Annotated in this window: 49 protein-coding genes and 1 pseudogene (2 of these 50 running past the window's edge); 25 read left to right on the top strand and 25 right to left on the bottom strand. The window is 66.8% G+C overall.

Going from position 1 to position 56800, the window contains the following annotated elements; translation table 11 throughout:
- Both AC6JAC_RS03375 and AC6JAC_RS03370 read left to right on the top strand, forming a co-directional pair.
- Nucleotides 1–1051: the 3' portion of a DUF3100 domain-containing protein gene (locus AC6JAC_RS03375; protein WP_231511082.1), read on the top strand. 407 nt of this gene lie to the left of the window's left edge; 1051 of the gene's 1458 nt are visible here — the last part of the coding sequence; its start codon lies off the left edge, out of view; it ends in the stop codon at nt 1049–1051.
- Nucleotides 1052–1136: 85 nt separating this feature from the next.
- Nucleotides 1137–2369: an amidohydrolase family protein gene (locus tag AC6JAC_RS03370; protein ID WP_497963438.1), complete on the top strand. Its 1233-nt coding sequence runs from the start codon at nt 1137–1139 to the stop codon at nt 2367–2369.
- A 244-nt stretch (nt 2370–2613) separates the two neighbouring features.
- Here AC6JAC_RS03370 and AC6JAC_RS03365 read toward each other — a convergent pair whose 3' ends face one another.
- Both AC6JAC_RS03365 and AC6JAC_RS03360 read right to left on the bottom strand, forming a co-directional pair.
- On the bottom strand, nt 2614–2958 hold the full coding sequence (locus AC6JAC_RS03365) for a DUF3846 domain-containing protein (protein ID WP_497963437.1): 345 nt from the start codon (nt 2956–2958) through the stop codon (nt 2614–2616).
- Nucleotides 2959–3309: 351 nt separating this feature from the next.
- Complete coding sequence (locus AC6JAC_RS03360; protein ID WP_497963436.1) at nt 3310–4110, bottom strand: alpha/beta fold hydrolase; 801 nt, start codon at nt 4108–4110, stop codon at nt 3310–3312.
- 80 nt (nt 4111–4190) lie between these two features.
- On the opposite strand from AC6JAC_RS03360, the gene AC6JAC_RS03355 reads away from it, so the two are divergent.
- Nucleotides 4191–4694 carry a GNAT family N-acetyltransferase gene (locus AC6JAC_RS03355; RefSeq protein ID WP_497963435.1) on the top strand — a complete coding sequence of 168 codons (504 nt, stop codon included), beginning with the start codon at nt 4191–4193 and terminating at the stop codon, nt 4692–4694.
- A 69-nt stretch (nt 4695–4763) separates the two neighbouring features.
- Here AC6JAC_RS03355 and AC6JAC_RS03350 read toward each other — a convergent pair whose 3' ends face one another.
- Both AC6JAC_RS03350 and AC6JAC_RS03345 read right to left on the bottom strand, forming a co-directional pair.
- On the bottom strand, nt 4764–5687 hold the full coding sequence (locus AC6JAC_RS03350) for an NAD(P)-dependent oxidoreductase (protein WP_497963434.1): 924 nt from the start codon (nt 5685–5687) through the stop codon (nt 4764–4766).
- Between the two features lie 153 nt (nt 5688–5840).
- A complete protein-coding gene (locus AC6JAC_RS03345) occupies nt 5841–6869 on the bottom strand; it encodes a substrate-binding domain-containing protein (protein WP_028269773.1) in 1029 nt (342 codons plus the stop codon).
- Nucleotides 6870–7146: 277 nt separating this feature from the next.
- On the opposite strand from AC6JAC_RS03345, the gene AC6JAC_RS03340 reads away from it, so the two are divergent.
- The 6 genes from AC6JAC_RS03340 (at nt 7147) to AC6JAC_RS03315 (ending at nt 13225) form a co-directional block, all read left to right on the top strand.
- The gene (locus AC6JAC_RS03340; RefSeq protein WP_028269772.1) at nt 7147–8499 is read left to right on the top strand and encodes an NAD(P)H-dependent oxidoreductase; all 1353 of its coding nucleotides are present in this window, start codon (nt 7147–7149) and stop codon (nt 8497–8499) included.
- Nucleotides 8496–9761 (top strand): ABC transporter substrate-binding protein, encoded by a 1266-nt coding sequence (locus AC6JAC_RS03335; protein ID WP_497963433.1) that lies wholly within the window; start codon nt 8496–8498, stop codon nt 9759–9761. Before AC6JAC_RS03340 ends, AC6JAC_RS03335 begins: the two co-directional genes overlap by 4 nt.
- A 26-nt stretch (nt 9762–9787) precedes the next feature.
- Complete coding sequence (locus AC6JAC_RS03330) at nt 9788–10735, top strand: carbohydrate ABC transporter permease (protein WP_197024899.1); 948 nt, start codon at nt 9788–9790, stop codon at nt 10733–10735.
- A 4-nt stretch (nt 10736–10739) separates the two neighbouring features.
- A complete protein-coding gene (locus AC6JAC_RS03325; RefSeq protein ID WP_081818815.1) occupies nt 10740–11633 on the top strand; it encodes a carbohydrate ABC transporter permease in 894 nt (297 codons plus the stop codon).
- A gap of 2 nt (nt 11634–11635) precedes the next feature.
- Complete coding sequence (locus AC6JAC_RS03320; protein ID WP_497963432.1) at nt 11636–12832, top strand: ABC transporter ATP-binding protein; 1197 nt, start codon at nt 11636–11638, stop codon at nt 12830–12832.
- Nucleotides 12833–12913: 81 nt separating this feature from the next.
- Nucleotides 12914–13225 carry a putative quinol monooxygenase gene (locus AC6JAC_RS03315; protein WP_454699520.1) on the top strand — a complete coding sequence of 104 codons (312 nt, stop codon included), beginning with the start codon at nt 12914–12916 and terminating at the stop codon, nt 13223–13225.
- 154 nt (nt 13226–13379) lie between these two features.
- Here AC6JAC_RS03315 and AC6JAC_RS03310 read toward each other — a convergent pair whose 3' ends face one another.
- The 7 genes from AC6JAC_RS03310 to AC6JAC_RS03280 all read right to left on the bottom strand — a co-directional run bounded on the left by AC6JAC_RS03310 (nt 13380) and on the right by AC6JAC_RS03280 (nt 19290).
- A complete protein-coding gene (locus tag AC6JAC_RS03310; RefSeq protein ID WP_497963431.1) occupies nt 13380–14693 on the bottom strand; it encodes a flavin-containing monooxygenase in 1314 nt (437 codons plus the stop codon).
- A 33-nt stretch (nt 14694–14726) separates the two neighbouring features.
- Nucleotides 14727–15500, bottom strand: coding sequence for an SDR family NAD(P)-dependent oxidoreductase (locus AC6JAC_RS03305; RefSeq protein WP_497963430.1), 774 nt, complete (start codon nt 15498–15500; stop codon nt 14727–14729).
- Nucleotides 15497–16234 carry an SDR family NAD(P)-dependent oxidoreductase gene (locus AC6JAC_RS03300; protein WP_497963429.1) on the bottom strand — a complete coding sequence of 246 codons (738 nt, stop codon included), beginning with the start codon at nt 16232–16234 and terminating at the stop codon, nt 15497–15499. The genes AC6JAC_RS03305 and AC6JAC_RS03300 overlap by 4 nt, the downstream gene beginning before the upstream one ends.
- A 66-nt stretch (nt 16235–16300) precedes the next feature.
- Entirely contained in the window at nt 16301–17167 is an 867-nt protein-coding gene (locus tag AC6JAC_RS03295; protein WP_051628733.1) for an ABC transporter substrate-binding protein, read from the bottom strand.
- 40 nt (nt 17168–17207) lie between these two features.
- Nucleotides 17208–17861: an amino acid ABC transporter permease gene (locus AC6JAC_RS03290; protein WP_454699525.1), complete on the bottom strand. Its 654-nt coding sequence runs from the start codon at nt 17859–17861 to the stop codon at nt 17208–17210.
- Nucleotides 17861–18496: an amino acid ABC transporter permease gene (locus tag AC6JAC_RS03285; protein ID WP_497963428.1), complete on the bottom strand. Its 636-nt coding sequence runs from the start codon at nt 18494–18496 to the stop codon at nt 17861–17863. The genes AC6JAC_RS03290 and AC6JAC_RS03285 overlap by 1 nt, the downstream gene beginning before the upstream one ends.
- 5 nt (nt 18497–18501) lie before the next feature.
- Nucleotides 18502–19290: an amino acid ABC transporter ATP-binding protein gene (locus tag AC6JAC_RS03280; protein ID WP_497963427.1), complete on the bottom strand. Its 789-nt coding sequence runs from the start codon at nt 19288–19290 to the stop codon at nt 18502–18504.
- A 225-nt stretch (nt 19291–19515) separates the two neighbouring features.
- Here AC6JAC_RS03280 and AC6JAC_RS03275 point away from each other — a divergent pair, with 225 nt between their 5' ends.
- Both AC6JAC_RS03275 and AC6JAC_RS03270 read left to right on the top strand, forming a co-directional pair.
- On the top strand, nt 19516–20427 hold the full coding sequence (locus AC6JAC_RS03275; RefSeq protein WP_028269762.1) for a LysR family transcriptional regulator: 912 nt from the start codon (nt 19516–19518) through the stop codon (nt 20425–20427).
- A 419-nt stretch (nt 20428–20846) separates the two neighbouring features.
- The gene (locus AC6JAC_RS03270) at nt 20847–21371 is read left to right on the top strand and encodes a flavodoxin domain-containing protein (RefSeq protein ID WP_497963426.1); all 525 of its coding nucleotides are present in this window, start codon (nt 20847–20849) and stop codon (nt 21369–21371) included.
- Between the two features lie 34 nt (nt 21372–21405).
- Here AC6JAC_RS03270 and AC6JAC_RS03265 read toward each other — a convergent pair whose 3' ends face one another.
- Genes AC6JAC_RS03265 through AC6JAC_RS03240 form a run of 6 tightly spaced genes read right to left on the bottom strand, consistent with a single transcriptional unit; the run spans nt 21406 to nt 31453 of the window.
- The gene (locus tag AC6JAC_RS03265) at nt 21406–22401 is read right to left on the bottom strand and encodes a phosphotransferase enzyme family protein (protein WP_497963425.1); all 996 of its coding nucleotides are present in this window, start codon (nt 22399–22401) and stop codon (nt 21406–21408) included.
- Nucleotides 22398–23432, bottom strand: a complete 1035-nt coding sequence (locus tag AC6JAC_RS03260) for a phosphotransferase (protein ID WP_497963424.1) — start codon at nt 23430–23432, stop codon at nt 22398–22400. Before AC6JAC_RS03260 ends, AC6JAC_RS03265 begins: the two co-directional genes overlap by 4 nt.
- Nucleotides 23429–24682, bottom strand: coding sequence for a phosphotransferase (locus AC6JAC_RS03255; protein WP_497963423.1), 1254 nt, complete (start codon nt 24680–24682; stop codon nt 23429–23431). Before AC6JAC_RS03255 ends, AC6JAC_RS03260 begins: the two co-directional genes overlap by 4 nt.
- Nucleotides 24679–26691, bottom strand: coding sequence for an ABC transporter ATP-binding protein (locus tag AC6JAC_RS03250; RefSeq protein WP_497963422.1), 2013 nt, complete (start codon nt 26689–26691; stop codon nt 24679–24681). The genes AC6JAC_RS03255 and AC6JAC_RS03250 overlap by 4 nt, the downstream gene beginning before the upstream one ends.
- The gene (locus tag AC6JAC_RS03245; protein ID WP_347897834.1) at nt 26688–27713 is read right to left on the bottom strand and encodes a phosphotransferase; all 1026 of its coding nucleotides are present in this window, start codon (nt 27711–27713) and stop codon (nt 26688–26690) included. Before AC6JAC_RS03245 ends, AC6JAC_RS03250 begins: the two co-directional genes overlap by 4 nt.
- Nucleotides 27710–31453, bottom strand: a complete 3744-nt coding sequence (locus AC6JAC_RS03240) for a glycogen/starch synthase (protein ID WP_497963421.1) — start codon at nt 31451–31453, stop codon at nt 27710–27712. The genes AC6JAC_RS03245 and AC6JAC_RS03240 overlap by 4 nt, the downstream gene beginning before the upstream one ends.
- A gap of 315 nt (nt 31454–31768) precedes the next feature.
- On the opposite strand from AC6JAC_RS03240, the gene AC6JAC_RS03235 reads away from it, so the two are divergent.
- Nucleotides 31769–32668, top strand: coding sequence for a polysaccharide deacetylase family protein (locus AC6JAC_RS03235; protein WP_497963420.1), 900 nt, complete (start codon nt 31769–31771; stop codon nt 32666–32668).
- A 99-nt stretch (nt 32669–32767) separates the two neighbouring features.
- Nucleotides 32768–33616 carry an HAD-IIB family hydrolase gene (locus tag AC6JAC_RS03230; RefSeq protein WP_497963419.1) on the top strand — a complete coding sequence of 283 codons (849 nt, stop codon included), beginning with the start codon at nt 32768–32770 and terminating at the stop codon, nt 33614–33616.
- A 99-nt stretch (nt 33617–33715) separates the two neighbouring features.
- On the opposite strand, the gene AC6JAC_RS03225 is transcribed toward AC6JAC_RS03230, so the two are convergent.
- Nucleotides 33716–34513 carry a GOLPH3/VPS74 family protein gene (locus tag AC6JAC_RS03225; protein WP_497963418.1) on the bottom strand — a complete coding sequence of 266 codons (798 nt, stop codon included), beginning with the start codon at nt 34511–34513 and terminating at the stop codon, nt 33716–33718.
- Nucleotides 34514–34663: 150 nt separating this feature from the next.
- Between AC6JAC_RS03225 and AC6JAC_RS03220 the strand changes: the two genes are divergently transcribed.
- Nucleotides 34664–34924 (top strand): hypothetical protein, encoded by a 261-nt coding sequence (locus AC6JAC_RS03220; protein WP_028269752.1) that lies wholly within the window; start codon nt 34664–34666, stop codon nt 34922–34924.
- A gap of 98 nt (nt 34925–35022) precedes the next feature.
- Here AC6JAC_RS03220 and AC6JAC_RS03215 read toward each other — a convergent pair whose 3' ends face one another.
- Both AC6JAC_RS03215 and AC6JAC_RS03210 read right to left on the bottom strand, forming a co-directional pair.
- On the bottom strand, nt 35023–36522 hold the full coding sequence (locus tag AC6JAC_RS03215) for an HNH endonuclease signature motif containing protein (protein WP_497963417.1): 1500 nt from the start codon (nt 36520–36522) through the stop codon (nt 35023–35025).
- A 55-nt stretch (nt 36523–36577) separates the two neighbouring features.
- Nucleotides 36578–37462: an aminoglycoside phosphotransferase family protein gene (locus tag AC6JAC_RS03210; protein ID WP_497963416.1), complete on the bottom strand. Its 885-nt coding sequence runs from the start codon at nt 37460–37462 to the stop codon at nt 36578–36580.
- Between the two features lie 94 nt (nt 37463–37556).
- Between AC6JAC_RS03210 and AC6JAC_RS03205 the strand changes: the two genes are divergently transcribed.
- Complete coding sequence (locus AC6JAC_RS03205; RefSeq protein ID WP_497966758.1) at nt 37557–37802, top strand: substrate-binding domain-containing protein; 246 nt, start codon at nt 37557–37559, stop codon at nt 37800–37802.
- 40 nt (nt 37803–37842) lie between these two features.
- Here the strand turns inward: AC6JAC_RS03205 and AC6JAC_RS03200 are convergent, their stop codons facing one another.
- Nucleotides 37843–38022 (bottom strand): hypothetical protein, encoded by a 180-nt coding sequence (locus tag AC6JAC_RS03200; protein ID WP_231511079.1) that lies wholly within the window; start codon nt 38020–38022, stop codon nt 37843–37845.
- A gap of 261 nt (nt 38023–38283) precedes the next feature.
- The gene (locus tag AC6JAC_RS03195; protein ID WP_051628728.1) at nt 38284–38628 is read right to left on the bottom strand and encodes a CBU_0592 family membrane protein; all 345 of its coding nucleotides are present in this window, start codon (nt 38626–38628) and stop codon (nt 38284–38286) included.
- Between the two features lie 195 nt (nt 38629–38823).
- Here AC6JAC_RS03195 and AC6JAC_RS03190 point away from each other — a divergent pair, with 195 nt between their 5' ends.
- From AC6JAC_RS03190 to AC6JAC_RS03155, 8 genes are all read left to right on the top strand, one after another.
- Entirely contained in the window at nt 38824–39747 is a 924-nt protein-coding gene (locus AC6JAC_RS03190) for a LysR family transcriptional regulator (RefSeq protein ID WP_347897615.1), read from the top strand.
- 69 nt (nt 39748–39816) lie between these two features.
- The gene (locus tag AC6JAC_RS03185; RefSeq protein ID WP_497963415.1) at nt 39817–40419 is read left to right on the top strand and encodes a TetR/AcrR family transcriptional regulator; all 603 of its coding nucleotides are present in this window, start codon (nt 39817–39819) and stop codon (nt 40417–40419) included.
- Between the two features lie 102 nt (nt 40420–40521).
- Nucleotides 40522–42060, top strand: a complete 1539-nt coding sequence (locus tag AC6JAC_RS03180; protein WP_497963414.1) for an aldehyde dehydrogenase family protein — start codon at nt 40522–40524, stop codon at nt 42058–42060.
- Entirely contained in the window at nt 42061–43728 is a 1668-nt protein-coding gene (locus tag AC6JAC_RS03175) for a GMC family oxidoreductase (protein ID WP_497963413.1), read from the top strand.
- Between the two features lie 126 nt (nt 43729–43854).
- Nucleotides 43855–45453, top strand: a complete 1599-nt coding sequence (locus tag AC6JAC_RS03170) for an APC family permease (protein ID WP_497963412.1) — start codon at nt 43855–43857, stop codon at nt 45451–45453.
- Between the two features lie 144 nt (nt 45454–45597).
- Nucleotides 45598–46155 carry a hypothetical protein gene (locus tag AC6JAC_RS03165; RefSeq protein WP_347897606.1) on the top strand — a complete coding sequence of 186 codons (558 nt, stop codon included), beginning with the start codon at nt 45598–45600 and terminating at the stop codon, nt 46153–46155.
- Nucleotides 46152–49073 carry an ATP-binding cassette domain-containing protein gene (locus AC6JAC_RS03160; RefSeq protein ID WP_497963411.1) on the top strand — a complete coding sequence of 974 codons (2922 nt, stop codon included), beginning with the start codon at nt 46152–46154 and terminating at the stop codon, nt 49071–49073. Before AC6JAC_RS03165 ends, AC6JAC_RS03160 begins: the two co-directional genes overlap by 4 nt.
- A gap of 56 nt (nt 49074–49129) precedes the next feature.
- Complete coding sequence (locus tag AC6JAC_RS03155) at nt 49130–49984, top strand: IclR family transcriptional regulator (protein ID WP_497963410.1); 855 nt, start codon at nt 49130–49132, stop codon at nt 49982–49984.
- A gap of 15 nt (nt 49985–49999) precedes the next feature.
- Here AC6JAC_RS03155 and AC6JAC_RS03150 read toward each other — a convergent pair whose 3' ends face one another.
- The 3 genes and pseudogenes from AC6JAC_RS03150 to AC6JAC_RS03140 all read right to left on the bottom strand — a co-directional run bounded on the left by AC6JAC_RS03150 (nt 50000) and on the right by AC6JAC_RS03140 (nt 51794).
- Entirely contained in the window at nt 50000–50521 is a 522-nt protein-coding gene (locus tag AC6JAC_RS03150) for an IclR family transcriptional regulator (RefSeq protein ID WP_497966756.1), read from the bottom strand.
- Nucleotides 50522–50657: 136 nt separating this feature from the next.
- Nucleotides 50658–50813: pseudogene (locus AC6JAC_RS03145) on the bottom strand (helix-turn-helix domain-containing protein); the annotation flags it as partial.
- A gap of 207 nt (nt 50814–51020) precedes the next feature.
- Entirely contained in the window at nt 51021–51794 is a 774-nt protein-coding gene (locus tag AC6JAC_RS03140) for an N-carbamoylsarcosine amidohydrolase (RefSeq protein ID WP_028269739.1), read from the bottom strand.
- A gap of 457 nt (nt 51795–52251) precedes the next feature.
- On the opposite strand from AC6JAC_RS03140, the gene AC6JAC_RS03135 reads away from it, so the two are divergent.
- Nucleotides 52252–56118 carry a hydantoinase B/oxoprolinase family protein gene (locus AC6JAC_RS03135; protein WP_497963409.1) on the top strand — a complete coding sequence of 1289 codons (3867 nt, stop codon included), beginning with the start codon at nt 52252–52254 and terminating at the stop codon, nt 56116–56118.
- A 117-nt stretch (nt 56119–56235) separates the two neighbouring features.
- Nucleotides 56236–56800 carry the 5' end (the start) of an MFS transporter gene (locus AC6JAC_RS03130; protein ID WP_497963408.1) on the top strand. Its footprint extends 800 nt past the window's final position, so the window shows 565 of its 1365 coding nt (coding positions 1–565); its start codon is at nt 56236–56238; its stop codon lies off the right edge, out of view.

Genomic DNA, 56800 nt, shown 5'->3' with positions numbered 1-56800 from the left:
GATCCTTGCCCTTCCAGTCGCCGTGGCGCTGGGCCTGGGCCGCACCGCGATCGGCGCCACGTGGTCGATCGACCGTGAGTCCTACCTCGCTTTCGCCATCCAGCGCTTCGGCGTCCGCTCCCCCGAGTACCGGGGCGTGTTTGCTGTCTGGGTACTGGGCAGCGTCTTCGGCGCCGTGTTCATTTCGCTCTTGGCAGGTCTCCTCGGCGGCCTGGGATTCTTTGATCCCCGAGCCCTCGCACTGGGACTGGGACTCGGATCCGCTTCCATGATGCTCGGCGGCGTGGGCGCACTGTCCATCCTGTACCCGGAGATGGCCGGCGAGATCATGGCCCTCGCCGCCCTCTCCAATCTGGTCACCAACATCGTCGGTTTCTACGCCGGCGTCTTTATCGCACTGCCCATGTGCCAAAAGCTCTACAAGATGTGGTCCCGCATCTTCGGACGGGACGACCTCGGCCGTCGCGTCCGCCGCGGCGCCCTGGTCGGCGCTGCTGCCACGACCCAAACGGGCGGCTCGAGCTCACTGCGCCCGGGCAGTGCGGCGATGGACGCGGAGGATGCGTCCGGCACTGAAACAGTGGACGTCAACGGGATCGAAGCGGACCCCGCTGTTGTCAGGACGCCGAGGACGTGGCTCATCGCGTTCGCCGCCACCGGAGTTGCCGGCGTCCTGCTGAACGCCCTCGGCACCGGTTCAGCGCGGCCGCTGGATGTTGTCGGCGTGCTCATCCTGCTTGCGCTGACCGCCGTCGCCCTGGTCCTTGCGAAGCTCGTGCCGGCAGTTCCTTCCAGCATCTGGGTTCTGGCCCTGGCCACCATTGCCTCGGCAACGTTCCTGCCCTTCGGTCCCTTTATCGCTTCCACCACGCAGCACATCAATGTCCTCTTCGCGGGTTTGCCCATGATTGCACTCATAGGCATGTCGCTGGGCCGTGATGTGAAGGCGCTGCGCTCATTGAGCTGGAAGATTGTCATCGTCGCCCTGCTGACATTCACTGCGAGCTTCCTTGCCGCGGCCGTCATCGCACAGGTTGCTTTCCACTTCTAGTACATGCTGCTGTGGGAGGGCGCCGGACCCCGCGGACCGGAGCCCTCCCCGCCGTCGTTAACTTCCCAGTCGAAAGGAATGAACCATGCTCATCACCAATGTCCGCCCCTGGGGCGGGGACACCGTAGACCTCGAGGTTCGCGAGGGGAGGATTGCCGCCGTACACACGGCAGGGACCGCCGTCGAGGGTGCCGACGCCGTTGGCGGGACGATCGACGGACGCGGGCGAATCGCACTGCCCGCGTTTACCGACGTACACGTCCACCTCGATTCGACGCGGATCGGGCTGCCCTTCCGGGAGCACACCGGCTCCCCGGGTGTGTGGAACATGATGTGCAATGACCGTGAAAACTGGCGCGACACCCCCATTCCCTACAAAGATGTCGTGGCGGGAACGCTGGAGCGAATGATTGCCCGGGGCACCACGCGCGTCCGCTCCTACGCGCAGATCGACGTGGACTGCAAGCTTGAGCGGTTCGAGGCGGTGCTGGCTGCGAAGGAGCGCTTCGCCCACGCTGCCGACGTGGAGGTCATGGCTTTTCCCCAGGCCGGGCTGCTGCTCGAGCACGGCACTGTTCCGCTCCTCGAAGAGGCCCTGCGTGCGGGTGCGACAACCATCGGCGGCATTGACCCGTGCCAGCTCGACCGTGACCCCGTGCGCCACCTGGATATCGTGTTCGGCCTGGCGGAGAAGTACGGAGTGGACATCGACATTCACCTGCACGAGCCGGGCCACCTGGGCGTCTTCAGCGCGGAACTCGTCTTCGAACGCATTCGCGCACTGGGTATGGAAGGACGCGTCTCGCTGTCCCATGCCTACGATCTGGCCAACGTCCACCCCGATGTGACGGCCCGGCTGGTGGAGCAGATGGGCGAGTTGGACGTCGCGTGGGCGACGGTCGCCCCGGCCACCGGCGGCACGCAGTTCGACCTGGCCCGCCTGACCGAGGCCGGAATACGCATCGGTTTGGGCGAGGACGGCCAGCGGGACTACTGGAGCCCGTACGGCAACTGCGACATGCTCGACCGCGCCTGGCAGCTGGCCTTCACGCACCGGCTCCGCAAGGACCGGCTGATCGAGCACTGTGCTGCGATCGCCACCATTGGAGGCGCGTCCATCATGGACCGCAGCGTCGAGCGGCTCACCAGTCCGGACCATCGGCCTGGGATGGCTCCGGGGGATCGGGCCGATATCGTCTTGGTCGACGGCGAGACGGTCACCAGCACGGTTATGGACCGCGGCACCGACCGCACCGTCATCCACGACGGCAGGCTCGTCGCCGACGGCCTGGTTGTTATTCCGAGTTCGGCGGCGTAGTCAGCCGAGTTGCCGGGCTGGCTGGCCGGCTGTCGCCGGCCCCTTTCGGAGACCCCGGTCAGCGTCCCCGCGAGGACAGTGGCGTGGTGAACCGGGCGACGGCGGGGCGTTACCGTCCGGCCTGACGGTTTCGTGGTTTTTTGATCAGCAGAATTTTTCTGGGACGAAACAAAGATCCAACTCGACGAAATCATTTCCCGACAAATACAATTACGCTAATCCACTAATTTATATACTTTGCTGATCAAGCAGCCAGCGGAAGTTCGAAAAGGTGCTCAGCCAGAAGAATTATATGGCGTGGAACATCCGATTCCTGAACATACTTTGTGTGGCCAAGAAATACCGCTGTGCCGTAAACACAGTCGTCGATATCGACGCCGGCCTCACGGATGAGCACCTCGGCCCTGGGGTTCTGGGGCATGCGGCTTCCCTCGTCATTCAGGAAGACATGCCAGTCTGCGCCCGTGATGGATCCGATGTTTCCCGCAATCAGTTTCTGCAGTGCGGCCATGTCCGTATTCACGGCTTCGACGCGCACCGGCTGGGTGAGGCGGGACGGGACGATCAGTGCGTTGCAGGGAGTGTTCATGGTCTTGTCCTTGGAACTGAACGGGCTGAAAGGCGCCAATGCGGCGAGTGGCGAGTGGCGCGGGCAGCCGACGGGGGCTAGGAGTCTCCCGTTCGGCCGCCCGCAGGATGTTAGCGCTGGTTCTTCCGCGGCTTGATGAACTGGATTTCACTAGTTTCATTTTTGGCTTTTTTATCAGCACGCTTTTCGAGAATAGATTTTCCCGATTTTTTGGCGTCAGCGCTTCTAAGCGATTTTCCCGACATTGGAATCACACCTTTCAATGTGTTGTGCTTACCCAGTACCATACACACTTATATTTTTTATGCCAGTTTCCAAAAAATACCGCTGGCTGCATGGCGCGGCGGCGTTTTACTGCGGTGCTTTTACGGTGACGGTTTTGCCGTGATGAGCCGTGATGAATTGCCGGATCCACTGGATGGTTTCGGGACGGTCCAGGTGAAGGCCGTGGCCGGCGCCGGGAACCCTGACCAGTGTGGAGCGGCGGATGTGCCCGTGCATCCGGACGGCATTCTGCAGCGGAGTCAACGGATCTGCGGTGCCGTGGAGGATGAGCGTTGGTGACTGGACGGACGCCAGCCGGCTCCAGGCATCGTGTTCCCGGCTGGCGCGGAAGTGGCGGGATTTCGCCCAGGCGGACGCCCGCGAATTGAAGAAGACGCGGACGGCGTCGGGGTGGTCCGCCGCCCATGCGGGATCGAAGAACAACGCCGCCAGCCGGCCGGCATCGCCGCTGACCAGCGCGTCCATGGCTTCCCGGGAGGGCTCCGCCCCGGCCAGCTTCCCGCCGCTCGTCGCGGCCAGGACCAGCGCGCGGACACGTTGCGGATGATCAATGGCGAGCCACTGGGCGATCCTGCCACCCATCGAGTGACCGTACACATGGGCGCGTTCGGCGCCGGCGGCGGCCAGGACGACGGCGGCATCGGCGGCCAGGAACCTGGTGGTGTACCGGTCGGCGTCGCCGTCGCTGCTCCTGCCGATTCCCCGGTGGTCGAAGCGGATGACCCGGAAATGTTCGGCCAGCGCCTCCGCGGTTGGCCCCCAGCCGTCCATGGCCGTTGCCTGCCCGGCGATCAGCAGCAGCGGCTCCCCGTGGCCCTGCTCGGTCCACGCCAGCGCGGCGCCATCCGGGGCCAAGGCAATGTTCACGGTGACACTGTATCTTTCCGGACGGGCAGGGCGCTGTGGCGGTTTTCATAGTGGCTCGGACCGCCGGTAAATTTGGGGCGATGATCCACATTGACGAGGACGACCCCGCACGGGACGACGTCAGCCAACTCCTAAGCGAGCACCTGGCAGACATGTTCGCCACCTCGCCGGCCGAAAGCGTGCACGCACTCGACCATTCAGCGCTGTCCGCTCCGTCCATCACGTTCTGGACGGCCCGCGAGGACGGCGAGCTCCTGGGCTGCGGCGCGCTCAAGGTCCTCGATTCCCCGCCCGGCTCAGCGGAGCACGAATCAGCGAAGCACGGCCCGGCCAGATACGGCGAAATCAAGTCCATGCGCACCACAGCAAGCGCGCGGGGGCGGGGCGTCGCCACCCTGATGCTCCGGCACATCCTGGACGCGGCCAGGTCCCGGGACTTCGAGCGCATCTATCTTGAGACCGGAACCGAGGACTATTTCGCGCCCGCGCGGCGCCTGTACGTCCGCAACGGATTCACTGAGTGCCCTCCCTTTGCCGGTTACTCCCTGGATCCCAACAGCGTTTTTATGGAACTCCGCCTCTAACCGAACGCCAGTCCAAGCTGACGTAGTTGACAAGCTGACGTTGTTGAGGCGGCTGCCCGCACCCCGTGGCTACAGCTGTGCAGCCGATCCGGCCGACTCCTGCGACCGGCGCGCGAGGGTGCCGTGGATGCCCGTGTGGTCGAGGGCGCCGTCACCCTGTGTCACCATCTCGCCGAACAGCCCCGTTACCGTACTGGTCAGCGGCAGTTCCAGGCCTTCTGATGACGCCGCGTCCCGAATGAAGCCCAGGTCTTTGAGCTGGTTCCGGGCGCTGCCGCCGCCGTCGAAATCGTTACTGATCCACCGGTAGCCCTTTTGCCGGAGCACAGCGGAATCGGCTAGCCCGCCCTGAAGCAGCTCCAGCATCACTGAAAGGTCAATGCCTCCCTTGCCGGCAAGCAGCATGGCCTCGGAGACCGCGGTCACGATGGCGGCGACGACGATTTGATTGCAGGCCTTGGCGAGCGCCCCCGATCCGCTCGGTCCCATGTACCGGACGGTGGTGCCCATGGCGGCGAAGACGGGCTCCACGGAGTGGGCCGTTGCCTGGTCGCCACCCACCATAATGCTGAGGGTTCCGTTCTCCGCGCCGACGGTGCCACCGCTGACCGGCGCATCAAGGACCGTGACCCCGTGATCACGAAGCAGGCGTTCTGCAAAGGCCGCGACGGCGATGGGCGACACGGTGCCATGAACTACGAGGATGGGGCGGGCAATGCCCTTGGCCGACCAGCCTGCCAACAATCCATCCGGTCCAGGCAACAGCGATTCGACCTGCTCCAGGTCTGGCAGAACGGTAAGAACGACGTCGGCCGCGGCGTCCGCGGGCGACGTGGCACCGCGCGCACCCAGCCCAACCAAGGGTTCGACTTTCGCGGAGGTCCGGTTCCAGACGGTGAGGCCGCCGCCTTGGTGGAGCAGTCGGCGGGCCATGGGGCCGCCCATGGGGCCGAGGCCCAGGAGGGCAAGCGAGGGTCGCGGGGTTTCCGTCATGTTCAAGTCCTTTGGGGTTGGGGGCGGCGGCCGCTGGCGCGGCTGTGCGCGGGGGCCCGGGGAACTGCAGTAGAGCCGGAGTGGAATCAAAGTGGAACCGGTTCACTTTTTGTACCATGGGAGTCGATCGGTGTAAATCGCCGTCCGGGAAACTTACGTGCGTACCCTCGGCCGGGCCACGCTGGACCGTTCGATAAGTTCGGCGTCGACACGGACCACCGTCGGCTTTCCGGAACTTTTCCCGCTCGCCCTGGAGAGAGCCAGCTGCACGGAGTGCCTGGCCAGCAGGTCGATGGGCTGCCGGACAATCGTCAGCGGCGGGGTCATGAGCTCGGTCCACGGTGAATCCTCGAACACGATGACCGAGAGCTCATCGGGAATCGAGACCCCGGCGTGTGCCAGGCGCCGGAGTACGGCCGTTACCTGGGCGGTATTGGCCACCACCAGCGCGGTAGGCGGATCGGCCAGGTTGAGCAGCGCCGTCATGGCATCTCCACCGGCGGCACCGCGGAAGGCAGCGGAGCGGATGAGCAGGTCGTCCTGCTCCAAGCCGGCGGACTCCAGGGCTTCGCGGTAGCCCGCGATCCGGTCGCGCCCGGTAGTTGATGTCGCCGGGCCGGAGATGATTGCAATGCGGCGGTGTCCGTGCGCAGCCAGCAGGGCCGTGGCGGACCTTGCCGACTCAATGTTGTTGATGGTCACAACGTCCACCGCCGGCAGCGCCGGGATGGAGCGGTCGACGAAGACCACGTCGGTCCCCATGTCCTGGAGCTTCTTCCAGATTTCCAGGTTGTTCCCCGTAGGAGTGGCGATGATGCCGCTGACCCGTCGCTCAATGAGCGTGGAGAGACGCTCCGATTCCAGCTGGTCGTCCTCCTGCGTGGTCATGAGCAGCACCTGGATCCCGCGGGAGTGCGCTTCCTGGACAACCTGGTCCGCCAGGCGGGCGAAGAAGGGATTGGAGACGTCGGCAAGGAGCAGTCCCAGCGTGGTGGGAGGCCCGTGCTTCAGCTCCCTGGCCGCCGTACGGGGGTGGTAGCCAAGGGTTGCCATCACCTCGTTGACACGGTTCCTGGTTGCCTCCGCCACGGGACCGGAGCCCGGATTGAGGACGCGGGAGACGACGGCGACGGACACCCCCGCAGCCGCGGCAACATCGCGTATGGTCGGCTGCTTCTGCACGTGTACTCCTCCATCGGCTACTGCGGCTCCCCGGAACCTCCGGCGGGAACTTTTTCAGACTAGGGTATTGACCTCGTCGAGCAGGTATGACATAAAAGTGGAACCGGTTCCATTATGTTTACTTCGGAGCCGATTGTCTACCGCAGCACCGCCCGGGATTGAGGCAGCACACCCCAGCCACCCGCCTGAGCGTCACTTCACCGCAACGCTGCGGCGGACCCGATGCTTTCCGCCGGCCATCCACACGGGATGGAGCCGCACCCATTGAAAGGTAGTTATGAACCTGCACAAACTTCTGACCGAACGCGAGGCCGAAGGCGCCCCCATCCGCGTGGGGCTGATCGGTGCCGGACGTTTCGGCACCATGTACCTGGCACAGGCCCGCAACATCCCCGGCATCCACGTGGTGGCCATCGCCGACATCAATGCGGAACGCGCCAAGGGCGCACTGAAGCTGGTGGACTGGCCCGAGGAAGCCTTCGTTGAAGACATCGGGACGGCCATCGCCACGAGGGCCACCACCGTGGTGACCGACGCATCCGTCCTCTTCGACGCGGACCTGGACGTCATCGTCGAGGCCACCGGTAACCCGATTGTCGGCATCAACCACGCGCTCCGCGCCATCGAAACCGGCAAGCACATCATCATGGTCACGGTCGAGGCCGATGCCCTCGCCGGCCCGGCGCTGGCCAAGCGGGCCAGGGAGGCCGGCGTCGTCTATTCACTGGCGTACGGCGACCAGCCCGCGCTGATCTGGGAACTCGTCGACTGGGCCCGGACCTCCGGCTTCGACGTCGTCTGCGCCGGCAAGGGCGCCAAGTACCTCTCGCACTACCACCAGATGAACCCGGACAACGTCTGGGAAAACTGGGAGTTCTCGAAGGAGCTGACGGACTCCGGCCAGCTCAACCCCTACATGCACACGTCTTTCCGTGACGGCACCAAGGCCGCCATCGAGATGGCAGCCGTAGCCAATGCGGCGGGCCTGCGTCCGTCCGACGAAGGGCTGACGTTCACACCCGGCGACGTCGAACAGATCGCCACGATCTGCCGTCCCGCGGCCGACGGCGGCGTCCTCAGCAATGCCGGCAGCGTCGACGTGATGTCCAGCGTGACGCGTGAAGGCGACTGGATCCCCCACAACACCCAGGAAGGCGTCTTCGTCGTGGTGAAGGCCACCAACAAGTACGTCTCCGGCTGCTTCCAGGAATACCCCTGGCACCCGGACCCCACCGGCCAGTACGCCGCCCTCTACCGCCCCTACCACTACGTGGGACTGGAGCTCAACGTCTCCATCGCCAACGCGGTGCTCCGCGGTGTGGCCACCGGCGCCCCGGAAGGCTTCCACGCCGACGTCGTCGCCTGCGCCAAGAAGGACCTGCACGCCGGGGAAATCCTCGACGGCGAAGGCGGCTTCACGGTCTGGGGCAAGCTGATCTCGGCCGAAAAGTCCGTCCGGGACCGCGCCCTTCCCGTCGCCATGGCCCACCACGTCAAACTCGTCAACGACGTCCCCGAAGGCGGCATCGTCGGCTGGGACGACGTCGAGATCGACAACTCCCTGGAAGAGGCGCTGAAGCTGCGGCGCGAGACGGAGGCTCTCGCACTCGAAGTGGTGCCGGCGACATGATCGACCGCCGCACTTTCCTGGGAGCCGCCGCGGCGAGCATGGTGCTCGCCGGCTGCGGGGCCACCCCGGGAATCGACCCCAACCGTGCCGCGTCGGCCGGGGGCACCTTGAAGTTTGGCAGCTGGCAGTGGCTCGAACCGGGCCGCGGCGAGGCCATGTGGAAGGCCATCCAGGCCTACCAGAAGGTGAATCCGTCCGCCGTCCTGGCCCAGAGCACCACGCCGTTCCTTTCCTTCGCCGACAAGCTGAACACCGAGCTCGGCGGCAAGGGCGGGCCGGACGTCTTTGTCGTCCAGGACGTCAATTTCTATCCGCTGGCCGACGCCGGCATCCTGGCTCCGCTGAGTTCCGTCATCTCCTCGCACAAGGGCACCCCGTTCAACCACACCAATAAATCCGGCCTGGTCAACGGCGTGCAGTACGGGATCACGTGGGAACGGCTGAACTGGAACTTCTTCTGGAACCGCAAGATCATGGACAAGGCCGGCGTGACCCCGCCGACGAACGTCACTGAACTGATCTCGGCCGCGAGCCAGATCCGTTCCGCAACAGGCCTGGACGGCTTCGGTGTCCGCCACCAGATGACGGAATTCGACTCCTGGTTCATGGACTTCGACGTGTGGACCTACGGACACGGCGGATCCTGGTCGGACGGCTCACGTCCCACCATCGACTCGGCGGAGAACATCGCCGGCGTTAAGGCGTTCGGCGAGATCTACCGCTCGGGTGCCATGCCCATTGGCGATGACGCCTCAACGATGCGCACCAAGTTCCGCGAAGGCCGCCTGGGCATGATGATCGACGTCTCCTCCACGGTGGCCGGCATCCTGCGGTCCTCCAAGGCCCTGACGTCGGCCGACATCGGCTTTGCCGAACGGATTCCGCTGCCCAAGCCTTCGGCCCACCAGGAAATCGTGCTGGCAGTCAACGGGTACGGCAAGAACAAGAACCTCGCCGTCGACTTCGTCGGCTGGGTCGGTTCCGATGAAGGCCAGGCGGCGCTCCGTGCGGCAATGGGCCCGTCAACACTGGCCACCGACGTGCCGCTGGCTCCCGACTACGCCGCAGTCAATCCGTGGGCCAAGGCGTTCATCGACCTCGCCTCCGAATCGCGCAGCCCCCTCATCCGGGGCTACGAGGCACAGACCAAGGCCATCATGCGCGAGGTCATGACGCAGGTGGAACGCTACCTCGTGGACGGCGGCGACGCTGCCAAGGCACTCGCCACCGCACAGACACAAGTAACTCAGCTGCTTGGCTGAGAAGACCTAGGCAAAGGATCCGGGCAATGTCGCTCCGAACTTCGATCTCCCCGCCCGCCGTGGCGCAGCCTCCCATCCAGGATGCCCCTTCCCGGCATCACATGTGGCAGAGGATCTCCCCGTACATCTACATCGGCCCCGCCGTCGTGTATCTGATCATTTTCATGATCGTTCCGGTGGTGCAGGGCATCCAGCTCAGCTTCACCAAAACCCCGCTCGTCAAGCCCGACGGCGGAACCGGCGTCGGGCTGGAGAACTACTCCCGCCTGCTCAGCAGCCCGCAGTTCTACAACTCGCTCGGCGCGACCATCCTGTACACGGCAGCGACCGTGATCTTCGCCGTCGCCATCGGCGCCGGATCAGCACTGCTCCTGAACCAGGCCTTCAAGGGACGCACCATTGTCCGGGCCATCATCACCTTCCCCTGGGCCGTCCCCACCGTGGCCACCGCCCTGATCTTCAGCTGGATCTTCAACCGGTCCGACGGCGTCCTGAACGAAGTGGTCGGAGTCCTCGGAGTCGGTCAGCAGGGCTGGCTGGTCGATCCGAAATTCGGGATGGCCGCCGTCGTCCTGACTTCGGTCTGGAAGGTCATGCCCCTGGTCATGCTTGTGGTCCTCGCCTCGCTGCAGTCCATCCCGAGCGAACTCTACGAAGCGACCCGCATGGACGGCGCCGGTGCGCTGGAGACGTTCAAGGCCGTCACCTGGCCGCACATCGCCCCCACCGTCAGGGTGGTCACGCTGCTCATGACGATCTGGTCCATCCGCCGTTTCGAGATCATTTACCTCCTGACCGGCGGCGGCCCCGTGGACACCACTAACACCCTCGTCGTCAACGTCTACCGTCAGGCCTTCAGCAACCAGGAACTGGGCCGCGCGGCAGCCATCGGCGCCCTCGGCCTGGTGCTGTCCCTGCTGGTCACGGTTGTCTACTTCATGATGGAACGGCGCAACGCCGCCAAGGAGGCCTAGCACAATGACCACCCAAGAAGCACCTCCAATCACCCAATCCGCTCCGCACAAGCGCCGGCTGAAGGCGCCGGGCAACCGCAGCTTCAGCAAGCCCGCCCGGTACGTCATGCTGGCCGCCCTGGTCCTTTTCTCAGGCTTCCCGCTCTACTGGATGCTGAACACCGCACTCAGCGAGGACTCAGAACTGTACGGCCAGGCCCAGGGCTGGTGGCCGCACTGGGAACGGCTCGCTGACTTCGGCGATCTCATCGGCAGCGTCCCCATCTTCAAGTGGCTCACCAACTCCGTGGTCATCGCGGGCGGGACCACGCTGCTGTCCCTCATCTTCGCAGTGCTGGCCGGCTATGCACTGTCCAGGTTCAAGTTCTACGGCAAGGGCGCCGCGGGGTTCCTGCTGTTTGCCACACAGATGCTGCCCGAGGCACTCCTTGTGGTCCCCATCTACGCGCTCTTCGCATCGCTGGGCCTCCTCAACGGCATGGGCGGCCTGATCCTCGCCAACGTGGCATTCACGATGCCCGTAAGCGTCTGGATCATCAAGGGAGCCATTGATGCGATTCCGTACGAAATCGAGGAAGCCGCTGCAGTCGATGGATGCCCCCGAGTCACCATCCTGTCGCTGGTTCTCACCCCGCTGATTCTTCCCAGCATCGCCGCTGCCGCCGTCATCAATTTTTTCGACGGGTGGAACGAGTTCCTCCTTGCCAAGACGTTCATCGCCGAACGGGACCTCTGGCCGGCGTCCGTGGGCCTGGCCTCGTTCATCGGCCAGTACCTGACCTCGCTGAACTCCGTCATGGCTGCAGCCCTGCTGTTCACCCTGCCGGCGTTGATCTTCTTCCTCCTTGTCCAGCGTCGAATCGTCTCGGGCCTCACGGCCGGCTCAGTCAAAGGTTGATCATGGCAAAGCTCTCACTACGCAACATCAGCAAGCGCTTCGGGGACACCCAGGTCATCCACGACTTCAGCGCCGAGGTCGACAACGGGGAGTTCCTCGTCCTGCTCGGCGCGTCGGGGTCCGGAAAGTCGACCCTGCTCCGCATCATCGCCGGGCTCACCGACGCCAGCGCGGGCGACGTCATCTTCGATAACCTCCGCGTGAACCGGCAAAGCCCGCGCGAACGCGACATAGCTTTCGTTTTCCAGTCCTACGCGCTCTATCCGCACCTGACGGTCCGCGAAAACATTGCCTTCCCGCTGGCCCTGGACAAGTTCAAGGGCTGGCACCACATCCCGGGCGTCAGCACCATCGCGCGCCGCGTCTTCGGCTCGTCCAAGGACATCGTCAAACAGGTGGCCAGTGTCTCGTCAATGCTGGAACTGGACGAGTACGCGAACCGCAAGCCCGGTGGCCTCTCCGGCGGCCAGCGCCAGCGCGTAGCCCTGGCACGGGCACTGATCCGCAACCCGTCGATGTTCCTGCTGGACGAACCGCTGTCCAACCTCGACGCCAAGCTCCGTGCGGAACTCCGCGGCGAAATCGTCCGGCTGCACCGCCTGACCGGGAAGACCTTCGTCTACGTCACGCACGACCAGGTGGAGGCCATGACCATGGCCACCCAGATCGTCATTCTCCACAACGGCATCGTGCAGCAGCACGCCACCCCGCAGGAGATCTACGCCCGCCCTGCCAACACATACGTTGCCCGCTTCATCGGCAGCCCGCCCATGAACCTCATGACGGCGGCCGTGACCGACGGGCAGCCGGAACTCGGCGGCCTGCGGTTCCCGGCTCCCGAACAACTCCGGCTCGGCAACGGCACTGTGACTCTGGGCCTGCGCCCGGAACACCTGACGGTCTCCGCCGACGTTGACGGGCCGGGCCTGGCGGGAACGGTCCGGCGAATCGAGGACCTCGGCGCGGACACCCTGATCGGCGTCCAGCCGGACCCGGCGCTGGGACTGAACATGTGGGAACTCAACCAGGATGACCTCCTCTGGATCCGCCAGACGGGCCAGACCCGCCTGATGGCCGGAGATCCCTGCACTGTCTCCCCCGAGGCACGAATGGCCAGCTACTTCGACAGCGACACTGGATTGAACCTGGTTTCAGCCGGCAAGGACTCCGACGCCGGAATGCTGCCGACGCGTGGCTAACCACCCGCACCTCCCGGCCGGTCCTACGCTGGCAGTTCAGACCATGCTTGATCCCCTTTCACACACAAGGAAAAGTCACCGATGACCATCATTGTCACCGCAGAATTCACTCCCGTTGCGGGCGCCTACGACCAGGTGGTCGCCGCCCTCGCCCCTGCCATCGCCGAGGTGCACGAAGAACCCGGCTGCCTGCTCTACGCCATTCACGAATCCCCCACCGGCCAGATCATGATGATCGAAAAATGGGAAACCGTGGAACTGCTCGATGCCCACGGCGCCGGCGACGCCGTCAAACGGCTCAACGCCTCGCTTGAGGGGCTCCTGGCCAAGCCGGTGGACGTCACCCGGCTGGTGCCGATCCCCGCCGGAACTGCGCAGCAGGGCGCGCTCTAAGTAGTACGCGCTCTGAGTAGTACAAGGCGGCTGGCAGCGGACGACGGCGGGACTTCCCGCCGTCGTCCGCTTCCGTTTTTAAGCTGAGGACCTCAGTCCGTTTCGGGTCCCGAACAGAACGGACAGTTTTCGTCGCATTCAACGTCCGGGCGCATCAGGGCAGTGCCTTCGCCCCGGCGCCGGCCAGGTCCTTGAGCTTCTGGGCCTGCGGGAAGGCGTCAAGGAGCCTGCGGGTGTCAGCCAGTTGCTCCTCCCAGATGGCGCGGACAATGTCGATCCTGTCGTCAGGTTCCTGAAGGGCGGACAGGTAGGCCTGGATTCCGGCGCCGCCGTCGCCCGCTGCCTCGTGCAGTTCGATCATGCAGACGGCGATCTTGGTCTGCACCCCGTAGACCGGAATCTGCGGCCCCCGCGGCGCCGTCATGCCGATCAGGTACAGCTTTTCCAGGCCGGCGGGAATGATGCCGCCGGCATACCGCAGCGGTACTCCGCGCCGGCGCGTGAGGAGGGATTCATCCACGAAGGGCAGGCTGGCGTGGAAGCCGGTGGCCCACAGGATGGTGTCGTAGTCGCGGCTCGTCCCGTCCGTGAAATGAACGGTCCTACCGTCGAACCGCTCGATGCCCGGCACCACACGGATGCGGCCGTGATGGACCCAGTAGAGCAGCAGGTCGTTAACCACCGTGCTGCCCTCCGCCAGGGTGCGGTGCTTGGGTTCCGGCATGCCGGGGTAGTTGTTCCACCCGCCGATGGAGACACGGGCCAGCAGCCTGCTGATCAGGTCCTGTTCGTCGGGCGAGAACTGGGCCAGGAACCCGACCTCCTGGCGCGGCTTGCCGAAGTAGGTCTTGGGCTGGAAGTAGGTGCCTTCGCGGATCACGATGTCGGCTTCCAGCCGGTGCTGGGCGACGTCGACGGCGAGGTCGCAGCCGGAGTTTCCGGCGCCGACCACCAGGACGTTCCGGCCTTCCACATCGCCGACGTTGCGGTAGGAGCCCGAGTGGATCTGCTTGCCGGTGAAGGTGCCCGGAAACTGGGGGATCTTTTGGTCCCAGAGGTGACCGTTGGCGACGAGGACACCGTCGTAGTCGATGCGTTCCCCGGTGTCCAGGGTGACGGTCCAGCCGGCCGACCCGGTGGCCCCTGCCGTGTCGACGGGAACGACGGACACCACCGCTGTGTTGAACCGGATCACGTCGTAGTGCCCGTTGGCCCGCGCATAGGACTCCAGGTAGCTGCGGACCTGGTCACGCCGGGGGAAGTGGGGGTACTCGGCGGGCATGGGAAAGTCCTCGAAGTGGGTCATGTCCCGCGAGGTGATGAGGTGGAGGGCATCGTAGTCGGTGTGCCAGTGCCCGCCCACCCTGTCCGTCTTCTCGTAGCAGTCAACCTCGTGGCCCGCTTTGCGGAGCTGCTCGAGGGCGGAAATGCCGGCCGCGCCGGCGCCGATAACGCAGTAGCGTTTCATGGTTCTGGTTCCTTACGTGGATAGGTGGAGCGGCTAGCGGATGATGTCGCCGCCGGAGAGTGTGATGGTTTCGCCGGTCATGAATCCCGCGGTGCCGGATCCGCTGAGGATCCAGGCCCACTCGGCGATCTCGGACGGCTGTGCGACGCGCCCCAGCGGGATGGTTGCCGCGGCGGCTTCCATCCGGCCGGTTGCCGCATTGCCCGGAGTGTCCACCCAGCCGGGGGCGATGGCGTTGACGCGGATCCCCCGCGGGGCCAGTTCCAGAGCGGTGGCTTTGGTGAGCATGATGACGGCCGCTTTGGATGCGCCGTAGATGAGCTGGCCGGGTGAGACGGTGAAGCCGTCCACCGAGGCGAAGTTCACGACGGCGGAACCGTCGCCCAGGTAGGGCAGGGCGGCTGCCGTGACGTTGATGACACCGAGGACATTGATGTCGAAGACGCGGCGGAACAGCTCGGCCGTCGCTGTTTCCAAGGTGGAGGGCGGGTAGATCCCGGCGACGTTGGCCACAGCGTGTATCTGGCCGCCAATGCCGGGCAGGTATTCGGCAAGGGCAGCGTCCACGGCGTCGCGGTCCCTGACATCCGCCGTGATCGGAATGAGCTTGCCGTCGGTATCGGCTGTGTCCACGGCAGCCACGTCCAGGGCGAGGACCGTCCAGCCGCGGTCAAGGAAGGCCTGTGCCGTGCTGCGGCCCATGCCGGATCCTGCACCGGTGACCAGCGCAACGCCTGACGCTGCCTTCTGCGGCTCGCTGAGCTTCGACTCACTGAGCTGCGGCTGCATGTTCTGCGACTGCGTCACTTGATCGTCACCCCGCCGTCAATCAGGAAGTCGGCGCCGGTGGCGAACGAGGAGGCGTCCGAGGCCAGGTAGACGACCAGCGGTGAGATTTCTTCAGGCCGTGCGCGCCGGCCCAGGGGCGTGCCGGACGAGGTGCCGCCCGCCGGCTCGTCGTCGTTCATGGGTGTCTCCACTCCCCCGGGGCTGATGGAGTTCACGCGGATGTTGTGCGGTGCGTATTCCAGGGCGGCCGCCCGGGTTAGGGCGAGGACGGCTGCTTTCGAGGCGGAGTAGGCTCCATAGGCTTCTGCTCCGCGGTGCGCAGCCGTGGAGGCGACGTTGATGATGGTTCCGCCGCCGCGGCGGGCCAGTGCCGGGAAGGCGGCTTTCATGCCGAGCAGGACAGAGGTGGTATTGACCCGCTGGAGCAGTTCCCACTCGCTGATCGTCTGCTCGTTCAGCGGGGTGACCCGGATGATCCCGGCGTTGTTGACCAAGGTGTCCAGTCCGCCGTCGTGCTTTTCAATATCAGCTATTGCAGTGGCCCACGCTGCCTCGTCCGTGACGTCGAGGTGGAGGTAGCGGACGGACAGGTTCTTGTTGCTCAGCTCGGTGGCGGTCTTTTCGCCGTCCTCGTCTCGGACGTCGGCAATCACGACGCGCATTCCTGCGGCGGCCAGCGCTTCGGCATGTGCCGCGCCTTGGCCCCGGGCTCCTCCGGTGACGAGGGCGACGCGTTCAGTCAGTTCAGGCATGTCAGGTATTCCTCCAGGTTGGGTGTTGTGTGGTTACGGGCCGGGGCTCCGGTGCGGGGCCGGGCTTTAGAGCATCCCGGGTTCGCCGACGTCGGCCGCGCTGGCGTCCATGCCGTATTTCTTGAGCAGCTCCGCGATTGTTCCGTCCTTGCGGAGGTCTTCGATGTTGTCGTTGATGGCTTTGGTGAGTTCGGTGTTGTCAAGCTTGGTTGGCCAGTTCAGCTGTCCGGGGTGCGCCGTGACGGGAATCCGGGCATCCGGCTGGAGCGGCACGATCTGGGCGTCCTTGATCGGGTTGGCCTCGAACCGTGCGGTTGTGGCGCCTACGCTGTCGATGACTGCGTCGATGCGGCCGGCGGCCAGGTCGTTGAAGACGGCTTCCGGATCCTGGTAGACGGAGAACTTGTCGCCGAAGACCTGGGTGAACTCGTCGTTCCAGAGGTTTCCTGCCACGGACCCGATCTTCTTGCCGTCGAGTTCCGCAACGGTCTTGTAGCCGGCCACCGAGACGAGTGCCCCCTGGTCCAGGTAGACGGGGTTGCTGAGCGCCACAACCTTGGCGCGGGCCTTCGTCCGCCACCAGTCGCTCGCTGCGAGGTCCGCCCGTCCGGCCTGAACGGACGGGATGGCAGCACCGGCGCCGCCCGAGGCCTGGAGGGTTACGGTCAGGCACTCCCGCTTGGCGATCTCGTTGAGAAGCTCGCCTTCAACTCCGGCGATCTGGTTTCCCTCGATCTTCAGGTGCGGCGCGAAATCGTAGGCGGCGACGGTCAGCGTGCCGGCAGTGACCGTCTTGAAGTCGTGCTTCGGGGTGCAGGAGGGATCCACGGAGGCGCCCGCCGCGGTGCTGCATCCGGACAGGACGAGTGCCAGGCCGGCGACGGCGGCGCTGACAGGGGCGCCGCGGCGGATCCATGCGCTGTTGGTTTTCATGGTGTGGTCCTTTGCTTGGTGTTGGGGTGTGGGTTTGCTTTTAGAGGTGCCGGCTGAGGCGCTGCTCAGCGAGGCGGACGAAAGCCAGGGCAAGGAGGGTGATCGATCCGTAGAGCACCGACGTCAGTGCGAACACGCTGAGGTATTCGAACGTGATGGAACCGAGCGCGTAGGCCTTGGACATCAGTTCCGGGACAGCGATCACGAAGGCGAGGGAGCTCGTCTGGAAGATGGTGACGGCGAGGCTCGCCAGCGGCGGGGTGGAGATGCGGACGGCCTGGGGAAGGATGATGTACCGGAACCCGGACCAGCCGCGCAGGCCGGAGGTGAGGGCTGCTTCGCGCTGGCCGGCGGGGACCGCGGCCAGGCCGGAACGGAAGAGTTCGCTGGCGTAGGCTCCGGTGGTCCAGGACAGGGAGATGACGCCGGTGGCGAAGGCGGACAGTGTCACTCCGCCTTCCGGAAGCCCGAAGTACAGCAGGTAGAGGAGCACAAGGGCCGGGGCGCCGCGGCCCACTTCCACCACAATGAGGGCTGCTGCGCGCAGCAGCTTGGCCGGGCCTTCAAGCATGAGGGCCAGCACCAGGCCGAGCGGCATTCCGAAGAGCAGGCAGAGCCCGGTCAGGGTGAGGCTGACGCCAAGGCCCGGGGTCAGTGCGGGAAGCCAGCTGATCCATTGGTCGACGAAGGTCATCATGCCACCTCAAGCTTCCGGCGGAGCACCCGGTCCACTCGGCGGGCCGCCACTGCCAGCGGGACGCTCATGGCGATGTAAAGGAGCCCGGCGATGCTGAAGGCCAGCAGCCCCTGGTGTGTTGCCCGGGAGACTAGGCCGGCCTGGTAGGTGATCTCGTGGACGCCGATGGTGGAGGCGAGGGCCGAGTCCTTCAGGAGCGAAATGGCGTAGGCAGCGACGGCCGGGAGGGTTACTTTGAAGGCCTGCGGGGTGATGACGTACCGCGCTTTCGGCAGGAACTTCAGTCCCAGGGCGGTCGCTGCCTCCCACTGTCCCCGGGGAATGCTGAGCAGGCCCGAGCGGTACGTCTCTGCCATGTACGCGGAGGCGATCACGGAAAACCCGACGATGGACGCCGACACAGAGTCGAGCCGCAGGGCGTACTGCGGCAGGCCGAAGTAGATCAGGAACAGCCAGGTGATGGGCGGGATGGCCCGGACAATGTCGATGTAGCCCGTGGCCAGCGCCCGCAGGGGAGACCAGGCCGAGCGGCGGGCAGCGACGAGCGGGAGCCCCAGCAGCGCACCGATCAGCAGGGAGGCGCCGGTGATGACCACCGTCATGCCGGCTCCGGAGGCTATCTGGGCGAACATGTCCGTCACCGGTCCAGCACCGCCCGCAGGAACTTCTTGGTGCGCTCGTGGGTCGGCGCGGTCATGACCTGTTCGCTGGGACCGAGTTCCAGGACTCGCCCGTCCGCCATCACCATGACGCGGTCGGACACCTCGCGGGCGAAGTGCATTTCGTGGGTCACCACGATCATGGTCATTCCCTCGTCCGCGAGGTCCCGCATGACGGCGAGCACCTCAAGGCCGAGCTCGGGATCGAGGGCCGACGTCGGCTCATCGAAGAGCATCACCTTCGGAGACAGGGCCAACGCCCGGGCGATCGCGATGCGCTGCTGCTGGCCGCCGGAGAGCCGTGCGGGGTGCTGATCGCTTTTGGCGGCCAGCCCCACCCGGTTGAGCAGGGAATCTGCGACGGCGTTCGCCTCGTCCCGGCTCCGGCCAAGCACCTTCATCTGGGGAAGGGTGATGTTTTCCCGCACCGTCAGGTGCGGGAACAGGTTGAAGTTCTGGAAAACCATGCCCGTCACCCGCCGCAGGCGGTCAAGGCAGGCGCGATCGGGACGCCGTGCGCCGGCGTCAACCGTGCTGTCACCGATGGTGATGGTCCCGGCTGTGGGCACCTCCAGGTAGTTCAGGCACCTCAGGAAGGTGCTCTTGCCTGCCCCCGAGGGGCCGATGATCGAGACCACCTCCCCTTCCGTCATCTCGAGATTCACATCATGGAGAACTGCGTGCTTGCCGTAGGACTTGTGCAGGCCGAGGACTTTCACCCCGCCCAAAGTCGGCGGTGACACAGTGCGCTCTGTTGCGAGCTCCATGGCATTGCCCCTTTCGAATTGATCCATAGGTAGAAGCTTTGGAATAGTTAGATATAAGCAGGATCACCTTTGGATCACAAGACTTTTCATGAAGAATGCATGAAGTTTTTCAAGACGGAAATACACCACTTGTTTGGGTAATGTGCCTGAAACATAGGTGTTAGCTATACAACCTGCGCACTGGCCTATAAACTGAGCCCTTGAGACGGAGAAAGGGCAGGACCCATGACGATCCTTCAGGTCAACTACTTCCTGGCCGCAGCGGCGGCAGGGTCGCTCACGCAGGCAGCCGAGGAACTGGGAATTTCACAGCCCACCCTCTCGGAACAGATCCGCAAGCTTGAGCAGAGTGTCGGCGTCGCACTGTTTACCAGGGCCAAGCAGGGGCTGACGCTGACCGAGGCGGGCCAGCGGTTCCTGCCGCATGCCCGAAAGGTTGCCCGCGACTACACGGCAGCCATGGACTCCGTCGCCGGCATCCGGGACCGGCAGGAAGGAACTGTGGCGTTCGGGATGTTCAACAGCGGGCAGTACGTGCTCTCCGGCCTCATCCCTGCATTCCGCTCCCTCTACCCGAACATCCATGTCCGCGTCATCGGATCCAACTCCGCCCAGGTGGCCGACCTTGTCCGCGCGGGCCGCCTCGAAGCCGGCGTCGTGGCCTTGCCGATTGATGCCCGCGGGCTCACCATGGGCGACGTCCTCTGGTCCTGCGAAGCTGCCTACTTCCACACCAAGCCAGCATTGACCGAACCGGTGACCATCGAAGGGCTCCTGCAGCGCCCGCTGGTCCTTCCGGATTCAGGATGGGCCGAGAACGACCCCACCAGGCGCCAGCTGAGCGAGCGCGCCCAGACGATCGGCATGCCCTTCATTCCGGACATCGAAGTTGAGACCGGGGCGGCAGCACTGGCCATCGCAGCCAGCGGCACGGCGGCTGCCGTGGCCTCTGTCCCGGTGGCCGAGGCCCTCGGGTACACCAACCGCCTCAATTACGTGAGCCTGGACCCGCCGCTGATCGAAACGTTCGCCATCATCAGCCGCGATCCCGCAAGCCTGTCACCGGCCACCCAGTCCATGATCAAACTCGCCGAGGAGCACATGCGGATGCTCCACCGGCAGTACCAGCCGACCTGACCCGGCTGCTCTGTAACACGGGCGAAACGGCACGGATCGGCAGCGGAAACGTGCGGATCGTAGGCTAGCTCCAACGTCCTGTTATGGGAAACATTTTTGGCTCGGATCTGGGACGACCATTGAGCGGAAATGGGGGATGATCCGTGAAATCACGTTCCGGAAATGTCCAACAGTCGGCCGAATCACGCTCCCAGGATGCCGATCCTCCTGATGACTACACGTTCGTCGGCCCCTATGACACCCAGTGCGACCGGATTCACTGTTTCTGCCACCAGCCGGAATAGCCGGACCCCGTTCCAGGCCGTTCGACCCTACGGCTGCATCGCCCGGCGTTGACAGACTGGGATGAGGCCGAACCTGTGGATCGTCCACGGCGAAGCTCTCCCCACTCGCGGGCCGACAGCGCAAGGAAGCCAACCATGGCCAGGATCTACATTCCCTACGGGACCACCGAGGGCCAGACAGCCAAGATCGCCCAGTACATCTCGGACGTAGTTCAGGCACACGGCCACCACGCGGAAACGGCGGACATCAAACAGTCCGGGTACGCCATTCCGGACGGGTACGACGCCGTTATCGTCGGGGCCTCGGTCCATTTGGGCAAGCACGAAGACTACGTCCGGGACTTCGTGCGGGCGAACAGCGACGTGCTGAAGCGCCTCCCGTCCGCGCTCTTCTCGGTCAGCCTCGCCGCACACGGTGACACCGAGAACGCCGAGAGCTACGTGGAGAACTTCGAGGCCGAGACGGGGTGGCGGCCGGCCCAGGTGGGTCTGTTCGGCGGGGCACTGCTCTACACGCAGTACGGGTTCATCAAACGCCACGTGATGAAGAAGATCGCCAGCGACAAGGGCACGCTGGACACCGACACGTCGCGCGATTACGTGTACACCGAATGGGACGGCGTGAAGCGGTTCGCGGAGGACTTCCTCGGCACGCTATAGGTTTTTCGGTCTGACTCCCGGCCTCATGCCCGCCTCATGCAAGGACCGCACGGCAGGCCGCCGCCAGGGCGTCCTGGTGCTCGTCCAGCCAGGCGAGCCGGTGGTCTTCCAAACGGATTTTGGCGTGGTCGTTCTCGGACAGGGTTTCCCCGCCGAGGACACGGCTGCGCCGGCCCAGGCCCCGCTTCAGCCGCTTGGCCTCCAGCAGCAGCGGCAGCGCCTCCACCTCCGCTGCCGTGGGCCGCGCCTCCCGTCCGTAGGCCTCGAGCAGTTCGGTGACCCGGCCCAGGTCGAGGGCCACCTTGTGGTCGTCCTCCCCGAGACGGGTGTACACCTTGCCGACGTCGTGAACGGCCACCGCGAGATCGAGGACGCGCACGTCCGGGTGGGCGCTGTCGAAGTCCAGGACCCCCACCACCTCGTCGCCAGCGAAGACCAGGCTGCCGCGCCTTGCCCCGCCGTGCACCACCACCCGGGGAAGGTCCGGCAGCAGGCCGGTCAGTTGGTTGAGAACGTGCACAGTCCGGGCACGCAGCGCCGGCTCCACGTCCTGTTCACCGGCCCGGCTCCGCAGCTCGCTGAGCACAGCCGGCTCGGCAGCCACCGCAGGAAGGTCGGCGACGACGGCGTGGTACCGGGCGAGCGTCCGGCCCAGCGCCCGCACGTGCTCGGGTGAGCCGTCGTCGAAGGGCGTCCCCTCGACGCCGCGGGTAGCGATCCACCACCGGCCGAAGAGCTCGATGTAGTCGGCGCCCGTGCGGGCGGGAACCACCTCCGGAGCAGGGAACCCCCTGTCCCGGAGCAGCCGCATCAGGCGCAACTGCCCCGTGAGTTCGTCCCGCGTCTTGGCCCGGTAGGAGCGGCGCAGGTAGTGGACGCCGTCCGCAGCGGCGACGCGGAGGTGCTCGTTCTTGCCTCCCGGAAGGGGGCTGACCGAGATCCACCCGCCCAGGGGCCACAATCCCTCGAGCTCGGCCACAGGCAGCGCCTGACCGGCACGGTCCAGCACGCTGCCTTCCGCCGGCGTCATGCTCCCGCCCGTCCCTCTGCCACCCGTTCGAACTCATTGACGTAGAGGCGGTACTGGGTGTCGTCGCGGTCGCGCCAGTCCGCATCCCCGGTCTTGATCTCGCGGTTGAGGCTGTGGAAGATGTAGCGAGCCCAGTGGAAGCGCAGGTTGACCAGCCGGTCGCCGTGCGTCGCCTCCCGGTAGGCGGCGAGGAACGCGGCGCATGGCTCGTCGGCCCGGCTGATGTCGCCGGTGGCCGAGTACACGCCCTGGCGCATCCTGTGCAGGAACTCCGCCACGTCGCGCGCGGGGTCGGCCGGTGCGCTGCGGTCCAGGTCGATGACGGTGACGACGTCGTCGGTCAGGAAGACGTGGATCGGCCGGAACTGTCCGTGGCTCTGGGACTGGATGCCGTCCACGGTGTCCCGGGCCAGGCCGTCCAGGCGTTCGAGCATGCCCAGGGCCGCGTCGACATAACCCGGGCTGGCCACGGCCACTTTGGCCAGGCGCTTGGCCAGGCTCGTCAGTTCTCCTGTCACCAGGAGGGAATGCGCAGTCCCGATCCGCAGGTCCAGGCCGTGCAGACGGGCCAACCACGACGCTGCACGGGCGGCGGCCGCGGCGAGTTCGGCGCTTTCCGCGCCGAACAGCGTGGACATCGGCTCACCCGGTGCTCCCCTGCACAGCAGGATCTTCTCGTCTCCGTACCAGGCCAGCGGCTCGACGGCCTGGTACGCCGAGCCGTGCCCCAGCCCGGCATTACGCAGTGCCTGCAGCTTCGCGTGCACGGCGGGACCGTCCTCGAAGGGGAAGAGCTTGGCGAACACGGGACCGCCGTCGTCGAGTTCTATCTGCACCGTGGCGGCCCCGGTGCCGTCCAGTTGGATCACGTTCGTTGCCCATGACCCGCCACCGGCCGCGGAGCCGAGGTGCGGGCGGACATACCGGTCCAGGAATTCCGGGCTTCGTACCTGTTCGGCACGCAGGACCTGCTGCTCCTTCACCTGATGGCTTTGGGCATGGATCTGCGTGCGGCTGAGCGTGGGGTTCATGCGTCCTCCGTAATGGTGAAAGGGTTGTCCATGAGCAGGCGGATGCACGAGGCCTCGCGGTCCATGATCCGCGCGAATTTGGCGGCGTCCTGGGTTTGCCGGGGAATCAGCGCCTGCTTGGTCAGCAGGTTCTCGCACTTCTTGACCACCACCATCAGCCGCTGGGCCTGGAAAACGTCCGGCATGGCCGCCAGGTCCGACTCCGCGAGCGGGGCATGGCTGCGGTAGTGGTGGAGGAAGGTCCGGCAGCGGTCCGGGTCCAGGCCGAACCCGGCGCGGCGGATCGGGCCGTTGAAGCAGAACGACCTCAAGGCATACGCCAGATCCAGGCCCAGCAGCTCCTGTGCGGACCGGTCGAAGTCCAGCACTGCGCTGAGCCGGCCCTTGTCCATGAGAACGGCCGACTGGCCGTACGAACCGTGGATCACCATGGAGGTCAGGTCCTTCTGGCGCCCCCCGAGCCCCACGTTCAGCTGCTCCATCCGGTCAGCCAGGTACCGGGCGTCCTCGCGCAGTGCGGCACCGGCATCGGCGTCCAGCAGCGACGCCATGACCTCGACGGCGGCGTACAGCTTCTCCTGCCCCACCTGTCCGAGGGTGGCCAGGCCGGAGGAGCGTTCCCTGTATCCCGGCATCGACAACTCCGACACGATGGCGTGATAGCGCCCGAGTCCCCGCGCCACCTCCACCAGCTGGGCGGCGTCGCCGGGATCGTAGGCGCGGCCGGGCATCAGCCGCGTGACCATGTGCAGGATGCCTTCCACCTGTACCGAGATGGAGCCGTCGCGTGTCCGCTCCACGGGCGGGGCCGGGTAGCCGTGTCCGCGGAGGTGGTCGATGAGGGCGCATTCGAACTCCGCCCCCGCCACGGTCTTCAGGTTGTGCGAGCGGCGGAGCACCACATCGCCGGCGTCCGTGCGGACGAACCAGCTCAGGTTCGAACTGCCGTGGTCGGTACGGCGCCACGCGCGCCAGCGGCCGAGGCCGTAGGCGTCCTCCAGGGCCGGGAACAGCGCCGACTCGTCGACCGCAGTCACGGGCAGCCGGCCGCCCTGGCGGGGCACCGAACTGCGCAGCACCAGCAGCCGGTCCGCCTGGACGGCGGCCGGGTCCCCGCCGTCGGAAATACCGCCGTCGGAAATACCTCCGTCGGATATGCGGTCGTCCACGGCGGGCAGGACGCCGTCGGTGGATCCGGTGGTGAGGAACGCGAGGTCGCTCGCTGCCGCCCGGACACTGGGCTCGGTCATGGGAGGGCTCCCTTCAAATCGGTGGCGGGATAGTTGGCGTCGACGTCGAACGACGACGCCGCGTGGCGCCCGTAGTCGGCGGCGTCGCCGTGCAGCGCGGGCTCGGTGCCGGTGCTCCCCTGGCGTGTGATCCCCTGGAGGAGGCACATCTCCGCGTAGAGGCCGTCCGCGGCGATGAGCCGGCTGTGGGTACCGCGTTCCACCACGCGTCCGTCCTCGATGACCACAATCTCGTCCGCCGCCATGGCCGCCGCCATCCGGTGCGTGATGATCACGGTGGTCCGGCCGGAGCTGACGTGCCGGAGTGCGCGGAGCACGGCGTGTTCGGAATGGGCGTCCAGGCCTGTGGTCGGCTCGTCGAGCACCAGGACCGGGCAGCCCTGCAGGACGGCGCGTGCCAGTGCCAGCCGCTGCCGCTGCCCGCCGGACAGGGTCGCCCCGCGCTCGGCCAGCACGGTGTTGTAGCCGTGGGGCAGTGCCTGCACGAAGTCGTGCGCCTGGGCCGTGCGGGCGGCGTGCTCCACCTCCTCCGCGGAGGCGTCCGGACGCGCGTACGCGATGTTCTCCCGCACGGAGGCACGGAACAGCAGGGCCTCCTGCGTGACCAGTCCGATCTGGGTGTGGAGGCTCTCGCCGGTCAGGTCGCGCAGGTCCTCATCGTCCAGCAGGACTCTGCCGCTTGTGGGGTCCTGCAGCCGGCACAGCAACGCGGCAATGGTCGACTTCCCCGCCCCCGTGGGCCCGACGATCGCGAGGGTGCTGCCCACCGGTACGTTCAGGTCGACGTCGCGCAGGACGGGGCGGTCGGTGCTGTAGGAGAATCCGACGGCGTCAAGGCTCAGTCGCCGCCGTGGCGGGCCGGCCGTGCGGGCACCGGGCTTGTCCTGCACCTCCGGGCGGCGGCCGAGGGTATCGGCAATGCGGGCCGCGCGGACGCCGGCCCGGGTCAGCTGGGCCGGCAGCTTGGAGAGCGCCCGGGTGGGGCCGAAGAAGTCACGCAGGTACGCCGTGAAAATCACCAGGTCGCCCGGTGTGAGGGCGCCCGAGAGCACGCGCTGGGCCCCCAGCCAGACCAGGGCCGTGGTGGCAACGGCCACCACCGCGTCCACCGCGGCACCGAAGGCGGCGCTGGTGCGCGCGGAGCGGAGCACAGCCGCAACGGAGGCATCGGAACGGGTCCGGAAGCGGCGGGACTCGTGTTCCTCCCGGCCGGTTGCCTTCACCAGCTTGACCGCCACCAGCGACTCCTGCGCCATCGCCGCCAGGTCCCCTTCGATCTCCCGCGAGTTCTCCTCCACGGCCCGGATGCGGGCGCGGAAGCTGGAGACGGTGAGCAGGAGCATGGGCAGCACCAGCAGCAGCGCCAGGCTGAGTTGCCAGTCCAGGATGAGCAGCACGCCGGCCATGCCGGCCAGTGTGAGCACGTTGGTGGCCGCGTCCACGAACGTGACGGTGAGCAGTGCGCGCACCTTGTCAACGTCCCCGGTGAGGCGTGTGGTGAGCTCACCGGTGGGGGTCCGCTCGTGGTAGCTCAGGGGCAGCCGTTGCAGATGGTCGTACAGCTTGGTGCGGATAGCCGCGGAGACGCGTTCGCCGACGACGGTGAGTGTGTAGCTCCGTGCGGCGCTGATCAGTGAGTCCAGGAGGGTGATGACGACGAGCGCCCCGACGATGAGGACGAGGACGCGCTGCACGTCCTGTCCGCCCGGGGCGCCGGCCGGCAGCAGCACTTCGTCGAAGAGGTACTTCAGCGGCCACGGCTTGAGCAGGGCGACGCCGGCACTGGCTGCGGCCAGCAACCCTGCCAGTACGCAACCCGGCCATTGGGGCCGCAGGAAAGGACCGAAAGTCCGGAGGATGACGCCGGCGCGCATCACCGGCACGGACCCGCCGCGCTGGCGCCGCCGGCGCTCTGCCCTGTCGGGGCGCTCCGCGCGGTCGGGGCGCTCCGCCTTGTCGGGGCGCTCTGCGCGGTCGGGATACGTGCCCCCGGTGCCGGATACCCTCACCGGTAGCCTCCCGCTGCGGCGGCTTCCACAGCCGCCTCCCAGGCGTCGAGCCAGTCGGGCACGAACGAGGTGTCCGCCACCGGCCGGACCACCAGGCGGTAGAACAGCACCTCGGCGAAGGTGCGGGCCACGTAGGCGGGTGTGGAACGGACGGCACCGGCGTCGCCGCTGCTGTCCGAGTATGCGTCCAGGAACGCCCCCACCCAGGGCAGGGCGGCTGCCAGGTCCCCGTGCCGGGCGGCACCCATGGTCAGGGTCTGCCCGATGAAATGTCCGAGGTCCCGCGCGGCGGGGGCCCACGCCGCCCGGTCGAAGTCGATGACCACGAAGCGGTCCGGGTCCAGGTGGATGTTCTTGGGCTGGAAGTCCCCGTGGGTCACCACCCGGGTGCCGCCGGCGCCGGCCAGGCCCTCCAGGGTCCCGGCCGTGAGTTCGTCCAGGCGGGCGGCCTGCTGCGGCATGAGCCCGGCGAGCGCCGTACCGTACTCCGCGAGCTTGAGCCGCTCGAAGTCCTCCGCCAGGTCTGGCACCTGCACGTCCCGGATGCCGTGCAGGCTTGCGAGCCAGTGCCCGGCCCGCCCGGCCTGGGGCGCGGCGGGCCCCGGGTCGCCGTCCAGGAACGAGTGCAGGGTGGTGGCGGGTGCTTCCTCCTGGGCGAGGAGCTGACGGGCGGGGTCGAAGCCGTACGGTGCGGGAACCCCGAGCTCGGTGGCGTCGAGGCCCGCCTGGTGCAGGCTGCTCAGCAACCGCCAGGCCTCCTCCCCGCCGCCCGCGCGGTAGCTCTTTCCGATCACGGCCAGCGGAGCCGAGGGGCCGGTCCCGGAGTCGACGGTGACTGTCCATCGGACCACCGGCCGGCTCCGGGACGCGTGAACCACCGACCGTGTGAGCACCTGGACCCGGCCCGGGGCCAGTGCATCCAGTGGTGGCGGCGACACAAGCAAAGACTCGGCTACGGCGAGCCGCTCGGCCCGGCGGGCATCGGAGGCCGTGGGCGCGACGGCGGCCGCACGGGTGATCATCGCGGGCCTCCCGCTGTTTTGTGGGCAGCCAGATTGCGGGCCAGGTTGCGGGAAGCCAAGCCGTGGGTTGTCAGCCCGCGGGCGGCCGGGTCGTGGGCAACCGGATCGTGGGCAACCGGGTCGTGGGCAACCAGGCTGTGGGCGCCCGCGTTGTGCCCGGCCGAAGTGTGGGCAGCCAGGCCGTGGAGCCGTTCCCGCCCCGCCTCCAGCGCCCGCTGCGCCGTGTCGTCGTCGACCTCTCCCACTCCGATGAGCAGGTGGAAGGACCGCGCCTCGGCGCGCACGCGGACGAGGACGCCGTGTCCGGGTTCCGGCCCGGAGGGGTCCCGCCAGGCGGTGTCCTCGTCGCCGGCGAGGGCGACCCACACCTCCGCGCCGCGGTTGCGGGCGCCCCGCCAGCTGCGTCCTCCGCAACGCTGCAGCTCTGCCGTGCCGTGGCGGAGCAGCCGGTAGTAGTCCGGCGACAGGCAGGTCTCAACGGTGATCCCGGGCGCTGCCGCGGGGAGCTCGTAGGCCACCAGCAGTGCGGGGCTCACGTCATCGAGGAGAATCCGTTTGCGGAGCCCGTGCAGCGGGCTGTCCTGCTGCACGTTGGTCAGCTCCACCTGGACCGATCCGTCGCCGGCGTGGATGGTCACCTCATGGCGGTCGTGGACACCCCCGGCGTCGGCGAGCGCACCGGGGTGGTTGGCCGGGACGTCCATGTAGCTGTTCATCTCCTGTTGCTTGTTCCAGTCGTCGGTCGGGTTCCCGATCACCAGCATGCCGCCGTCCGGGCCGCGGCATGCCAGGTAGACCAGGCGGCCGCCGCACTCCGGGGACAGCACCGCGAACAGGTGCTCGCTCCTGAGGACCAGTTCCTCCGCGCCGTCCTCGTCGAGGTCCACCAGTTCCGCACCAAGCTCGCGGGCAGGGCTGCCGAACCACCGGGCCGCGGCAGCCAGCACGCCGGCGGCGCGCCCGTGGCTTGCCAGCGCCTTGGCCCAGGCGGCCGGCTCCCGCTCCGGCTGGTCAGTGTCGTGCCACGCAGTCTCGTATCCCGAGGCCAGCAGGTGTTTCCAGGCCAGTGCGGTCAGCCGGGGTTCCGCGCCCGCGCTCTCAGCGCCGGCCACGGCGCGGCGGGCCCGGGCGAGGTGCTGCTGGTAGGGGGCCCAGGCCGTGTCCTGGTCCCAGCCGCTGTAGTCCTCTCCCGCGTGCCAGTCCTGGGCCAGTTCCACGAAGGTGCCACGCTCCACGACGCGGACGCCGGGGGTCCGCCGGCGCTGGCGGAGCCATGACGGCAGGTCAACGGGGATGAGGTTGGGCTGGGTGGCCAGCCAGCGCAGGAATTCCTCGTAGCGTCCCAGGGCGCTGGGATGCCACGGGCCCACGCCCGCACTCTTCTCCATGTCGTCCGCGTACACCAGGATCGTGTCGTCGCCCGGAGCCGTGGGGAGTTCGGCCGTGCGGGACAGGCTGCGCCAGTGGCTCCGGTCGTCCGGCGGAAGCCAGTAACGCAGCCGGGTGGACATCGGCACCACCTGCAGGCCACTGCCGCCATCGATGCAGTAAGGGCGCAGCGCGTCGGCCGGAGGAGGGCTGTCCTGATCGGCGCCGTCGAAGTCGGCCCTGTCGCTGCTCCCGTGGGAGCCGTCGGTGGGATACAGCAGCCTGTCGTCGAGGAGGACGTACCGGTAGCCGCCGTTGGGCAGCGTGGGGTCGGTCAGGAGTCCGGCCAGGCGGCTGGTGTCCCATACCCGTTCGGGGATCCAGCAGATTTCGAGGTCCTCCGGGGCACACTTCAGGTGCTGCCGGTAGAGCCAGAACAGCTCCTTGAGCTGGCGCCGGTTGTACTCCGGGTCGAAGGCGGTGAGGATGTTTTCGGAGTAGGTTCCACCCACCAGCGAGAGAAGGCCGACGTCGCGCAGCCGGCGGACCTCGGCGAGGAACCAGGGGTGGTGCCAGGCGGCCGCTTCCACCATGGTCCCGGACAAGTGGAGCGTGACCGGCGTGCGGTATTTTTCGTGCAGCCGCAGCAGCGCCGCGTACCCGTTCACCAGCGAGGTCAGGCCTTCCCGGTCCTGGTAGCCGTCGGTGACCAGGAACTGGTTGGCGTGGTGGACGATCGCCAGGGGCAGCGGTGCCGGCCGCGGCCGCTGCCGGGGCAGCGGGATCCTGGTCGATGCGGTGCCCGGGACGGCGTTTGGGACGCCGTCGTTTGGGACGCCTTCGTTCCCAACGACAGTGGCGCTGCCCGGGACGACGACGGCGGCGCCGCGCCGCGAGCGCACGGCCTCGTCGTACAGGGCGACGTATTCATTTGCGGGCGCCTGCCAGGAGAAATCCGCCCCCATCGCCCGCGTCTGCAGCCGCCGCCACTCAGGCTTGCGGCGGTAGACGGCTATGGCGTTGTCGACGGCGGACAGCATCGACGCGACGCGGCGCTGAACGAAGGCGAAACCCAGCCCCGTGGCAGGGTCCTCGGTGTAGTCCTTCACAGTGTCCGCGAGCCCGCCGGTCCGGCGGACCACCGGGATGGTGCCGTAGCGCAGGGCGATCAGCGGGGTCAGCCCGCAGGGCTCAAAGACGGACGGCGCCAGGAAGAGGTCCGAGCCCGCGTAGACCTGCCGGGCCAGGGATTCCTGCGAGGTCGGGTGGAACGCCACGTGGCCCGAGAGCCGGCGCGCCGCGGCATGGAGCTCCCGTTGATACCGGGGCGCCCCCTCGCCCATCACCACCACTTGGGCTCCGCGGTCCACGAACTGGTCCAGGGCCGAGGACAGCAGGCCCACCCCCTTCTGCGACACCAGCCGGGCCACCATGCCGAAGAGCGGCCGGTCCGGCGCGTCCTCCAGGTTGCTGATCCGCTGCAGGACTTCCTTGTTCGCGCGCTTGCCGAGGACGAACGAGCCGTTGTAGCGGGTGTCGATCCAGGGGTCCCGTTCGGGGCTGAACTCCTCGTAGTCGACGCCGTTGAGGATGCCCCGTGCGGTGTCTCCGCGGGTGCGCAGCAGCTGGTCCATGCCTGCGCCCTGCGCCGGGGTAAGGATCTCCTGCATGTAGCGGGGGCTGACGGTGTTGACCTGGTCTGCGAAGGTGACGCCCCGCTCCAGCAGGCTTCCTGCCGGCGGCAGCCCGATCAGCTGGTCGGTGGCGGCCCCCACCGGCCCCTGGTAGGCGATGTTGTGGATCGTGAAGATGATGCCGGTGCGGTCCAGGGCGAGCCGGTGGGGTCCCTGCCGGGCTTCCTGGGCCACCAGCCCGCAGTGCCAGTCGTTGCAGTGGACGATGTCGGGACGCCAGGCGTCCTGCGCCGCGAGAGTTGCTATTGCCTTGGAGAACAGGACGAACGGCATGACGTCGTCGTCCTGGTAGCTGTAGGGGACCTCCCGGTCGAACCATCCGGGCAGGCCGATGGTGAAGACCTCCACTCCGCGGAGCGGCGGCAGCCGCCGGACCACCACACGCTCGGCCACCGGGCCGAGCGGGACGTCGAACGTCAGCACAGGCGTTCCGCCGATCCCCCGGTACGCCGGAATCACCAGGCGGACGTCGAAGCCCAGTTCAGCCAGCCTCTTCGGCAGCGCAATGCTGACGTCGGCCAGCCCGCCCACCTTCACGAACGGGTACGCTTCCGCGCTGGCAAAAAGGATCCGCTGCGGCCGTTGTGCCGGGATGCCGGCGGACACCGTCGGGGCAGGGTTCAATGGCGCCCGGCGGACCTGCCAGGGACGGTCCGCGGACGGGCTTTGTCCTTCCATGCCCACCCCCTGTGTTCCCACTTAGGCTTTTCCGGCGCCAGCCGCTTCGTTTCTTCAGCTTGGCCGAGAACCATGAGGCGCACATGAAGGGATCATGAAGGAATCTTCATGAAAGCGCTGTCTGTTGAGAGCGGGCGGGATTGCGGGCTGACGGGCCTTTGGGCTCCACGCACAACGGCCGACGGCGGGACTTCCCGCCGTCGTCCGTTTGTGTTAAGCGGCGCTTCCTCGTTGTTCGTTATCGGCTGTTATGGTTCGGGGTGCCAACACCAAGCTGCTGGCACCCGCCGCCAGGAAGAACAGAGGGACCCCGGCATGCCTGCAGATGGCCCGCGCCACCGCAAATTTCTGACCAGCCGTCGCGCGTTCCTGCTGACGGCGGCTGCCATTTCGCTTGCGGGCTGCGCCGCCAACACCCCCGAGGCCGGGACAGCCGACGAGGTGGCAGCCAACGCTGTGGCGGCTCCGCCTACTCCCGTTGTTGCTGCGGCAGCCCAGGCGCCCGCCCCTGTGCCCCCGGGAAGAGACAGTATTGTTTCCTCGTTCGCGGGCCGGCCTCCGAACTCCTGGGGGCTCCAACTCCCCGGAACGGCGACCAGGCTCGCCGCCGGTGCCCAAGGCGTGGCCCTGACGTTTGACTGCTGCGGAGGACCCGGCGGAAACGGCGTGGACCAGGCCCTCATTGATGTGCTCAGGCACACCCGGACACCGGCAACGTTCTTCCTCAACTCCCGATGGATCCAAGCCAACCCTGGAGCCGCGAAGTCGTTGGCAGAAGATCCGCTGTTCGAAATCGGAAACCACGGTACGCGGCATGTTCCTCTGTCTGTTTCCGGACGCGCCGCATACGGAGTTCCTGGCACGTCCAGCCCGGCGGAAGTTTACGACGAGATAATGCTCAACCAGGAGGCCTTGCACCGCCTCACCGGCACTGCTCCCCGGTATTTCCGGCCCGGCACCGCCTACTTCGACGATGTTGCCGTGGCCATTGTCCGCGAACTCGGCCTGGTCCCGGTGTCCTTCAGCATCAACGGCGACGGCGGCGCCACCTACCCCATGCCCGTAGTTCTCCGCGAGGTTTCCGCCGCGAAACCTGGCGACGTCATCATCGCGCATGCCAACCACCCAAACGGCGGAACCGCGTCGGGGATCACGCGCGCACTGCCCATCCTGCGCGCCGCGGGACTCGAACCCGTCCGGCTCGCAGTCACCTGATTTCGGTTCACTTTGCTTCGTACCGCTCCCCTGCGGCGAAGCTGCGGCAGCCGGGCGCCGGTTAGCTCGGGATGTTGCGCATGGGTATGATCCGGGATCATGAGCACAACGCCGAGTACCGCTGGAACTGTCCGGGCCGTCTTCCTTGACGTGGACGGCACCTACGCGGACTACGGCGTCGTCCCCGAGGGCCACATGCGCGCGGTCCAGGCGGCGCGGAAGGCAGGACACCGGGTCTTCCTTTGCACCGGACGCCCGGTCTCAATGTTGCCCAAAAGCATTCTCGCCGCGGGTTTCGACGGCCTCGTGGCCAGTGCCGGCGCCTACGCCGAGGTGGCCGGGACGGTGCTGATGGACCGGCGGTTCCCGGCCGACCTTGCGGCCAGGACGGTCCGGGCGCTCGACGCGAACGACGCCGTCTACATCCTGGAGGCCCAGGAGGCGCTGCACGTGCCGCCCGCTGCGCTGGAGCGGTTGCGGGTGATTCTTGACGCCCATTTCGAGCAGGCACCCGGAGGCCCGGTAGGTTCGTCCGACATCCTCCGCGCGGTGCACCCCACCTCGAATGGTGCCGACGTGCAGTTCTCCAAGGTGTCCGTGTTTGACTCCCCCGTGGCCATGGAGGACCTGGTCGGGGAAATTGGCGGGGCGATTGCCGTGGTCGCGAATTCGGTGGCTGACGAGGGCCGGCACGCGGGGGAACTGTACCAGCGCGGGATCAGCAAGGCCGACGGCGTCGCGGCCGTCATTGCCCATCTGGGCATCGCCCGCGAAGACACGATTGCGGCCGGCGACGGCGCGAACGATCTGGAGATGATCGCCTTCGCAGGAATCGGCATCGCCATCGAAGGATCGCTCCCGGAGCTGGTGGCACTCGCCGACCTGACGGCCGCTCCTCCCCGGCAGGAAGGGCTCGTTGCCGCCTTCGCGGAGCTCGGCCTCATCTGATCCGGCGGGTAGGGGCCAGAGCACGAACAGGCAATGTTCTAGCGGTCGACGGCGGGACCTCCCGCCGTCGAACGTCAACCGTCGGAGCCGTTCCCGGCATCACAAGGTTGCAGCCTCTTCCTCCGCCAACCTGATCAGGCGAAGTTCGTCCTCCACCGCACGGGACGGCCAATAGCTCCTCGCCAGCTCGTTTGCCCGGCTTCGGTCAGCCTCCGGGAAGAGCTTCCCGAACAGTCCGGCCGCCTGAAGCAGTGCGATCAGTGCTGTGGTCCTGGCATCGGGCGCCTGGGCACCAGGCTTCGCAGGAGCGGGTTCCGCGGCACCGGGTGCCTTGGCCTCGGCCGCGCCCGAGTCCCCTGCCGCCGAATCCGATGCCGCGGTATCAACCGCTTCGGCTTCAGCGTCGGTCACTTTGGACGCAGACGCCTCGGGATCGGACAATGCACCGGTGAGGGTGGCCTGGATCTTTTTCAGCAGCGCTTCCTCCGGTGCGTGGTCCTTCTCGGGGTACCGCACGGCCCGGAAGCGGCCCAGATGCTTTTCGCCGAGATGTTCCACGATGCCCCGTGACGCCATCCCCTCATAGATGCGCCGCACTTCGGCCCGGCCCTCCAGTATGGCGACCCACGCCTTGGGAGTGTGGGGCCGGGACTTGCCGCGGATGAGTTCCAGCTCCTGCAGGAAGTCCGTCCTGGGGGCGGCGTCGGTGGCCTTGATGTGCTTCCCCTGCAGTTCGATAGCACCGAGCAGGGCCAGCTCGGCCAATATTGCCCCTGCCGTAGTGGTTCTGAGCGCGAACACGGGCACTTCAGGTTTGCCGTCTTTGTCGTTTGTAGCTAGAAGCAGGAAGGCCTGGGGAAGGCTCAGTTCCACCGCTTTTGGTGTTTCAGCATCCATAGCATCATGGTGGCCCTGTTGGGCAGCCACCACAATGAGGAATTGCTACCGCCGCATTCGACGCCGTGGTACGTTCACGATGATCAGGATGTCCCATGCGGCCCCTATCCAGCCCGGCTCCTGGCGCAAACCCAGAAAGCAGAGGCAACGATGCCAACTCTATTGGTCTTCCACGAGGTCGACGATGTTGAGCACTGGCTCAGCTCACCAAAGCGAGAAGAAGTATTCGGGCCGCTGGGCATCACGGTTCGAACGTTCAGCGACCCGGCGAAGAGCCAGCGTGTGGGCCTGATCGTCCAGGTCCCGGACATGGAAACATTTCAGCGAATCATGGAGTCCGAAACGACAGCCGACGCAATGAAATTCGACGGCGTCCGTCCGGAAACAATCCTGGTTCTCGTCGAGTCCTAGGCGGACCGCCCCGGATCGGGAACGCAGCCAGGCGCGGCGGCGCCTTGGGTGGCCGCCGCAGTCGACGACGGCCGGGGCAGGCAGGACAGGCATCAATCCTAGGCCGCGATGAAGAGCTCCCAGTCAGGGAAGGGATCCACCGGTAATGGTGGCGCGGTCTCGCCGAGACCTGCGGCACCGGCAAGTCCGTCCGGCCCTGGGGGCGGTTCCCACTCCGTATCTTCGCCATCTTCGCCCGTGTGGCCGGGGTGGTCGGGCCAGTGTGGTGGTTCCCAGTCCTGTTGTTCGCTGGGATATGAGCGTCCCGAAGGTGAGATCCAGCCGGGCGGCTGATCCTTGGTGGCGCCAACAGGTTTCCAACGTGAGCTGTGTTTCAGGCGGTGGTGTTTGCGGCATGGCTGGCCAAGGTTTGAGATTCCGGTGCCGCCGCCGTCCGACCATGCCAGGAGGTGGTCCGCTTCGTTGTCCAGGGAGTGGTTGTTGCAGCCGGGGAAAGGGCAGCGGCCATCCCGAAGCCGCAACCACTGGCGCATCGCTTTCGGAACCGGGTAGCTGGTGCGCCCTATTTCCAGCGGCGCTCCGCTGCGCGGATCCGTCAGGACGCGCATCAACGATGTGGCGCCGTCCGCGACAAGCCGGCGGGCCATGCTGGCAGGTATGGGACCATACCCGTCCAGGGTGGCCGGTTCGGTCGCTACCCCGAGAAGCGAGAACACCGGAACGGTGACGAGGACCTGCGCCCGTGGGGACGGGGTTCCTTCCACGACGCCTCCGAGCAGCCAGGATGTGGCGACGTCGGCACGGAGCTGGGTCAGGGTCCGGGCTTCGGCCGGGCCCTGCAGGGCGCGCGCCGCGTCCGTGGCACGGGACCAGACACCCGCCGCCACATCGGCGCTCACGTAGGCCGAGAGCCAGGCCATGCCGTCCCGGTCCGGGACAAGTTCCAGCCGGCGCTCCTTCGCACCCTTGCGGTGGCGGGCTTCGATGCTCACAGGATGGTGCCGTTCACGCCAGCTGCGCGCCTTGGCCCGGAACCTGCCCGGCACCAGCTCCCCTGCCGGGCAGCCACGCGCCGCAAACGGGGCCGCGGGGTCCAGGAAGTGGGCCTCGAGGGCGGCGGCCGCGGCGGGGTCCAGCCCGGATGTTTCATCGCACATCACCCGCGCGTGCTGCCATGAAATGGTCCCTGCCCCCAGCGCAGCGAGCGTCAGCGGCAAGCCCTCGGTCAGGGTGGCTGAATCCGCCAGGAGCGCGGCTGCCGACCGTTCACTCACCGTCAGGACACACGCCACCTCTGCCGTCACCGCCATTTCCCGGGCGGTGCACTCCTGCGGGGAACCGGCCGGGGCCGCCAAGGCCGCAGCAGCGTGCGCGTATCCGGCGGCAAAATGCACTTTCAGCGCGGCCATCATGGCCTCCAGGCCACCCACCGCAGCCATACCGTCCAGGCACGCGTCCGCCTTATCCTGGAGCGGGTCAGCACCGGCCGGGGCCAGGGTTCCGGCCGCGTTTCCATCCACGCGACCGGCACAGGCAGCCAGCGCAACAAAGGAGGCCGCCATGGCCTCCAACGTCTCCGCAACCGCACCGCTTTCCATACCCACAGCATGCCAGCAGCCACCGACATTTAAGGGCCGGCATCAGGGTGCAAAGTCAGCCTTCCAGGATCTGGCTGATCCCGAACTCTCCCACGGCAAACATCCGCGGATTATCGTCGGAGTTGCTGAGCATGGCCGTGGACAGGATCAGCGCCCAGCCGCGTGCCCTTCTCCAGGTGTCCCCATCGACTGCGGGGCCAAAGGCGCCCATGAAGCGGCGGCGGGCGCCGGCGTCGAACATCAGCCACGCCACCGCGAGGTCAACAGCCGGGTCCCCTGCCCCGACGTCGCCGAAATCGATGATGCCGGCCAGCGAGCCGTCGTTTGCCAGCAGGATATTGCCCGGGTGAAGGTCGCCGTGGAGCATCATCGCCGGACCAGCCCAGGCTTTAGCGGCACTGGCCTCCGCCCACACCGCACCCAGCGCTGCTGCCTGGGGGTAGCGTTCGCGGTCCCTGAGCCGTTCCACCACCGCTGACTCACGGTCCGTCAGCGGCACACCGCGGAAAGGATTCACCGGGACGCCGGCTTCGGCGGGCACATGGAGGGAGAGGAGGAAATCGGCCAGGCCCTCGGCGGCCCGGCCGCGATCTGCCGGGCCGACGTCGGCCGCGGCGGCTCCCGGCACCCACCGCACGATGCTCCACAGCCAGGGAAAGTCCGACGTCGGCTGGCCGGCATGGACGGGGACAGGAACCGCAACCGGGGAGCGTCGGGCGATGTCCGGAAGGTAGCGCTGTTCATGCAGTATGAGCGGAACGGCCTCGGCCCTGCGCGGCAGCCGGACCGCCAGGCCGTCGCCGAGCCGGAAGGTCGCGTTGTCCCAGCCGTTCGCAACCCGCACCAAAAGTCGGTCGCCGAGGTCGGGCCGCTGTTCCCTTACGAGGCGTTGGACGGCGGTGTCACTCACGTCCAGCGTGGCTGGTGGCATTGACGCCATTCAGAGATCCGCCTCCCTTGATCCTGCGATGCGACCGGGTCATTTCCTTGTCCGAATATAGTTCAGATTCCGCCCGGCAAACCCCTGCGGGGACCTGGCCCTGGCGGGGTACGGCGATCCGGACTGGTTCGAAATCTGGGGACCCGGCATCACCACCTTCGCTCCGCCGCTGGCCGAAATGGGAGCGAGAGCGGCCGAAATCCTGTTGGACCTGATCAACGGCAACCACCCGGCAGCCTCTGTCCACCGGATCCCTGGAGAACTTCGCCTCCGCGGGACATTGGCCCAGGCGGATCCCGGCCACAAGCCCGGTCAGGCAGCCTCGGCTAGCGGCCGGTAGTCCCCGGCTGAACCGTCACGGCACGGCGGGAACGCGGTGGTCAGTGGATGCGGTGCGTATCCGGTTCAATGGCCCACGCAAGCCGGTGGAGCAGGCTGGCGATCCGGCCCCGCATGGCGGACCACCGCGACAACTCAAGTTTGGTTTTGCGGTGCACCCGCGGGGCATTCGGGAGCGCGCTCGTGGCGGTGTCGTCTGTCCCGGCAAGGAAAAGTGCCATGAAACCTGAACTGTCCATAGAGGTATATCCCTGAATTATTTGAAGGTGTTGCCTGCGAGCGAGGACCAGCGGCTCCGAGGCGAGCGGATTCTTCAGGCGGATGAACCGGCACACGCGGCCCAAGCCTTACTTTGATTATCAGACAACCTCGCCGGAATCCGCCAACCAGTTGACCAATTGTTACCGCACACGAAATAGCAGCGGACGACGGCGGGACCTCCCGCCGTCGTCCGCTCAATATTCGTCCGCTTGAGTTTCGGCCTAAGTGAAGCTGGGTGCCCTGGGCGCTTCGACGATGGCCATCTGGCCGGTTTCGGGAACGCCGGGAAACTGCACGTGCGGGACCTCGACGGCGGGCACCGGCGCCGCCTGCGTGGACCGCATGCGAAGAAGGGCCACTGCGGAAATGAGGAACCAGGCGATGTTCGTGACCACCGACGGCCATGCCTCGTGGAAGGCGCCGTTGACGATGAAGGCGCAGGAACCGAGGAGATTCGCGATCTGGAATCCCTTTCCGGCCTTCAGCCACCCCATGGACACAGCCAGGTACGCACTGAGGATGGCGACAGCGCCTGCCCAGCCGGCAATTTCCCAGAGCAGTTCCATGATGTCCTTTCGGGGGTGATGCCCGGCTGCCATCCGCAGGGCGGAGTGGACAGCTGGCGGGCTGAATTTTTGTGTTCGGGGCTGGTTCCGATTGGATCAGGCATCCCTGGATTTGGCTTTCAACTGCAATTATGAGGTCGACATGCCTGTAGATCAATTGCATTCCTCTGAAGATGTGGTTTAGAACTACTTAACATGGATATCGATCCGCGCCGGCTGCGAATTCTCCTTGCGGTTGCCCGCACCGGCGGAGTGCTCGCCGCGGCTGACGAACTGGGGATCACGGCGTCGGCCGTGTCCCAGCAGCTCAACAAACTGGAGGACGAGACGGGGCATGCGCTCGTGGTGCGCACACCCAAAGGCTCCGTTCTGACACCCGCAGGCCTGGCCTTTGCCGAAGCCGGCGAGGAGATCGAACGCGCACTCAGTGTCGCCCGCGCCCGGATGGAGAGCGGGGCCAAGGTCGCAGGGGTGGTGCGGGTGGGAGGATTCACCAGCTTTGTCCGCACGGTGGTGATCCCGCGCCTGCCCGAGTGGCGCACCCGCTACCCGCAATTGCAGATCCGGATAGTTGAAGACGACTTCCCCGACCTGGTCCGGATGCTCCGCCAGCGCGCGCTCGACGCCGTGGTGGTGGAGCTCGATTCGACGACGGCCGCCCAAGGTTCGCTGTCCGCCGGAATGATCGAGGAGCCCCTCCTGGACGAGCCGTGGAAACTGGTGGTTCCCGCCGGCGCCCTGCTCACCACCGAGAACATCGACCTTGGCAACCTGCCGATTCCCTGGCTCGGCGTCGACGCCTCCGCCGCCAACGCTTCGGTCCTCGGCCGGCTCCGTCAGGCAACGGGCGCCCGGATGGAGACGGTTCATCAGTACCAGGAGACGCTGACCGCGCTGGCACTGGTCGCGGCGGGCGAGGGCGTTGCGATCGTACCCACCCTCGCGTTGAGCGGCGTCAGCCACGACGGGGTGGACGTCCTGGACGTCCCCGGCCTGGGCACGCGGCGCATCGTCCTGCGGCGGTTCGACCGGCGGCGGGCAGCCAGCACGCCCGTGGACACCGTCGCGCGCCTTCTGCGGGAATCGGCGGCGGCGTTCGACACGCGGTCCACCTCCTGACCGCCTACACGCAAGGTCACGCGGGCCCTCAAAGTGCACTCGTGACGGGTTAGGCAATAGTCTGGCCAGATGGGGACCAAAGCCGTGAACTCCGGCGAACAGATGGACAGGCAGTCGCGCATTCTCGAGGCGGCGCTGGACCTGCTGTCCCGCCACGGGATCTCGGGGGTGAGCATGCGGGCCGTGGCGCGCGAGGCCGGCGTCGCGCTGGGCCTGGTGAACTACTACTACGACGACAAGACGAGCCTCATACGGGCAGCCCTCCGCCGGGTGGACGAGCACGACCTCCTGCTGGTGGCACCCGACCCCTCGTCAGACCCCGAGGCACAGCTGCGCAAGGCCCTGCGGCGAGTGGCGGCCGCTGATCTGCTGACCACCCGCTACCTGTCCCTGCGCCTCCACCTTTGGGCCCTCGCCCAGGCGGACGAGGGCTATGCGCAGATCAACGCCGAGGCTTTCGACCGCTATCTCGACGGCCTCGCGGCACTCGTTTCCAACGCGCAACCCGACCTGTCCTGGGAGGCCTGCCGGGACAGGGCTGCCGACATTGTGGTCATCCAAAACGGCATGTGGCTGACGGCGCTGCTCGGCGTTGATCCGGCCGCCATCCAGCGAAGCATCGCCCGCACGGAGGAAATCGCCTTCGCGCCGCTTCACGACCACACCGTCTAGGACCACACTCGGGGCACGGGCAGCGCAACCGCCCTACGTAGCATTGAACGAGTGTTCAAAAAAGTATTGAACACTCGTTCAATCTGCATTACTGTCCTTCCTATGACTTACGCCACACCAGCCCATGACGTCATTCGAACCGCAACAACCGAGACAGCATCCACCCTGTTCATCAACGGTGCCTGGGAGCCGGCCGCCTCCGGTGCCGTGCGTGCAATCCGCAACCCCGCCGACGGCGAATTGGTGGCCACCGTGTCCGAGGCCGGCCGGGAGGACGCGGAACGCGCCATCGCCGCAGCCCGTGCAGCCTTCGACTCCGGAATCTGGTCGAACGTCCCGGCACCCGAGCGCGGCACCTTCCTGCTTAGGGTCGCAGCGGGACTGCGCGAACGCCGGGAAAAGTTCGCCCGCGCCGAGTCGCTGGACACCGGCAAGCGCATGGTCGAGAGCCGCATCGACATGGACGACATTGCCGCCTGCTTCGAGTACTTCGGCAGGCTCGCCGGGCAGCAGGCGGGCCGCATCGTCGACGCCGGGAACACCGCCGTCGTCAGCAAAATCGTCTACGAACCCGTGGGCGTCTGCGGCCTGATCACCCCGTGGAACTACCCCCTGCTCCAGGCGGCATGGAAGATCGCGCCCGCACTCGCCGCGGGCTGCACGTTCGTCCTCAAGCCCTCCGAGCTGACCCCGTCCACCGCCATCCTGGCCATGCAGCTGCTGCAGGACCTCGGCCTGCCGGACGGCGTCGCCAACCTCGTGACCGGAGCCGGCGCCGAGGCGGGCGCCCCGCTCTCGGAACACCCCGCCGTCGACCTCGTCTCCTTCACGGGCGGGCTGGAAACCGGCAAGCGGATCGCGGCGGCCGCCGCCGGCACCGTCAAGAAGGTGGCACTGGAGCTTGGCGGGAAGAACCCCAACGTGGTGTTCGCGGACGCGGACTTCGACGCCGCCGTGGACAACGCCCTGAACGGCGCCTTCGTCCACTCCGGGCAGGTCTGCTCCGCCGGGGCCCGGCTGGTGGTGGAGGAATCCATCGCCGAACGGTTTGTGGACGAGCTGGTCCGCCGTGCCCGGGAGATCCGGATCGGCGGGCCGTTCGATGACGCCGCCGAAACCGGCCCGCTGATTTCCGCGGCCCACCGCGACAAGGTCCACGCCTACGTCCAGCGCGGCATCCAGGAGGGTGCGCGGCTGCGGACCGGCGGTGCGGCGCCGCAAGGAGAAAAGTACGACGCCGGGTTCTACTACCAGCCCACCGTCCTGGACCGCGTCCGGCGGGGGATGTCCGTGGTCACCGACGAGGCGTTCGGCCCGGTGGTCACAGTGGAAACGTTCCGCACCGAGGACGAAGCGGTTGCCACCGCCAACGACACCATTTACGGCTTGGCCGGCGCAGTCTGGACCCAGGACGCCGGCAAGGCGCAGCGCGTGGCATCCCGGCTGCGGCACGGCACCATCTGGATCAACGATTACCACCCCTACCTCCCCCAGGCCGAGTGGGGCGGCTTCGGCCAGTCCGGCGTCGGCCGCGAGCTGGGTCCCACGGGCCTGGCCGAATACCAGGAAGCCAAGCACATCTACCAGAACACCAGCCCGCAGGTCACCGGCTGGTTTGCTGACCACGGCAAGGAGAACTAGATGCACTACGACAACATTGAGGACCTCACCGACCGCGGGTTCGACTACGTCGTCATCGGCGGCGGATCCGCCGGTGCCGCAGTCGCCGCCCGGCTGAGCGAGGATCCGGACGTGACCGTGGCCCTCGTGGAGGCCGGCCCGGATGACCGCAACCTGCCCGAAATCCTGCAGCTGGACCGCTGGATGGAGCTGCTCGAATCCGGCTACGACTGGGACTACCCGGTGGAGCCGCAGGAAAACGGCAACTCCTTCATGCGCCACGCCCGTGCCAAGGTGATGGGCGGATGCTCGAGCCACAACTCGTGCATCGCCTTCTGGGCGCCCCGCGAGGACCTGGACGAGTGGGAGTCCAAGTATGGAGCCGCCGGCTGGAACGCCGACGCCGCCTGGCCGCTCTACCAGCGGCTGGAAACCAATGAGGACGCCGGCCCGGACGCACCCCACCACGGGGACTCGGGCCCGGTGCACCTGATGAACGTCCCCCCGGTGGATCCTGCCGGCGTCGCGCTCCTGGACGCCTGTGAACAGACGGGTATTCCCCGGGCGAAGTTCAACTCCGGCACCACCGTGGTCAACGGCGCCAACTTCTTCCAGATCAACCGCCGCGCGGACGGCACCCGCGCCTCCAGCTCGGTCTCCTACATCCACCCCATCATCGACCGCCCCAACTTCACCTTGCTCACGGGCCTCCGCGCCCGCCAGCTGGTGTTCGACGCGGACAAGCGCTGCACCGGCGTGGACGTGGTGGACTCCGCGTTCGGCCGGACCCACCGGCTCTCCGCGCACCGCGAGGTCATCCTGTCCACCGGCGCCATCGACTCCCCCAAGCTGCTGATGCTCTCCGGCATCGGCCCGGCAGCGCACCTGGCCCAGCACGGCATCGAGGTGCTGGCGGACTCCCCCGGCGTGGGCGAAAACCTCCAGGACCATCCCGAAGGCGTGGTCCAGTTCGAGGCCAGGCAGCCCATGGTGCAGACCTCCACCCAGTGGTGGGAGATCGGCATCTTCACTCCAACCGAGGACGGCCTGGACCGCCCGGACCTGATGATGCACTACGGCTCCGTCCCGTTCGACATGAACACCCTGCGGCACGGCTACCCCACCACCGAGAACGGCTTCAGCCTCACCCCGAACGTCACGCACGCCCGGTCCCGCGGCACCGTCCGGCTGCGCAGCCGCGACTTCCGCGACAAGCCCATGGTGGACCCGCGCTACTTCACGGATCCCGAAGGCCACGACATGCGCGTTATGGTGGCCGGCATCCGCAAGGCCCGCGAAATCGCGGCCCAGCCCGCCATGGCCGAATGGACCGGCCGCGAGCTATCGCCCGGCGTCGAGGCGCAGACGGACGAGGAACTGCGGGAGTACATCCGCAAGACCCACAACACCGTGTACCACCCGGTGGGCACCGTCCGGATGGGCCCGGCCGACGACGATCTGTCACCGCTGGATCCCGAGCTGCGGGTCAAGGGCGTCACCGGCCTGCGCGTCGCGGATGCGTCTGTGATGCCGGAACACGTCACCGTAAACCCCAACATCACCGTCATGATGATCGGCGAGCGCTGCGCGGATTTGATCCGGGCGGACCTCATCCGCGCCGGGCACACCGATGGCGCTGAAAGGGCCGCTGAAGAGAAAGAGGTGGAGCTCAGCCCGTCCTTCGCCTGAGAGGCAAGTTCCGGAGGCTAGTTGATTTCACCCGCGTCCAATGGCGGCCGCGGGGTGCATCGTGCGTACTTTTCTGACTTAGGAGTTCACGTCTTGGAACCCAGCAAGAGTATTGATTCAAGCGGCATGGATGAATTTGGCTACACCCAGACCCTGGACCGGAGCATCGGCAAGTTTGCCAGCTTCGCCGCAGGCGTCAGCTACATCTCCATCCTGACCGGCGTCTTCCAACTGTTCTACTTTGGTTTTTCCATGGCCGGCCCGGCGTACGCCTGGTCCTGGCCCATCGTCTTCGTCGGCCAGCTGATGGTGGCGCTCTGTTTCGCCGAGCTGGCCGGCCGCTACCCCGTGGCGGGATCGGTCTACAACTGGGCCAAGCGGCTCTCGTCGGGGACCTCGTCCTGGCTGGCGGGCTGGCTGCTGCTGCTCTCCTCCATCGTGGCGCTGGGCTCCGTGGCGCTGGCCCTGCAGCTCACCCTGCCGCAGCTCTGGTCCGGTTTCCAGTTCGTCGGTGACGGCACCGGACCCTACGACTTCGCCATGAACGGCGTGGTGCTGGCCACCATCATGATCACCATCTCCACCCTCATCAACGCCTTCGGTGTGAAGCTGATGACCAGGATCAACAGCATCGGCGTCTTCGTGGAGCTGACCGCGGCCGTGCTGCTGATCCTCGCGCTGGGCTGGCACGTGGTGCGGGGGCCCGAGGTCTTCTTCGACACCGCCGGCTTCGGCGAGGGGCACGACCTTGGCTTCTTCGGCGTCTTCCTCATCGGCGCCATGGCGTCCGGCTACGTCATGTACGGCTTCGACACCGCCAGCTCCCTCGGCGAGGAAACGAAGGATCCCAAGCGCACGGCACCCAAAGCCATCCTGCGGGCCATTACGGCCTCGTTCCTGCTGGGCGGCCTGATCCTGCTGTTTGGCATCCTGGCCGCACCGGACCTGGCCGATCCCAAGGTGGGAGCTGCCGACGGCGGCCTGCAGTACATTGTGCTCTCCGTCCTGGGCGGACCGTTCGGCAAGGCCTTCCTGGCCTGCATCGTGGTGGCCGTGGTGGTCTGCACCCTGGCTGTCCATGCCGCCGCCATCCGCATGATGTTCGCGATGGCCCGGGACAACAACCTGCCGTTCAGCCGGCAGCTCGGCAAGGTGGATCCGGTCCGCAGGACCCCCAAGATCGCGGCGATCGTGATCGGCGTTATGGCCGTCATTCCGCTGCTGGTCAACGTGATGCAGCCGGCCATCTTCACCATCATGTCCAGCATCAGCATCGTCCTGATCTACCTGTCCTACCTCCTGGTGACTGTTCCGTTGCTGCGCAACCGGCTCCTGAAGAAGTGGCCGCTCGCCGCAGACGGCACCGAGCCCGGATTCAGCCTTGGCAAATGGGGCCTGCCGGTGAACATCCTGGCGGTCTTCTGGGGCGGTGCCATGACACTGAATCTGGTCTGGCCCCGGCCGGAGATCTACAACTCGGTGCCGCCGTTCGAGTGGTACCTGCAGTGGGGCGGCGTGATCTTCGTGGCCGCCGTGATCGTTGGCGGGACCCTGCTCTACCGCCTGAAGATCCGCCACCAGACCGGGGTGCTGGCCGAGCATGCCGCGGCGGTCGCCGCACATCCGTCGTCGGCTGGTGCCGCTCAGTACGGCGCAGCGCAGGACGAGGCAGCGCAGCGCAAAGCTCCGGAGGATGCGCTGGTAACCGCGTCGGAAGCTTCGTAACGCCCCCGGAAGGGTCGACGACGGCACTCAATTGAGCGCCGTCGTCGGCCCTTTTGCGTTGGTGACTCCCGCGCAGGTGAGTGACTTAACGTCACACAACGCGACGGCCTCCGGATCCGGACAAGCACGTCCTACCCTTGACAGGTGACTTTGACTAAGATCCGCACCGCCGCCGCGAGCTCCCTCGCCGCCGCCGGTCTCCTGTTTGCCCTTGCCGCCTGTTCCGCGCCGGCCGCCACCCAGCCCACCACCTCTGCCCCTGCCTCCACGGCAGCGGCTTCATCCAGCGCCGCCGCCGGGCCCTGCACCGGCGTAAAGGTCATCGTCGATTCCGGCTCCCTGAAGCAGGCTGCCGCTGACACGTCCGTTTGCGTCCCAGTGGACGCGCCGACTGCCGCCTCCAAGGTGCTGGACGAGGCAAAGGTGAAAACCGAGGGCACCGCGCAGTACCCCAAGGAACTGGTATGCCGGGTGAACGGCGTGCCAGCCGCAGACCTCGACATCACCCACAAGGGCGGCACGTACCGGGAAGACTGCAGCAAGATGCCCGCAGCCTTCGCCTACTGGGCCCTCTGGGTCAAGCCGGCCACCGGCGACTGGGCCTACGCGCAGGAAGGCCTCGCCACCCTGCAGGTCAGCCCGGGCCAGAGCCTGGAACTGCTCTTCACGGTCGACGGCGAACCGGCCGCCCCCAAGGCATGACCTTTCGACCCGCGCCGTTACGAGCTGGGGCGGCCCTCGCCGTCGTCTTCATCGCGGCGCGGGTCATCTACCGCATCCTTTTCAACGGGGCGGGCCTCGGCGGACCGGTCCTGCTCGACCTGCCGGCAGTGCCGCTGCCTGCCCCGTACGCCCATGTGGTCCTCCTCGGTCCGGTCACGGCGCAGGGGCTGTGGGCGGCGGTCCTGTCCGCCCTGCCAATTGCCGGGATGATCCTCGCTTTCGGCATTCTCAACGCCTGTGTGGATGTGGCCCGCGGCTTTGTGCACCTGGCCCGCGGCGGCCCCATGCAGGGCCTGGCCCGGACCCTTGTGGTGGCCTGGGCGGCGCTTCCGGCACTTTCGGATGCCGTGACCTCCGTCCGCCTGGCCTTCCGGCTGCGGGGCGAACGCTTCGGGCCCCGGGCCCTGGTGCCCGTGCTGGAGCGCACCCTCGAGCATGCCAGCCGGGTGGCCGCAGCCCTGGAGCTGCGCGGTTTCGGGAGCCGGGCACCCCATTCATCCATCGGCGGTGCCGACGCACCGCTTCTGGTCCGGGACGCACTGTTCCGCATTGGTGACGCGCAGGTGCGCATCGCCGGGTTCACGCCGTCGAGCGGGTCCGTTACGGTGATCACCGGGCCGACGGGCTCCGGCAAATCCACCATCCTGCGGGGCGTCGCCGGCCTCCTCTCGCACGTTGACGGCGGAGATATCTCCGGCACCGTGCGCGTCGCCGGCACGGACCGTGCCACCACACCCCCGCGCGATACCGCGCGCCTCATCGGCGTCGTCCTGCAGAATCCCCGCGCCGCCTTCGCCACCACCCGGGTCCGGGATGAAATCGGCCTCGCACTGGAGCTGCGCGGCATGGCATCCGGAACCGCCAAGGCCCGGGTGCTGGAAGTTGCTGAGGTCATCGGAGTGTCGGCGCTGCTGGACCGGAACGTCAGCACCCTGTCCGCGGGTGAGGCAACGCTGGTAGCCATCGCCGCGGCAGTGGTGGAGCATCCGGCCCTGCTCCTGGTCGATGAGCCGCTGGCCGACCTTGACACCGCGGCGCGCGGACACGTGATCGCCGTGCTCAACGACCTCGCCCGCCAAGACGGTGTCTGCGTCATCGCGGCGGAGCACCGGGCGGAACAGTTCGTCCCGGTTGCCGACTCGTGGTGGACCATCGACGACGGCGCCCTGGTGCCGGGTGCCGCGCCCTCCGCGCCTCTGCCTCGTGTTCACGGCCCAGCCCCGGCCTCCTACGATGAGCACGCGCCGGTGCTGACCGGGCCGGTGCTGACGGCGGCAAATCTTGCGGTGCACCGGAAGGGCAAGACGCTGGTGCGCGACGCGTCGCTGACCCTGCACCGCGGCGAAGTGGTGGCCCTGGTGGGGCCGAACGGGGCCGGGAAGTCGTCCGTCCTCGTGGCGCTGGCCCTCGGTGAAGGCACGTTGGAAGGCAGGGACCGTCAAGGAACGGTCGACGGCGGCATTGTCGACGGCGGCCGCGTCGCCCTCGTCCCGGACGCCTCGGACGACCTCTTCACCAGGGATACGGTGGCGGGAGAGCTCCGCGCCGCCGAGCGGCGCCAGGCGCGGGCTGCGCGTCAGGCCCGCACCGCACGCAGCCCAAGCAATGCCCAACTTCCCCCGATGCCTGCGGCGTCACGCCTGGCCCGTTTGCGGGGAGACGTCCGGATCCCCATTGGAGATGAGCACCCCCGGGACCTCTCCGCGGGAGAGCGCCGGATCCTTGCCATCGCGCTGCAGACCATGGACGACCCCCAGGTCCTCCTGATCGATGAGCCCACCCGCGGGCTGGATCCCGCGGCCCGCACGGCAGTTTCGGCAGCGTTGCGGGCGGCGGCGGACTCCGGTGCTGCGGTCCTGATCGCCACGCACGACCTCGATTTTGCCCATGGCCTCGGGGCCCGGATCCTGCCGATGCGTGACGGCGTCGCGCCCTCTTCCGTGCCGGAAGCCGCACCGGCCGCTGCACCTGAACCGCCCCTGCCCCTTTCCCGGCCAGCGGGTGCCGGACCGCGGCAACGGGTCATCGAACCAACGGACACCCAGGGCGCGGCAAAACAGCGCCACATCCGGATGCCGCGGGGCGTCGAGCTTGCTGTTCTCGCAGCGGCGAACGTCATCGCCCTCGCAGCATTCTGCTGGCCGCTGCTCGCCGCGGCACTGCCCGAGGATGCCGCCGCGGCCCTCCCCTACGCGGCGCTGGCCATCGCGCCGATTGCCGCCGTCGCCGTCGTTGTGTCCATGGACGGCTCGGTGCGCTCCGCTCATACGGTCGCGTTACTTGGCGTCCTGGCCGCCGTCGGTTCGGCGGTGCGGGTGGCGAGCACCGGCGTCGGGGGCGTGGAGGCAGTCTTTATCCTGCTGATCCTGGCCGGCAGGGCCTTCGGTGCGCGTTTCGGCATGCTCCTCGGCGCCGCCACTATCGCCCTCTCCAGCGCCTTGTGGGGTGGGATCGGGCCGTGGACGCCGTTCCAGATCTTCGCCTGCGCATGGGTGGGCGCCGGGGCCGGCCTGCTCCCCCGCCGGGTGCGGGGCAAGGCCGAGCTGTGGTTGCTGTGCGGCTACGGGGTTGTGGCGTCCTACCTGTTCGGTCTGCTGACCAACCTGTGGTTCTGGCCCTTCGCCGTGGGCGCCGGCACCGGCATCTCCTACATACCGGGCGTTCCGCTGGGCACCAACCTCAGCAGCTTCCTGCTCTACTCGCTGGTGACGTCGACGGCGGGCTGGGACACCCTGCGTGCCGTCACCACCATCGTCGGAATCGCCGTGGTGGGGCGGGCCATTCTCGCCGCACTGCGGCGGGTGAAGCCGGTCTCCGGCCTGGGGGGAAGTGCGGGCGGGGCCGCCGAGCAAGCCCAACCCGCTCAGGACAGGGACCAGCCCCAAATCCGGGTCTGAGGACCCCGCCGGCAGTGCCGCGCCGCATCTTCCGTTTCTGCGCGCAAGGACGGCATATGATGGCCCAAAAGAGTGGCGGGACGGTCACGTTGCACGAGAGGATGCAGATGCCGGGAAGGCCGAGGCAGGACAACAGCCAGGTCCAAGGAGCTGCGGCGTCGCTATTGAATGGTCTTGCTGTGCTGGAAGCCTTCTCGGTGCAAAATCCGGTTCTTGGTGTGACTGAGATTGCTCACCGGGTTGGCCTCCACAAGAGCACGGTGTCACGCATTTTGAGCGGTCTGACAGAAGCTGGATATGTCCAGCGGGATGAGGAGACGGGGCGGTATCGCCTCGGGCTGGGCCTCCTTGCGTTGGCCGGCCCTTTACTGGCGGACCTGGATGTCCGCCGTGCCGCGGTTCCCTATCTGGAGAAATTAACCGAAAGCACCCAAGAGACCAGCGCAATCTCGGTCTGGAACGGCCATGAGGCCATCGTCGTGGAGCAGGTTGCCAGCCCCTTCCAGGTCAAACACACTGCCTCCATTGGAACCCGGTACAACACATTCGAAAGTTCCTCGGTGCGGGTCTTCCTGGCGGAGCTGGCACCGGCCCTCGCGACCGAGCTGATCGGATCCGGGCAGATATTACGCAAGGCAGGAGATGGTTTGCCGGAGGACCACACCACCCACCTGCAGGAAGTCGCCCGTCAGGCATACGCCGTCAACGACGGTGCAACCGCAGACGAAGAGTTTGGGGTCTCCGCTCCGGTCCGGGATTACCGAAGCAAGGTGGTTGGGTGCATCACTGCAGCCGCTCCCCGTTCCCGCGTGCACAAGCAGGCCACCAGGGACGCTCTGGTTCAAGCCGTACAGCACGCTGCCTCGGAACTATCCACCCGCCTGGGCTGGTCAGCTTCACTTCCGGGCTGATTCACCCACGCAACGTCAGCGCACTGGATTTGTTTCCCCCGGGAGGCTGCCCAGCCGAGTCGAAACGCGCTCAGCGGCCTGTAGCACGGCTTCGCGCAGGCTCGACTGACTCTTCAGGTGCTGAACCCGGGACCGGGGCGCGCTGGCTGTGATGCAGCCGACGACTTCGCCCCGGTAGTCCCGCACGGGGGCGGACACGCCGTATTCCTCGTAAGTGGTCTCGCCGTCGTTGACGGCGTACCCGTGGTCCCGCACGGCGGCCAGCTGTTCGTAGACCGGGTCCTCGAGACCGCGGTAGGCCTCTCGCAGCACGATCCGGCCGGCCAGCAGACGGTCGGTTTCCTCGCGCGGCAGGTCGGCGAGAAACACGCGGACTGAGGAGCTGGCGAACTTGTTGTAGCGCGTGCCGATCGCCGCGCTGTGTTTGACCTGATGGGGGGAGGCCGTCTGTTCCACGACGATCGCGTTGGTGCCGTTCCAGACGGCGATCGCGGCCGTCTCGCCGGTGGCTTCGGTGAGTTCTTCGAGGTGAGGCAGGGCGGTACGGCGGACGCCGAGTTCGGCCAGCAGCGGGTCCTGCCAAGCCGATCATCCCGAGGCCCAGGCGGTATCGCCCGGTGTCTTCGTCGCGCTGCACGTATCCGGCTTCGTCCAGGCCGGTGAGCATCCGGGAGACGGTGCTCTTGTGCAGGCCGACGAGTTCGGAGATCTCCGTGACGCCCAGGAGGGATCGTTTGGCGACGGAGAAGGCTTCGAGGACCGTCAGACCGTTGAGCAGCGATGCTGCCGCCCCTTGCGGTTTATCAGTGGTGGTTTGTGGGTCCAGCATGAGTTCTCCCTCTCCAGGCGCTAAGTCCAGTCACCGTAGCAACCATCTTACGGTGTGCCCATTCAACCTAATGTCGGAGGACCGGTCATACCTCTCCCGGCACGCGGGAGCGAGGCCCGACGACGGCCGGCACCCGTTGAGGGGTGACGGCCGTCGTCGGGTCGGCCCGGGATGCCGGACCGCGGGGCTCCGAGAGTGCGGTGCGGCTTAGGCCGGATCCGCAGGGCACGCCACCTCGGGCTGGGGATCCGAGAGGGTCTTCGGGACCGTGTCCTCGAACTGCGGGAGGCGGTTCAGGTAATCCACCACCGAATCCGTGGACTCCACGTCACCGAACTTGTTGTCGATGTCGTAGAGGTTCCACTGCACGACGCCCGGGACGCGGTCGCCGATGGTCTCCCTGGGGATGATCGGGCGGAAGCCCTTCGCGATCGCGTCCTCGACGGTGTGACGCACGCACCCGGCCGCGGTCGCACCGGTCACGATCAGGGTGTCGATGCGGTTGGAGGTCAGGAAGAGCTCGAGGTTCGTCCCCGGGAACGCCGAGGCGCGATTCTTCTCGATTACGACCTCGCCTTCCGCGGGAGCAATGCGGTCGTCGATCTGCGCCCAGTAGGAACCCGCCGGAAGAGTCTCCGTGGGAATCTTCGAGTACCACAGGCCCATGTCGTTCGTCCCGGAGGTGGCGTCGCGGTTGCGGTACACGTTCGTCGTGTAGAAGACCGGGACACCCTTGGCGCGCGCGGCCTCGTTGATCCGCTGGACGTTCGGGATGATCGTCTCCATGCCCGGGCAGCTGAACGGGTGGCCCGGCCGGGTCCACGCGTTCGCGAGGTCGATGTGGATGACGGCGGGGCGGTTGCCGTAGCCGATCCGACGCTTGAAGCCTCGCTCGTTGTAGATATCCGTGCCTGCTTCGAACGCCTCCTCCAGCACTGCTGCCAGGCGGGCTTCGATGTCGTTGAACGTCTCTGTTGTCATGGCTGTCTCCACTCTCTCGGGGACCGGGCTTCCCCTGTCCACATTTTGTTGCTGTGTCATCACAGTAGTTGCTGTTTGCGCAACGCACAACCCCCTTCTGAGATTTGCCGGAATTCGCTTCCAGGCCCCGCGCCCCAATGGGATCCAGAGGCCGGCGCCTTCCAAAAAGCATGAACTCGGAACAAGGCGATCTATCCAAAGGAGAGTGGGGGTCGACCTTTTACCACTCCCGGCATACGGCCCGCAAGCGGAGGGGGCCGCCTGAAAAAAAGAACCATCAACCATTGCTTGTTGCTTCCACGGGAACTACATTGCTTACTAAGCAACTTGTGACCTATGGCACATAAATTTGCGGTCTAACCCAGCGGACTCCAAACGGGGGTTGCCACTGGCCGAAAGGCCCACCCAGGCTTCCCTTCAACGCAGTCCTGAGCCTCACTTCCGAAAGGACCCCAGCATGAAGCGCATCGGAGTAGACGTCGGCGGCACCTTCACCGACTTGTATTTTTCAGACGACGCCCAGCGCATTGCCGTTGTGGAGAAGGTCCCGTCCACCCCGCACGATCCGTCCGAAGCCGTTATCTCCGGCATCAAGAAGCTCTGCGAGAAGGCCGGTGTCTCGCTTGCGGAGATCGACCAGCTGGTGCACGGGACCACGGTGGCGACGAACACCGCGCTGACGCATACCGGTGCGGAGGTCGGGATGATCACTACCGAGGGTTTCCGTGACATCCTGCACATCGCCCGGCACAAGAAGCCGTACAACTTTTCCCTCCAGCAGGAACTGCCGTGGCAGACCAAGCCCCTGATCAAGCGCCGTCATCGGCTCACGGTCAAGGAGCGCATCACGGCACCCAACGGCGACGTCCTGGTTCCCCTGGACGAAGATGAGGTTCGTGAGCGCGTGCGCGAGCTGAAGGCTGCCGGAGTCGAAGCCATCGCCGTTTGCCTGCTGCACTCGTACCTGAATTCCGCCCACGAGCAGCGGATCGGGGAAATCGTCGCGGAGGAGTTCCCCGAGGCTTACCTGTCCCTGTCCAGCGAGATCGTGCCCCTTTACCGGGAGTATGAGCGGTTCTCCACCACGGCGCTCAATGCCTACGTCGGGCCGCGGGTCTCGCGTTACCTGCACCGTTTGCAGGAGCAGGCCGAAGGATTGGGCTACAAGCGGGAGATCCTGCTGATGCAGTCCTCCGGCGGTATGGTTCCGATCAAGGAGGCCGCCAAGCGCCCGGTGACGCTGATGATGTCCGGACCGGTCGGCGGCCTGATCGGCGGCATGTGGGCCGGCCGCCAGTCCGGCTTCGAGAACGTCGTCACCCTGGACATCGGCGGTACGTCGGCGGACATCGGTGTGGCCTATAAGGGTGAACTGCGCATGCGTCACCTGCTGGACACCAAGATCGGCGATCACCAGGCCATGGTCCCGATGGTGGACATCGACACCATTGGTGCCGGCGGCGGTTCCATCGCCTACGTCGACGCTGGCGGTGTCTTCCGCGTGGGTCCGCAATCTGCAGGCGCCGTCCCGGGCCCGGTCTGCTACGGCCGCGGCGGGTCGGAGCCGACATCGACCGACGCCCAGGTGCTGCTGGGCCGCATGCGTCCTGACCGCGTTCTGGCAGGCTCAGGTATGGATATGGACCTTGATGGCGCCCGGAAGGCCATGGAAGGTCTGGCAGCAAAGCTCAACATGTCGGTGGACCAGGCCGCCCTCGGCGCGCTGCAGATCCAGAAGTTCGGCATGACCCAGGCGATCGAGCAGAACTCCGTGCGCCGGGGCTACGACCCGCGAGACTTCACCCTCGTCGCTGCCGGCGGTGCCGGCGCACTGTTCGCCTGCGAGATCGCCGCGGAGCTGGAGGTCCCGAAGGTGCTGATCCCGGCCCACCCCGGCATCATGGCTGCCACCGGCCTGTTGGCTACCGACGAGAAGTACGAGTTCGTCGCCACCAGCCGGTTCACGTTCGCCCACGCCAACCCCGCCGCCATCCAGGCCTCCTTCGAGCAGTTGGAACGCGAGGCCAATGCCCAGCTGGATGCCGAGGACGTGCCGGCCGAACGCCGCAAGCTTGAATGGCTCGCGGACGCGCGCTACGAGGGCCAGGGGTACGAGATCCGCTTCGCCGCCCCCGCAGGACCAGTCAACGAAGCCTGGCTGGAAATGGCCGAGGCAGCCTTCCACGATGCCCACTTTGAGGAGTACGGTCACCGTTTCAAGAACGGCACCGTGGAGGTCATCAACATCCGCGTGGAGGCCAGCGCCGTGATGGATGACCTGCCCACGCCGGAGGCGATCAAGTCCGGTTCCCTCCAAGACGCCCTGGTGGAAACCCGTCCGGTGACCTTCGAACAGGACGGCAAGCCGGTGACCCTGGACACCAGGTTCTACGACCGCGACAGGATGGGCGTGGGAATTACTTTCACCGGTCCCGCCATCATCGAACAGTACGACTCCACCACCGTTATTCCTCCGGGATTCTCCGGAGCGGTGGACGCAGCCGGCAACCTCGTCATCGACTGCCCGGCCGCGACCCAGAGTGCCGAGAAACTGGCCACGCCGATCCTGATGCGCGTGATCGGGGGCGCTCTGAACTCGGCGGCCAAGGAAATGGCCTCGGTGCTGTTCCGTATGGCCTATTCCTCGATCATCCGCGAGTCCGAGGACCTCGGCGCAGGGCTTTTCGACAGGGACGGCAACGTGCTGGCCGAGTCCGACTCCACGCCCATGTTCATGGGCTCCATGCCCAAGATCGTCAAGGGCGTGATCTCGGTCCTGGGCGACGACATCCACGACGGTGACGTCATCCTGCACAACGATCCTTACTTGGGGGCCACGCACTCCCCCGACGTGGCGATCATCGAACCGATCTTCCACGACGGGGAACTCGTCGGCTTCGCCGGAGCCTCGGGCCAGCTGATTGATAACGGCGGCGCGTACTCCGGACTGATGGTGGACATTCAGGACATCCAGTCCGAAGGCACCATCTTCCGGGCGGTGAAGATTGCCGAGAAGGGCGTCCGCCAGGAATCGCTGATCCGGCACATTCTCAACAACACCCGGACACCCACCTCCAACGAGGGCGACTTCCAGGCGATGATCGCCGCCTGCGAGCTGGCCAAGTCCCGCTACATCGCCCTCATTGAGCGCTACGGCTTCGGCGCGGTCCGCGAGGCCGGCCAGAGCTGGATCGACTACTCGGAGCGAATGCTGCGCCAGGAAATCGCCAAGATCCCGGATGGCGTCTACGAGACCGAGGTCGGCTACCTGGACGACGACGGCCGCAACTATGGCAAGAAGCTGCCGATCGTCGTGAAGGTGATCGTCGAGGGTGACGAGATTACCTACGACCTCACCGGCTCTTCCGAACAGGTGCCGACCGCCTACAACTGCGCCTTCGAGGGCACCACAGTCTCGGCATTCACGTTCATCACCCGCATGATGTTCCTGGATGAGGTCGCCTTCCCGGTGTTCGTGCCCCAGAACGAGGGCATGCTCAAGCCCCTGAAGGTGATCGCCCCGGAAGGCACCATCTTCAACCCGACGTACCCGGCCGCAACCTTCTCCCGGTTCTCCCAAGTACAACGTGCCGTCGATTTGGCTTTGCGGGCCCTGGCCCCTGTCATCCCCGACCGCGTCACCGCCGGCAACTCCGCCCACATCCACTTCATCTCCTACTCCGGATGGGACGAGAAACAGGGCGAGTACTGGGTCTACCTCGAGGTCAACGAGGGCTCGTACGGCGCCCGCGCAACCAGCGACGGGCCGGACTCCGTGGACAACCTCATCGCCAACACCCGCAACAACCCGATCGAGGAGCTCGAGTGGCGGTTCCCGATGCGCACCGACCGCTACGAACTACGCTCCGAGCCGGCGGCCGCAGGCGAGTTCCGCGGCGGCATCGGCATCGTCCGGGAGAACACCTTCCTGACGGACACCGCGATCACCTGCGAGGGTGAACGCCACGAGTCGGACGTACCGTGGGGCGCGTTCGGCGGCCACGAGGGCCTCAACGGCTCGCTCGTGAAAAACCCCGGCCGGGAGGGCGAGGAGTCCTGGCCGTCCAAAGTCACCGGTCGTCAGCTGCTGGCCGGCGACTCCCTCCAGATCACCGTGCCCAGCGGTGGCGGCTTCGGTGACCCTCAGCGGCGGGACCCCCTGAAGGTCCTCGAGGACGTCCTGGACGGCTTCACAACCGCCGAGGCAGCCGCCCGTGACTACGGCGTGGTCCTCAAGGAGGTCAACGGCCAGCTCACTGTCGATCTGAAGTCCACCGCCGAACGCCGCGAGGTATTCGTCTCCGAGCTCAGTTCCGCAATCTGATCCAAAGCAGCAGCAAGGGGGGCGGCCTGGAGCCAGCTAGCGACGCTGGCCTCCAGGCCGCCCCTTCGTTCCCTACTCATCACACCGCCCACCTATCCCCGTGAATTAGGAACCGCTATGACCACTGCCCCAACCCTTCAATTTGTCGAGTCTGATGTCACGCCCAAGGACGTCCGGCTAGCCACCTGGATTTGCTTCTTCGCCTGGACCTTCGCCGTCTACGACTTTGTCCTGTTCGGCAACCTCCTGCCGATGTTGGCCGCAGACCTCGGCTGGAGCGCGGCCCAGTCCACGGGGATCAATACCTGGGTGACGGCAGGGACCGCACTCGTGGCCTTCGGGATCGGCCCGATCGTCGACCGGATCGGCCGGCGCAAGGGCATCCTGATCGCCGTCGTCGGTGCCGCCGTCGCTTCCCTGCTGACCGCCACGGTCGGCTGGGTTGTGGGCCTCGCTGCCGGTCTTGGACTCGTCTTCCTGGTCCTCGTGCGTTCACTGGCCGGCCTCGGCTACGCCGAACAGTCCATCAACGCGGCATACCTCAACGAGATGTTCGCCCACAACAGCGATCCCGCCAAGGCACGCCGCCGCGGGCTCATCTTCTCACTCGTCCAGTCCGGCTGGCCGGTCGGCTCCGTCCTGGCCGCCGGGTCCGTCTATCTGCTGTTCCCCGTCGGCGGGT

The organism is Arthrobacter sp. KUASC02, from assembly GCF_059739395.1.
Note: the sequence above shows the minus strand (reverse complement) of the source record. Positions and strands in the feature narration are given on the sequence as shown.

What these genes read in the sequence shown, in the direction of transcription:
- AC6JAC_RS03370 (WP_497963438.1), top strand. Translation starts at nt 1,137, where the DNA reads ATGCTCATCACCAATGTCCGCCCCTGGGGCGGGGACACCGTAGACCTC.
- AC6JAC_RS03365 (WP_497963437.1), bottom strand. Translation starts at nt 2,958, where the DNA reads ATGAACACTCCCTGCAACGCACTGATCGTCCCGTCCCGCCTCACCCAG.
- AC6JAC_RS03355 (WP_497963435.1), top strand. Translation starts at nt 4,191, where the DNA reads ATGATCCACATTGACGAGGACGACCCCGCACGGGACGACGTCAGCCAA.
- AC6JAC_RS03350 (WP_497963434.1), bottom strand. Translation starts at nt 5,687, where the DNA reads ATGACGGAAACCCCGCGACCCTCGCTTGCCCTCCTGGGCCTCGGCCCC.
- AC6JAC_RS03340 (WP_028269772.1), top strand. Translation starts at nt 7,147, where the DNA reads ATGAACCTGCACAAACTTCTGACCGAACGCGAGGCCGAAGGCGCCCCC.
- AC6JAC_RS03335 (WP_497963433.1), top strand. Translation starts at nt 8,496, where the DNA reads ATGATCGACCGCCGCACTTTCCTGGGAGCCGCCGCGGCGAGCATGGTG.
- AC6JAC_RS03330 (WP_197024899.1), top strand. Translation starts at nt 9,788, where the DNA reads ATGTCGCTCCGAACTTCGATCTCCCCGCCCGCCGTGGCGCAGCCTCCC.
- AC6JAC_RS03325 (WP_081818815.1), top strand. Translation starts at nt 10,740, where the DNA reads ATGACCACCCAAGAAGCACCTCCAATCACCCAATCCGCTCCGCACAAG.
- AC6JAC_RS03320 (WP_497963432.1), top strand. Translation starts at nt 11,636, where the DNA reads ATGGCAAAGCTCTCACTACGCAACATCAGCAAGCGCTTCGGGGACACC.
- AC6JAC_RS03315 (WP_454699520.1), top strand. Translation starts at nt 12,914, where the DNA reads ATGACCATCATTGTCACCGCAGAATTCACTCCCGTTGCGGGCGCCTAC.
- AC6JAC_RS03310 (WP_497963431.1), bottom strand. Translation starts at nt 14,693, where the DNA reads ATGAAACGCTACTGCGTTATCGGCGCCGGCGCGGCCGGCATTTCCGCC.
- AC6JAC_RS03300 (WP_497963429.1), bottom strand. Translation starts at nt 16,234, where the DNA reads ATGCCTGAACTGACTGAACGCGTCGCCCTCGTCACCGGAGGAGCCCGG.
- AC6JAC_RS03295 (WP_051628733.1), bottom strand. Translation starts at nt 17,167, where the DNA reads ATGAAAACCAACAGCGCATGGATCCGCCGCGGCGCCCCTGTCAGCGCC.
- AC6JAC_RS03290 (WP_454699525.1), bottom strand. Translation starts at nt 17,861, where the DNA reads ATGACCTTCGTCGACCAATGGATCAGCTGGCTTCCCGCACTGACCCCG.
- AC6JAC_RS03285 (WP_497963428.1), bottom strand. Translation starts at nt 18,496, where the DNA reads ATGTTCGCCCAGATAGCCTCCGGAGCCGGCATGACGGTGGTCATCACC.
- AC6JAC_RS03280 (WP_497963427.1), bottom strand. Translation starts at nt 19,290, where the DNA reads ATGGAGCTCGCAACAGAGCGCACTGTGTCACCGCCGACTTTGGGCGGG.
- AC6JAC_RS03275 (WP_028269762.1), top strand. Translation starts at nt 19,516, where the DNA reads ATGACGATCCTTCAGGTCAACTACTTCCTGGCCGCAGCGGCGGCAGGG.
- AC6JAC_RS03270 (WP_497963426.1), top strand. Translation starts at nt 20,847, where the DNA reads ATGGCCAGGATCTACATTCCCTACGGGACCACCGAGGGCCAGACAGCC.
- AC6JAC_RS03265 (WP_497963425.1), bottom strand. Translation starts at nt 22,401, where the DNA reads ATGACGCCGGCGGAAGGCAGCGTGCTGGACCGTGCCGGTCAGGCGCTG.
- AC6JAC_RS03260 (WP_497963424.1), bottom strand. Translation starts at nt 23,432, where the DNA reads ATGAACCCCACGCTCAGCCGCACGCAGATCCATGCCCAAAGCCATCAG.
- AC6JAC_RS03255 (WP_497963423.1), bottom strand. Translation starts at nt 24,682, where the DNA reads ATGACCGAGCCCAGTGTCCGGGCGGCAGCGAGCGACCTCGCGTTCCTC.
- AC6JAC_RS03245 (WP_347897834.1), bottom strand. Translation starts at nt 27,713, where the DNA reads ATGATCACCCGTGCGGCCGCCGTCGCGCCCACGGCCTCCGATGCCCGC.
- AC6JAC_RS03240 (WP_497963421.1), bottom strand. Translation starts at nt 31,453, where the DNA reads ATGGAAGGACAAAGCCCGTCCGCGGACCGTCCCTGGCAGGTCCGCCGG.
- AC6JAC_RS03235 (WP_497963420.1), top strand. Translation starts at nt 31,769, where the DNA reads ATGCCTGCAGATGGCCCGCGCCACCGCAAATTTCTGACCAGCCGTCGC.
- AC6JAC_RS03230 (WP_497963419.1), top strand. Translation starts at nt 32,768, where the DNA reads ATGAGCACAACGCCGAGTACCGCTGGAACTGTCCGGGCCGTCTTCCTT.
- AC6JAC_RS03225 (WP_497963418.1), bottom strand. Translation starts at nt 34,513, where the DNA reads ATGGATGCTGAAACACCAAAAGCGGTGGAACTGAGCCTTCCCCAGGCC.
- AC6JAC_RS03220 (WP_028269752.1), top strand. Translation starts at nt 34,664, where the DNA reads ATGCCAACTCTATTGGTCTTCCACGAGGTCGACGATGTTGAGCACTGG.
- AC6JAC_RS03215 (WP_497963417.1), bottom strand. Translation starts at nt 36,522, where the DNA reads ATGGAAAGCGGTGCGGTTGCGGAGACGTTGGAGGCCATGGCGGCCTCC.
- AC6JAC_RS03210 (WP_497963416.1), bottom strand. Translation starts at nt 37,462, where the DNA reads ATGGCGTCAATGCCACCAGCCACGCTGGACGTGAGTGACACCGCCGTC.
- AC6JAC_RS03200 (WP_231511079.1), bottom strand. Translation starts at nt 38,022, where the DNA reads ATGGCACTTTTCCTTGCCGGGACAGACGACACCGCCACGAGCGCGCTC.
- AC6JAC_RS03195 (WP_051628728.1), bottom strand. Translation starts at nt 38,628, where the DNA reads ATGGAACTGCTCTGGGAAATTGCCGGCTGGGCAGGCGCTGTCGCCATC.
- AC6JAC_RS03190 (WP_347897615.1), top strand. Translation starts at nt 38,824, where the DNA reads ATGGATATCGATCCGCGCCGGCTGCGAATTCTCCTTGCGGTTGCCCGC.
- AC6JAC_RS03185 (WP_497963415.1), top strand. Translation starts at nt 39,817, where the DNA reads ATGGGGACCAAAGCCGTGAACTCCGGCGAACAGATGGACAGGCAGTCG.
- AC6JAC_RS03180 (WP_497963414.1), top strand. Translation starts at nt 40,522, where the DNA reads ATGACTTACGCCACACCAGCCCATGACGTCATTCGAACCGCAACAACC.
- AC6JAC_RS03175 (WP_497963413.1), top strand. Translation starts at nt 42,061, where the DNA reads ATGCACTACGACAACATTGAGGACCTCACCGACCGCGGGTTCGACTAC.
- AC6JAC_RS03170 (WP_497963412.1), top strand. Translation starts at nt 43,855, where the DNA reads ATGGATGAATTTGGCTACACCCAGACCCTGGACCGGAGCATCGGCAAG.
- AC6JAC_RS03160 (WP_497963411.1), top strand. Translation starts at nt 46,152, where the DNA reads ATGACCTTTCGACCCGCGCCGTTACGAGCTGGGGCGGCCCTCGCCGTC.
- AC6JAC_RS03155 (WP_497963410.1), top strand. Translation starts at nt 49,130, where the DNA reads ATGATGGCCCAAAAGAGTGGCGGGACGGTCACGTTGCACGAGAGGATG.
- AC6JAC_RS03140 (WP_028269739.1), bottom strand. Translation starts at nt 51,794, where the DNA reads ATGACAACAGAGACGTTCAACGACATCGAAGCCCGCCTGGCAGCAGTG.
- AC6JAC_RS03135 (WP_497963409.1), top strand. Translation starts at nt 52,252, where the DNA reads ATGAAGCGCATCGGAGTAGACGTCGGCGGCACCTTCACCGACTTGTAT.